General features: G+C 53.5%; 60 protein-coding genes and 1 other RNA gene (2 of these 61 cut by a window edge). 17 read left to right on the plus strand and 44 right to left on the minus strand.

Annotated features, from left to right (window positions below):
* The 9 genes from ACY1JZ_RS23870 to ACY1JZ_RS23910 all read right to left on the minus strand — a co-directional run.
* Window positions 1-1,325 carry the 5' end (the start) of an S-layer homology domain-containing protein gene (locus ACY1JZ_RS23870; protein ID WP_462631234.1) on the minus strand. 3,223 nt of this gene lie to the left of the window's left edge, so the window shows 1,325 of its 4,548 coding nt (coding positions 1-1,325); it begins with the start codon at window positions 1,323-1,325; its stop codon lies beyond the left edge, outside the window.
* 408 nt (window positions 1,326-1,733) lie between these two features.
* Window positions 1,734-2,408 carry a hypothetical protein gene (locus tag ACY1JZ_RS23875; RefSeq protein WP_462631235.1) on the minus strand — a complete coding sequence of 225 codons (675 nt, stop codon included), beginning with the start codon at window positions 2,406-2,408 and terminating at the stop codon, window positions 1,734-1,736.
* Window positions 2,409-2,624: 216 nt separating this feature from the next.
* Window positions 2,625-3,590 (minus strand): hypothetical protein, encoded by a 966-nt coding sequence (locus tag ACY1JZ_RS23880; RefSeq protein WP_462631237.1) that lies wholly within the window; start codon window positions 3,588-3,590, stop codon window positions 2,625-2,627.
* Window positions 3,591-3,888: 298 nt separating this feature from the next.
* Window positions 3,889-5,457 (minus strand): L-glutamate gamma-semialdehyde dehydrogenase, encoded by a 1,569-nt coding sequence (gene pruA / locus ACY1JZ_RS23885; protein ID WP_462631239.1) that lies wholly within the window; start codon window positions 5,455-5,457, stop codon window positions 3,889-3,891.
* 87 nt (window positions 5,458-5,544) lie between these two features.
* Window positions 5,545-6,453, minus strand: coding sequence for an arginase (gene rocF / locus ACY1JZ_RS23890; RefSeq protein ID WP_270170152.1), 909 nt, complete (start codon window positions 6,451-6,453; stop codon window positions 5,545-5,547).
* 51 nt (window positions 6,454-6,504) lie between these two features.
* Window positions 6,505-7,695: an ornithine--oxo-acid transaminase gene (locus tag ACY1JZ_RS23895; RefSeq protein ID WP_462631241.1), complete on the minus strand. Its 1,191-nt coding sequence runs from the start codon at window positions 7,693-7,695 to the stop codon at window positions 6,505-6,507.
* 165 nt (window positions 7,696-7,860) lie between these two features.
* Window positions 7,861-8,583 carry an amino acid ABC transporter ATP-binding protein gene (locus tag ACY1JZ_RS23900; protein ID WP_462631242.1) on the minus strand — a complete coding sequence of 241 codons (723 nt, stop codon included), beginning with the start codon at window positions 8,581-8,583 and terminating at the stop codon, window positions 7,861-7,863.
* Window positions 8,580-9,233 (minus strand): amino acid ABC transporter permease, encoded by a 654-nt coding sequence (locus tag ACY1JZ_RS23905; RefSeq protein ID WP_270170146.1) that lies wholly within the window; start codon window positions 9,231-9,233, stop codon window positions 8,580-8,582. Before ACY1JZ_RS23905 ends, ACY1JZ_RS23900 begins: the two co-directional genes overlap by 4 nt.
* Window positions 9,234-9,256: 23 nt before the next feature.
* A complete protein-coding gene (locus ACY1JZ_RS23910) occupies window positions 9,257-10,081 on the minus strand; it encodes a transporter substrate-binding domain-containing protein (protein ID WP_462631244.1) in 825 nt (274 codons plus the stop codon).
* A gap of 677 nt (window positions 10,082-10,758) precedes the next feature.
* Between ACY1JZ_RS23910 and ACY1JZ_RS23915 the strand changes: the two genes are divergently transcribed.
* Window positions 10,759-11,403 carry a GntR family transcriptional regulator gene (locus tag ACY1JZ_RS23915; RefSeq protein WP_270170142.1) on the plus strand — a complete coding sequence of 215 codons (645 nt, stop codon included), beginning with the start codon at window positions 10,759-10,761 and terminating at the stop codon, window positions 11,401-11,403.
* Window positions 11,404-11,602: 199 nt separating this feature from the next.
* Entirely contained in the window at window positions 11,603-13,216 is a 1,614-nt protein-coding gene (cimA, locus tag ACY1JZ_RS23920) for a citramalate synthase (protein ID WP_270170140.1), read from the plus strand.
* 64 nt (window positions 13,217-13,280) lie between these two features.
* On the opposite strand, the gene ACY1JZ_RS23925 is transcribed toward cimA, so the two are convergent.
* Window positions 13,281-13,832: a TlpA family protein disulfide reductase gene (locus tag ACY1JZ_RS23925; RefSeq protein ID WP_270170138.1), complete on the minus strand. Its 552-nt coding sequence runs from the start codon at window positions 13,830-13,832 to the stop codon at window positions 13,281-13,283.
* A gap of 120 nt (window positions 13,833-13,952) precedes the next feature.
* Between ACY1JZ_RS23925 and ACY1JZ_RS23930 the strand changes: the two genes are divergently transcribed.
* Window positions 13,953-15,263 carry an MFS transporter gene (locus tag ACY1JZ_RS23930; protein WP_462631245.1) on the plus strand — a complete coding sequence of 437 codons (1,311 nt, stop codon included), beginning with the start codon at window positions 13,953-13,955 and terminating at the stop codon, window positions 15,261-15,263.
* A gap of 85 nt (window positions 15,264-15,348) precedes the next feature.
* On the opposite strand, the gene ACY1JZ_RS23935 is transcribed toward ACY1JZ_RS23930, so the two are convergent.
* The 3 genes from ACY1JZ_RS23935 to ACY1JZ_RS23945 are packed head-to-tail and all read right to left on the minus strand — an operon-like array spanning window position 15,349 to window position 18,595.
* Complete coding sequence (locus tag ACY1JZ_RS23935) at window positions 15,349-16,086, minus strand: 3'-5' exonuclease (RefSeq protein WP_462631246.1); 738 nt, start codon at window positions 16,084-16,086, stop codon at window positions 15,349-15,351.
* 37 nt (window positions 16,087-16,123) lie between these two features.
* Window positions 16,124-17,200 (minus strand): DUF294 nucleotidyltransferase-like domain-containing protein, encoded by a 1,077-nt coding sequence (locus ACY1JZ_RS23940; RefSeq protein ID WP_462631247.1) that lies wholly within the window; start codon window positions 17,198-17,200, stop codon window positions 16,124-16,126.
* Window positions 17,201-17,236: 36 nt separating this feature from the next.
* The gene (locus ACY1JZ_RS23945; RefSeq protein WP_270170130.1) at window positions 17,237-18,595 is read right to left on the minus strand and encodes an ammonium transporter; all 1,359 of its coding nucleotides are present in this window, start codon (window positions 18,593-18,595) and stop codon (window positions 17,237-17,239) included.
* Window positions 18,596-19,023: 428 nt separating this feature from the next.
* On the opposite strand from ACY1JZ_RS23945, the gene ACY1JZ_RS23950 reads away from it, so the two are divergent.
* Together ACY1JZ_RS23950 and ACY1JZ_RS23955 are read left to right on the plus strand one after the other, a co-directional pair.
* On the plus strand, window positions 19,024-19,491 hold the full coding sequence (locus tag ACY1JZ_RS23950; protein WP_270170128.1) for a MerR family transcriptional regulator: 468 nt from the start codon (window positions 19,024-19,026) through the stop codon (window positions 19,489-19,491).
* Window positions 19,492-19,521: 30 nt separating this feature from the next.
* Window positions 19,522-20,202 (plus strand): zinc metallopeptidase, encoded by a 681-nt coding sequence (locus ACY1JZ_RS23955; RefSeq protein ID WP_270170126.1) that lies wholly within the window; start codon window positions 19,522-19,524, stop codon window positions 20,200-20,202.
* 72 nt (window positions 20,203-20,274) lie between these two features.
* On the opposite strand, the gene gltC is transcribed toward ACY1JZ_RS23955, so the two are convergent.
* Together gltC and ACY1JZ_RS23965 are read right to left on the minus strand one after the other, a co-directional pair.
* On the minus strand, window positions 20,275-21,171 hold the full coding sequence (gene gltC, locus ACY1JZ_RS23960) for a glutamate biosynthesis transcriptional regulator GltC (protein WP_270170124.1): 897 nt from the start codon (window positions 21,169-21,171) through the stop codon (window positions 20,275-20,277).
* 241 nt (window positions 21,172-21,412) lie between these two features.
* On the minus strand, window positions 21,413-22,027 hold the full coding sequence (locus ACY1JZ_RS23965; RefSeq protein WP_270170120.1) for a rhomboid family intramembrane serine protease: 615 nt from the start codon (window positions 22,025-22,027) through the stop codon (window positions 21,413-21,415).
* A 108-nt stretch (window positions 22,028-22,135) separates the two neighbouring features.
* Here ACY1JZ_RS23965 and tpx point away from each other — a divergent pair, with 108 nt between their 5' ends.
* Window positions 22,136-22,654, plus strand: a complete 519-nt coding sequence (tpx, locus tag ACY1JZ_RS23970; protein ID WP_270170118.1) for a thiol peroxidase — start codon at window positions 22,136-22,138, stop codon at window positions 22,652-22,654.
* Between the two features lie 331 nt (window positions 22,655-22,985).
* On the opposite strand, the gene ACY1JZ_RS23975 is transcribed toward tpx, so the two are convergent.
* The 4 genes from ACY1JZ_RS23975 to cshA all read right to left on the minus strand — a co-directional run bounded on the left by ACY1JZ_RS23975 (window position 22,986) and on the right by cshA (window position 26,327).
* Window positions 22,986-23,384, minus strand: coding sequence for a DUF1499 domain-containing protein (locus tag ACY1JZ_RS23975; RefSeq protein WP_270170116.1), 399 nt, complete (start codon window positions 23,382-23,384; stop codon window positions 22,986-22,988).
* A 183-nt stretch (window positions 23,385-23,567) separates the two neighbouring features.
* A non-coding RNA gene (gene ssrS / locus ACY1JZ_RS23980) (6S RNA) lies at window positions 23,568-23,751 on the minus strand.
* A gap of 76 nt (window positions 23,752-23,827) precedes the next feature.
* The gene (locus ACY1JZ_RS23985) at window positions 23,828-24,586 is read right to left on the minus strand and encodes a YesL family protein (RefSeq protein ID WP_270170114.1); all 759 of its coding nucleotides are present in this window, start codon (window positions 24,584-24,586) and stop codon (window positions 23,828-23,830) included.
* A 148-nt stretch (window positions 24,587-24,734) separates the two neighbouring features.
* Window positions 24,735-26,327, minus strand: coding sequence for a degradosome RNA helicase CshA (gene cshA, locus ACY1JZ_RS23990; protein WP_462631251.1), 1,593 nt, complete (start codon window positions 26,325-26,327; stop codon window positions 24,735-24,737).
* Between the two features lie 455 nt (window positions 26,328-26,782).
* Here cshA and ACY1JZ_RS23995 point away from each other — a divergent pair, with 455 nt between their 5' ends.
* Window positions 26,783-27,616: a YitT family protein gene (locus tag ACY1JZ_RS23995; RefSeq protein ID WP_270170110.1), complete on the plus strand. Its 834-nt coding sequence runs from the start codon at window positions 26,783-26,785 to the stop codon at window positions 27,614-27,616.
* A gap of 129 nt (window positions 27,617-27,745) precedes the next feature.
* Window positions 27,746-27,940, plus strand: a complete 195-nt coding sequence (locus tag ACY1JZ_RS24000) for a hypothetical protein (RefSeq protein WP_270170108.1) — start codon at window positions 27,746-27,748, stop codon at window positions 27,938-27,940.
* Window positions 27,941-28,040: 100 nt separating this feature from the next.
* Here the strand turns inward: ACY1JZ_RS24000 and pfkA are convergent, their stop codons facing one another.
* Genes pfkA through ACY1JZ_RS24015 form a run of 3 tightly spaced genes read right to left on the minus strand, consistent with a single transcriptional unit; the run spans window position 28,041 to window position 30,469 of the window.
* A complete protein-coding gene (gene pfkA / locus ACY1JZ_RS24005) occupies window positions 28,041-29,009 on the minus strand; it encodes a 6-phosphofructokinase (protein ID WP_270170106.1) in 969 nt (322 codons plus the stop codon).
* A gap of 16 nt (window positions 29,010-29,025) precedes the next feature.
* Window positions 29,026-30,123, minus strand: a complete 1,098-nt coding sequence (locus ACY1JZ_RS24010) for a tetraprenyl-beta-curcumene synthase family protein (RefSeq protein WP_270170105.1) — start codon at window positions 30,121-30,123, stop codon at window positions 29,026-29,028.
* A 25-nt stretch (window positions 30,124-30,148) separates the two neighbouring features.
* Window positions 30,149-30,469: a hypothetical protein gene (locus ACY1JZ_RS24015; protein ID WP_462631253.1), complete on the minus strand. Its 321-nt coding sequence runs from the start codon at window positions 30,467-30,469 to the stop codon at window positions 30,149-30,151.
* A gap of 387 nt (window positions 30,470-30,856) precedes the next feature.
* On the opposite strand from ACY1JZ_RS24015, the gene ACY1JZ_RS24020 reads away from it, so the two are divergent.
* Window positions 30,857-32,050, plus strand: a complete 1,194-nt coding sequence (locus ACY1JZ_RS24020) for an MFS transporter (protein WP_462631254.1) — start codon at window positions 30,857-30,859, stop codon at window positions 32,048-32,050.
* A 133-nt stretch (window positions 32,051-32,183) separates the two neighbouring features.
* Here the strand turns inward: ACY1JZ_RS24020 and ACY1JZ_RS24025 are convergent, their stop codons facing one another.
* Together ACY1JZ_RS24025 and ACY1JZ_RS24030 are read right to left on the minus strand one after the other, a co-directional pair.
* Window positions 32,184-32,381 (minus strand): cold shock domain-containing protein, encoded by a 198-nt coding sequence (locus ACY1JZ_RS24025; protein WP_270170102.1) that lies wholly within the window; start codon window positions 32,379-32,381, stop codon window positions 32,184-32,186.
* A gap of 218 nt (window positions 32,382-32,599) precedes the next feature.
* Window positions 32,600-33,298, minus strand: a complete 699-nt coding sequence (locus ACY1JZ_RS24030; protein ID WP_462631256.1) for a class I SAM-dependent methyltransferase — start codon at window positions 33,296-33,298, stop codon at window positions 32,600-32,602.
* A 205-nt stretch (window positions 33,299-33,503) separates the two neighbouring features.
* On the opposite strand from ACY1JZ_RS24030, the gene ACY1JZ_RS24035 reads away from it, so the two are divergent.
* Genes ACY1JZ_RS24035 through pepF form a run of 4 tightly spaced genes read left to right on the plus strand, consistent with a single transcriptional unit; the run spans window position 33,504 to window position 35,947 of the window.
* The gene (locus ACY1JZ_RS24035) at window positions 33,504-33,737 is read left to right on the plus strand and encodes a hypothetical protein (protein ID WP_270170098.1); all 234 of its coding nucleotides are present in this window, start codon (window positions 33,504-33,506) and stop codon (window positions 33,735-33,737) included.
* A 38-nt stretch (window positions 33,738-33,775) separates the two neighbouring features.
* Complete coding sequence (locus ACY1JZ_RS24040; protein WP_270170097.1) at window positions 33,776-33,949, plus strand: hypothetical protein; 174 nt, start codon at window positions 33,776-33,778, stop codon at window positions 33,947-33,949.
* Window positions 33,950-33,999: 50 nt separating this feature from the next.
* Window positions 34,000-34,149, plus strand: coding sequence for a hypothetical protein (locus ACY1JZ_RS24045; RefSeq protein WP_462631257.1), 150 nt, complete (start codon window positions 34,000-34,002; stop codon window positions 34,147-34,149).
* A gap of 13 nt (window positions 34,150-34,162) precedes the next feature.
* On the plus strand, window positions 34,163-35,947 hold the full coding sequence (gene pepF, locus ACY1JZ_RS24050) for an oligoendopeptidase F (protein ID WP_270170094.1): 1,785 nt from the start codon (window positions 34,163-34,165) through the stop codon (window positions 35,945-35,947).
* A 141-nt stretch (window positions 35,948-36,088) separates the two neighbouring features.
* Here the strand turns inward: pepF and ACY1JZ_RS24055 are convergent, their stop codons facing one another.
* Both ACY1JZ_RS24055 and ACY1JZ_RS24060 read right to left on the minus strand, forming a co-directional pair.
* On the minus strand, window positions 36,089-36,676 hold the full coding sequence (locus ACY1JZ_RS24055) for a TetR/AcrR family transcriptional regulator (RefSeq protein WP_462631259.1): 588 nt from the start codon (window positions 36,674-36,676) through the stop codon (window positions 36,089-36,091).
* Between the two features lie 102 nt (window positions 36,677-36,778).
* Entirely contained in the window at window positions 36,779-37,651 is an 873-nt protein-coding gene (locus ACY1JZ_RS24060; protein ID WP_462631261.1) for a DUF92 domain-containing protein, read from the minus strand.
* Window positions 37,652-37,779: 128 nt separating this feature from the next.
* Between ACY1JZ_RS24060 and ACY1JZ_RS24065 the strand changes: the two genes are divergently transcribed.
* Complete coding sequence (locus tag ACY1JZ_RS24065) at window positions 37,780-38,946, plus strand: HD domain-containing phosphohydrolase (protein ID WP_462631263.1); 1,167 nt, start codon at window positions 37,780-37,782, stop codon at window positions 38,944-38,946.
* A 57-nt stretch (window positions 38,947-39,003) separates the two neighbouring features.
* Here the strand turns inward: ACY1JZ_RS24065 and ACY1JZ_RS24070 are convergent, their stop codons facing one another.
* The 5 genes from ACY1JZ_RS24070 to hemE form a co-directional block, all read right to left on the minus strand.
* The gene (locus ACY1JZ_RS24070; protein WP_270170086.1) at window positions 39,004-39,729 is read right to left on the minus strand and encodes a glycerophosphodiester phosphodiesterase; all 726 of its coding nucleotides are present in this window, start codon (window positions 39,727-39,729) and stop codon (window positions 39,004-39,006) included.
* Window positions 39,730-39,767: 38 nt separating this feature from the next.
* A complete protein-coding gene (locus tag ACY1JZ_RS24075) occupies window positions 39,768-41,114 on the minus strand; it encodes a CapA family protein (protein ID WP_462631264.1) in 1,347 nt (448 codons plus the stop codon).
* A 301-nt stretch (window positions 41,115-41,415) separates the two neighbouring features.
* A complete protein-coding gene (gene hemG / locus ACY1JZ_RS24080) occupies window positions 41,416-42,891 on the minus strand; it encodes a protoporphyrinogen oxidase (RefSeq protein ID WP_462631265.1) in 1,476 nt (491 codons plus the stop codon).
* Entirely contained in the window at window positions 42,875-43,804 is a 930-nt protein-coding gene (gene hemH, locus ACY1JZ_RS24085) for a ferrochelatase (RefSeq protein WP_462631266.1), read from the minus strand. The genes hemG and hemH overlap by 17 nt, the downstream gene beginning before the upstream one ends.
* A gap of 6 nt (window positions 43,805-43,810) precedes the next feature.
* Window positions 43,811-44,872 carry a uroporphyrinogen decarboxylase gene (gene hemE / locus ACY1JZ_RS24090; protein WP_462631267.1) on the minus strand — a complete coding sequence of 354 codons (1,062 nt, stop codon included), beginning with the start codon at window positions 44,870-44,872 and terminating at the stop codon, window positions 43,811-43,813.
* A 266-nt stretch (window positions 44,873-45,138) separates the two neighbouring features.
* Between hemE and ACY1JZ_RS24095 the strand changes: the two genes are divergently transcribed.
* Window positions 45,139-46,368, plus strand: a complete 1,230-nt coding sequence (locus tag ACY1JZ_RS24095) for an MFS transporter (protein WP_462631268.1) — start codon at window positions 45,139-45,141, stop codon at window positions 46,366-46,368.
* On the opposite strand, the gene ACY1JZ_RS24100 is transcribed toward ACY1JZ_RS24095, so the two are convergent.
* A complete protein-coding gene (locus tag ACY1JZ_RS24100) occupies window positions 46,312-46,959 on the minus strand; it encodes an O-methyltransferase (RefSeq protein ID WP_462631269.1) in 648 nt (215 codons plus the stop codon). The genes ACY1JZ_RS24095 and ACY1JZ_RS24100 overlap by 57 nt on opposite strands.
* Before the next feature lie 163 nt (window positions 46,960-47,122).
* Between ACY1JZ_RS24100 and ACY1JZ_RS24105 the strand changes: the two genes are divergently transcribed.
* Window positions 47,123-48,268, plus strand: a complete 1,146-nt coding sequence (locus tag ACY1JZ_RS24105) for a THUMP domain-containing class I SAM-dependent RNA methyltransferase (protein ID WP_462631270.1) — start codon at window positions 47,123-47,125, stop codon at window positions 48,266-48,268.
* Between the two features lie 88 nt (window positions 48,269-48,356).
* Here the strand turns inward: ACY1JZ_RS24105 and ACY1JZ_RS24110 are convergent, their stop codons facing one another.
* The 10 genes from ACY1JZ_RS24110 to ACY1JZ_RS24155 form a co-directional block, all read right to left on the minus strand.
* Entirely contained in the window at window positions 48,357-48,578 is a 222-nt protein-coding gene (locus tag ACY1JZ_RS24110; RefSeq protein WP_462631271.1) for a YuzB family protein, read from the minus strand.
* Between the two features lie 23 nt (window positions 48,579-48,601).
* Window positions 48,602-48,904 (minus strand): iron-sulfur cluster assembly accessory protein, encoded by a 303-nt coding sequence (locus tag ACY1JZ_RS24115; RefSeq protein ID WP_270170069.1) that lies wholly within the window; start codon window positions 48,902-48,904, stop codon window positions 48,602-48,604.
* 227 nt (window positions 48,905-49,131) lie between these two features.
* On the minus strand, window positions 49,132-49,365 hold the full coding sequence (locus ACY1JZ_RS24120) for a hypothetical protein (RefSeq protein WP_462631273.1): 234 nt from the start codon (window positions 49,363-49,365) through the stop codon (window positions 49,132-49,134).
* Window positions 49,366-49,426: 61 nt separating this feature from the next.
* The gene (locus ACY1JZ_RS24125; protein WP_462631274.1) at window positions 49,427-50,575 is read right to left on the minus strand and encodes a M14 family metallopeptidase; all 1,149 of its coding nucleotides are present in this window, start codon (window positions 50,573-50,575) and stop codon (window positions 49,427-49,429) included.
* A 76-nt stretch (window positions 50,576-50,651) separates the two neighbouring features.
* A complete protein-coding gene (gene racE, locus ACY1JZ_RS24130; RefSeq protein ID WP_462631276.1) occupies window positions 50,652-51,461 on the minus strand; it encodes a glutamate racemase in 810 nt (269 codons plus the stop codon).
* Between the two features lie 226 nt (window positions 51,462-51,687).
* On the minus strand, window positions 51,688-52,080 hold the full coding sequence (locus ACY1JZ_RS24135; RefSeq protein ID WP_270170061.1) for a YtxH domain-containing protein: 393 nt from the start codon (window positions 52,078-52,080) through the stop codon (window positions 51,688-51,690).
* Window positions 52,077-52,583, minus strand: coding sequence for a hypothetical protein (locus ACY1JZ_RS24140; RefSeq protein WP_462631278.1), 507 nt, complete (start codon window positions 52,581-52,583; stop codon window positions 52,077-52,079). The genes ACY1JZ_RS24135 and ACY1JZ_RS24140 overlap by 4 nt, the downstream gene beginning before the upstream one ends.
* 325 nt (window positions 52,584-52,908) lie before the next feature.
* Window positions 52,909-53,580, minus strand: a complete 672-nt coding sequence (locus tag ACY1JZ_RS24145; protein ID WP_462631279.1) for a helix-turn-helix transcriptional regulator — start codon at window positions 53,578-53,580, stop codon at window positions 52,909-52,911.
* Window positions 53,581-53,755: 175 nt separating this feature from the next.
* Complete coding sequence (locus tag ACY1JZ_RS24150) at window positions 53,756-54,178, minus strand: DUF86 domain-containing protein (protein ID WP_270170054.1); 423 nt, start codon at window positions 54,176-54,178, stop codon at window positions 53,756-53,758.
* A gap of 155 nt (window positions 54,179-54,333) precedes the next feature.
* A complete protein-coding gene (locus tag ACY1JZ_RS24155; RefSeq protein ID WP_270170052.1) occupies window positions 54,334-54,621 on the minus strand; it encodes a Dabb family protein in 288 nt (95 codons plus the stop codon).
* 98 nt (window positions 54,622-54,719) lie between these two features.
* Here ACY1JZ_RS24155 and ACY1JZ_RS24160 point away from each other — a divergent pair, with 98 nt between their 5' ends.
* A complete protein-coding gene (locus ACY1JZ_RS24160) occupies window positions 54,720-54,983 on the plus strand; it encodes a hypothetical protein (RefSeq protein ID WP_462631281.1) in 264 nt (87 codons plus the stop codon).
* A 140-nt stretch (window positions 54,984-55,123) separates the two neighbouring features.
* Here ACY1JZ_RS24160 and ACY1JZ_RS24165 read toward each other — a convergent pair whose 3' ends face one another.
* Together ACY1JZ_RS24165 and ACY1JZ_RS24170 are read right to left on the minus strand one after the other, a co-directional pair.
* Window positions 55,124-55,504 (minus strand): cupredoxin domain-containing protein, encoded by a 381-nt coding sequence (locus ACY1JZ_RS24165; protein WP_270170048.1) that lies wholly within the window; start codon window positions 55,502-55,504, stop codon window positions 55,124-55,126.
* A gap of 131 nt (window positions 55,505-55,635) precedes the next feature.
* Window positions 55,636-55,892 carry the 3' portion of a phage holin family protein gene (locus ACY1JZ_RS24170; RefSeq protein ID WP_270170046.1) on the minus strand. 154 nt of this gene lie beyond the right edge of the window, so 257 of the gene's 411 nt are visible here — the last part of the coding sequence; its start codon lies off the right edge, out of view; it ends in the stop codon at window positions 55,636-55,638.

The following is a 55,892-nucleotide window of genomic DNA, read 5'->3' on the forward strand; positions in this document are numbered from 1 at the left end:
TCCCACGCACTTAACGGCTTGCCGCCAAGCGTCCATACCAATTGAGAGGGAAGCGCAGTTGGAGAGGGTAGAGTGACATCGGCAGTCAACGTATTCTCTTCGGTCATCGAGGATACATACGTATACTCCTTGCCCAATTCATCTGCTGTCTTGTCCTTGGAGCCGATCGTTTGGACCAGTCCAGTTAATACTTGCGAGAATGTGCTTAGTCTCTCTTCGATACGGCCTGGATACTGAGTAGAGATGAACGCCAAATTATCATTCGTTGTATGCCAGATACCGCCGTATTCTACAGTTTGATTATAGCCGTCCTGATCTCCAATCTCCCAATTGGTCGCTTCGAGATAGCCGATGGTAATGCCTTTTCTCTCGAAAGGATCATGGTCACTCCAGTCACCGGTCGTGCCCGCTGGATATTCAGGATTGAGTCCCGGATTGGTTTGAAGAGAGAGATCCAACTGATTGGCAATGCCAAGGCCTAGCTCACGAACCCACCCATTATCTTTTCCATCCACATCTTTGCCGCCATAAATATACATCTTGTCGCCAGCAATCAAGCTGTCAAGATTAATCATAGCAACGGTATTAGCGATGTCGTCTGCAGTCATGGCGTTCGCATAAGCGAGAGAACCGCGTTTGCCTTGCTCTTCACCACTGAATGCAATAAATTTGATCGTATACGGCGTCTCAATCTTGGCAACCGCTTCTGCAGTTTCAAGCATTACGCCAACACCAGAAGCATTATCGTCAGAGCCTGTGCTGCGTGGCTGAGCACCGCTATGAGTAGAATCATAGTGAGCGCCAACAATAAGCACTTTGGATGATTTCCCTGGCTTGGTAGCAATCACATTCTGGGAATTGTATGTTGTATTCCCTCTTGTAAAACTGAAATCTTGCACTTTTGTCTCATAACCAATTCTTTCAAATTCAGCCTTGATATATGAGCGTGCCGCCTGCTCCTCAATAGAAGCGGTAGGGCGATAGCCAATCTCGTTCGCCAGCTTGAGCACATGCTGGTACGCGATCGCGCCCGGTTGGCCTGCTTCAAGCTTCACATTAAGCTCAGGTGCCGCTGCTCTAAGAACCGACGATTCCTCTGCTTGGGCGTTTTCTTCCACAGCAGGCTGCTGCGAATCAGCCTCCGTATTCGGGGTCGTTACAGCATCCTGATCAATTAGCCCTTCCTGAATAAGATCAACAATTGACACTGGCTCGGTAGCAGAAGCTGCCTCCTCAGCGAATACACTTGGTGTGATGATCGACAAGGCTAACAGAAGTGATAAAAACAGAGACGTAAACTTTCGGAATGATTTATTCCCGGTCATCCATGAACCTCCTTAGAAACTAGTAAAATACTTCAGCAAATCTTTCAAATTTCGTGCAAAAACAAATAGCTGAACGGCACCCCCCTCAGTCAACTGAAATTTGGCGCGATATGTATTAGATGCATCCCGCTCCAAATTCTGTATACAATATACTTTCGACAATATACCTTTACGTTAGGTATTATAACATCGATTATTTTCATGGACAAGCCATTTTCATACTATATTCATCTTTAGTTAATATTCAGTTAATGTAAGAGGATTATAATGGGAATTTTAACAATTATATAACGTTTTATGTTAAGTGAGGAGTGAGATTTACTCTTGCAGAAGCCTCTTCTGATGGATCAGGTACACGACACAAAAAATCGACCTCCCAGGTAGGAAGGCCGATTATGCACCCCTTAATCAAGCTGCCTTAACAATAGTATACGTCGTAACTCCAGCAAAAGTAGAGGAGCTTCTGATCAACCAGCCTGCGGGCATATTAAATGTAGAAGTTACATTCTGAGTGGAGCCGACCGCTGCCCCATTCAGATTAACCAGGGTATAGGTTGTCGTTCCCGCAAAGGTAGAGGAGGAGCGAATCATCCAGCCGCTAGGTGTATTAAATGTAGAGGTGACTTGTTGAGTTGCAAATACGGGGCCATTGTTGAGGTTAACAATCACATAGGTTGTTATTCCCGCAAATGTAGAAGAGCTCTTGATCATCCAGCCATAAGGCATATTGTAGGTGGAGGTTACAGACTGAGTGGCTCCGTAAGATGCACCATTCAGATTAAGGAGGGTGTAGGTCGTTATCCCGGCAAAGGTGGAGGAGCTCTTAATCACCCATCCAGAAGGAATATTAAACGTCGAGGTTACATTCTGAGTAGCCCCGTAAGGTGCGCCATTCAGATCAATAAGCGTGTACGTCGTCGTGCCAGCAAAGGTGGAAGAGCTCTTGATCATCCAGCCATAAGGGATATTTTGCGTGGATGTGACGGTTATGGTACTCCCGTATGCTGCTTGAGCGAAACTAGCTGAATAGAGAAATACAAAAAGAAGGACGAGTAAAATAGTCAAATGCTTTAAACGTTTCATAATCAACCTCCCAATAATTAGTATATTAGCATATTGATTATATAATAGAATTCATTTACTTTCAACTCCTATAATACCTTCCATATGAAAATATTCCATATTTTAAGAATCCAAAACAAATCAGGCGACCTCCCCCCGTTGAAACATAGGGAATAGGTCGCCATGTCTTCGCCGCTATACCGTCCACTTAACGGGACACAATCCATCTCACACGCCCTAGCCTTCCTTCTTCATCTTGGAAGGGTTATTAATCTTATACGGCACAGGATGACGGGTCAGCTTCTTGGCCACGATCTTCGCTTCGAAGGTCAGGACATCGCCGACCTCCAGCTCCAGCTTCTTGAGCGTGGCGCTGTGGCTCGACCATATGTCGCCAACCTCCTGCTCCTGCCCCGGCTCGGTAATTGCGGCCTGCTCATAGATAATGACTTCATCATCCGCATCAGCAAAATGATTCGGCACCGTCGTGAACTCCTTGACGGTTGCCGTCATCTTCACCTTCGCCTCTGGCAGCTTGAGCTTGACCTTGCGGGGCTGCTTCTCCTTGGCTGCCTTCACCGGCGTAGGCGTCCTCTCCTCAATTCCCAGCTCTCCAAGCACAAGCTGGCGAGGCTCCTCCGCTTCCTCAGCAGCATGCAACGTCCCATGACCCGCATGGGCTTGCTCCCCGCCTATCCTTGCAGACGCTGTCCCGTTCAGCTCTAATCCCTCCGCATGACCGCTGTCATCTGAGGCTGCATCCCCTACAGGCAACAGCTCCTCAAAGGTTACCTGCTCCAGCTCCGTCTGCTCCGATGCCCCCTTGTCACTCCCGCTGACGATCCTCTCACTGCCCGTCTGATCGTTCTCCGCGCGGGCCGCATCGCTCTGGCCATCATCCTCCACAGCCAGCGCTTCCGCAGTGTACGAAACACGCTGTCCGTAACCGGACGCCTGCATCTCCTTCAGATAGGAAGGATGGATGCAATGCAGCTCTCCATTCTCAAAGGCAATTACAGCGGTCATCTTGTCCACATAACCAACGATTGTACAGGGGAGATTCAACCCGCTGCCCTTATACGCATACGCCTTGATCTTCGCCGCCTTGTCCGACAGCAGCCCCCATTCCTTGCACTGCTCCAACTGCTCCTCCTCGTTCTCGAAGGAATGATACATCGGCGGCCTAACTATAAATGCATGCATCGTAAGCCCAGCCTTTCTTCTCCATGTTCAGGCATCCATTTTCTGCCCAGTGCTATAGCTTTACGTTACCTTTTTCCCCATCAAATTGCAAGCCGCCTCGCCTTCACTCCCGTCAAAAAAAACCCTTCGGAAGCCGCTGCATCGTCATCAGCAGCCCGAAGGGGGCGAAACTTCTATTACCGCTGCCCCGCTAGAGTGTCTTCACACTGCAACAGGAGCAGATTTTGCAACAATGTTCGTCCCGGGCAAGGTGCTTGCCCTTGAGCAGGTTTGAACACACACCCTGGATCAAGTGCCTTTATATTTTGCGTGAGGTAAGCTTCGCCTGGGTAAACAGCAGCAGATAGTCATGCCCGCCTGCCTTCGAATCTGTTCCCGACATGTTGAAGCCGCCGAACGGATGGACTCCGACGAGTGCGCCCGTACATTTGCGGTTCACGTAGAGATTGCCGCAATGCATCTCCTCCAAAGCCACTGCGATCCGCTTCTCATCAGTGGAGAAGTAGGAGCCGGTCAAGCCGAACTCGGTATCATTATACATACGGATCGCTTCCTGCCAGTCGCTCGCCTTGCTAATCGCCAGCACCGGCCCGAAGATTTCCTCCTGCATGATGACCGCATCGCCTGCAACATCCGCTATGACCGTCGGCTGGATGAAATATCCGCCCTCTGGCCCAGGTTTCCCGCCCGACAACAGACGACCTTCCTTCTTCCCGATCTCGATATAATTGAGAATACGCTTGTAGGAGCTATGGTCTACAACAGGGCCAATCGGGGCGTTATCCTCCGGCATGCCCATCACCAGCCGATCCGTGCGTTCCTTAATCTTCTCAACCAGCTCGTCGTACACCTGCTGTACAATAATCGCCCGCGAGCCCGCCGAGCACTTCTGACCCTGGAAGCCGAAGGCCGAAGCCACGATCGCATCTGCAGCCGCATCCAGGTTCGCTGTCTCATCGACGACGACCCCATCCTTGCCGCCCATCTCGGCGACGATCCGTTTGATCCAGATCTGCCCTGGCGCCTGCTCGGCTGCAAGCCTGTTAATGCGCAGACCGATCTCCTTCGACCCCGTAAAGCTGATGAAGCGGGTCTTGGGATGGCTGGTCAGATAGTCTCCGATCTCTCCGCCGCTGCCCGGCACATATTGAATGACATCGGCCGGGATGCCGGCCTCAACCATCACTTCATAGAACTTGTAGGCAATAACTGGCGTTGTGGAGGCCGGCTTCAATAGGATCGTATTGCCAGATACCACCGCTGCAGCCGACATGCCTGCACAGATCGCCAGCGGGAAGTTCCATGGCGGAATCACGACGCCGACGCCTAGAGGAATATAGCTTAGACGGTTCTCCTCTCCCGGTGTCTTCACCAGCGGACGCAGCTCATTCGTCTGATCGAGCCGCACCATCTCGCGCGCATAATATTCCAGGAAATCGATCGCTTCCGCCGTATCCGCATCCGCCTCGCCCCAGTTCTTTCCTGCCTCCAGCACCATCCAGGCGGAAAACTCATGCTTGCGCTCACGCATCAGCCCCGCAGCCTTGACCAGCAGAGCCGCGCGCTCGACGGCTGGCCGCTTCTTCCATGTCTCAAACACCGCCAGTGCAGAGCACATCGCGAGCTCCGCATGCTCGAGCGTGGCTTTGCTCACGCTTCCGATGATTTCATCGGTGCGGGCCGGGTTGATGGATACGATACGATCCGTCGTGTGCACTTCCTTCCCGCCGATATGGAGCGGGTAAGCCTTGCCAAGCTCGGATTTCACCTTCGACAGCGCGGAGAGCATCGCTTCGCGATGGGCATCCTGACCAAAATCAGTAAACGGTTCATTGACAAACGGTGGAAATACATGCTCTTGGGACATCGTAGTCGCCTCCTATCAATTATGGGTCTATATTGTCAAGCGATGACTCCTATCCTATCTATAGCTAGCTATGTGCCAGCAATATGTCTACAATATGCGTTTGCCGAGTGTCGAGGCGATCAATTCCACAGCCAGACGGGCGGTACGCATATTGAAATCAATATACGGGTTGACTTCCACCAGATCCATCGAGGTCATGCGCCCTGTCTCTGCGAGCAGCTCAAGCGCAAAATGCGCTTCACGATAGTTCAATCCTCCTGGAACCGGCGTACTGACGCCCGGAGCCTCCAATGGGTCCAGACAGTCCATATCGAAGCTCAGATGAATGCCATCGGTGCCGTTGCCAGCCACCTCCAGCGCTTTCTCCACTACTGCCTTGATGCCAAGCCGGTCAATCTCGTGCATGGAGAAACAGGTGATGCCCTCAGCGCGGATCAACTCCTTCTCGCCGGGATCGAGATCGCGCGCCCCGATAATGACGACATTCTCCTTCTTAATGAAGGGCCCTGCACCAGGAATATCCGAGAGATTGAAGCGGGAGCGACCTAGTGCGACAGCCAGCGGCATACCATGCATATTGCCCGTTAGCGTCGTCTCCTCTGTATTCAGATCCGAATGTGCATCAAACCAGATGACGCCGAGATTGCGGTAATGATTCGTCAGCCCGGCGATCGAGCCCATCGCTATACTATGATCGCCGCCAAGCACCAGCGGAAATGCCCCTTCCTCCACAGTACGCGACACCGATTCGCATAGCAGCCGACTCATCTCCTTCACCTCTGGCAGATGCTTCGCCTTGTCCGAGCCGCCGCGATCCCCTGCGCTACGCGGACAATCGACCGTCGATATATCGCCCAGCTCAATCCCTTCAATGGCTCGAAGCTGTCTGGTCAGTCCTGCCTGCATAATGCTCTCTGGCCCCAGCTCCGCTCCCGAACGGCCTCCACCCAGCCAAAAAGGAACATGAATTACATTGACCTTTTTATTTTGTGTCATCGTCCCTCATCCTTTCCCTTCATTAATATATAGCAACCGGAAACCTGCAGCTCACTTGATAACTTCCGCTATTCTTGTCAGTGCCCAATCGATCTCTTCCTTGCTAATGACTAGGGGCGGCGCGAAGCGAATCGTCGTCTCATGTGTCTCCTTGCACAGCAGCCCCTTGCCCATCAGTTGCTCGCAGAACGGACGCGCCGGGCTATGCAGCTCCAGGCCGATGAATAGACCACGGCTGCGAATCTCCTTCACATGCGGGCTTGCCAGCTCCGCTAACCGCTCCGCAAAATATCGTCCAAGCTCATCCGAGCGTTCGGCAAGCTTCTCCTCCTCCAGCACCTCCAGCGCAGCGATCGCTACCGCACAGGCCAGCGGATTGCCGCCGAAGGTGGAGCCATGGGATCCCGGCTCGAATACACCTAGAATTTCGTCATTTGCCGCTACAGCAGAGATCGGCATGACACCGCCTCCGAGCGCTTTGCCCATAATATACACATCCGGTTCGACGCCTTCCCAATCGGATGCAAAGCGTCGGCCTGTTCGCCCGAAGCCCGTCTGAATCTCATCCGCTACGAAGAGCACATGATGCTTGCGGCACAGTGCATGCGCTGCGGCGAGGTAGCCGGCAGGCGGGATGATGATCCCTGCCTCCCCCTGGATCGGCTCGACGAGGAACGCAGCGGTATGAGGCGTAATCGCTTGCTCCAACGCTGCCAGATCACCGTATGGAACCAGTCGGAAGCCTGGAGTGAATGGGCCAAAATCCTTCTTATACTCCTCCGACGAGGAGAAGGAGGTGACGGTGATGGTGCGACCATGAAAATTGCCCGTGCAGACAATAATCTCAGCTTGATTCTCCGCGACCTTCTTATGGCGGTAGGCCCAGCGGCGAACAGCCTTGACCGCAGTCTCCACCGCCTCGGCTCCCGTATTCATCGCTAATATTTTGGATTTGCCTGTATAGGCGGCCAGCTTCTCATAGAACAGTCCCGGCGTACTGCTATGGAAGGCGCGTGAGGTTAATGTTACTTTATCTGCCTGATCCTTCAGGGCTTGAATAATCTTCGGATGCCGATGTCCCTGATTCAAGGCGGAATAGGCACTCAGCATATCCATATACCGATGACCCTCCGGGTCCTCCACCCATACCCCCTCCGCCTTGGAGATGACAATCGGCAGCGGATGATAGTTATGCGCGCTATATTGATTCGACAACTGCATCATGGCTTGGGATTCCAGCATGCTGTTCACCTCATTTTTCATTTTTGTATTTTGTATACAAAATACAATATACGATATGTTGTATAAAAAAACTGGAATGGAGATAAGCATATTCCCTTTCCAGTCTGGCACTGTGCAGCCGTGAAGCCGGCGATACAACAGTGTATACCTTAATATATGCAACCGTTACAGCACCTTTGACAAAAAATCCTTCGTCCGTTGATGCTGAGGATTTTCGAATACAGCCCGAGGGTTGCCCTCCTCGACGATCACGCCTCCATCCATAAAGATCAGCCGATCGCCTACCTCCCTCGCAAAGCCCATCTCATGCGTCACGATCACCATCGTCATCCCGTTCTGGGCAAGACGCTTCATGACGTCCAACACTTCACCGACCATCTCAGGGTCAAGCGCCGAGGTCGGCTCATCAAACAACATCATATTCGGCTGCATCGCGAGCGCCCTTGCGATCGCAATCCGTTGCTTTTGCCCGCCTGACAAGCTGTCGGGGTACGCGGCAGCCTTATCTTCCAGCCCAACCGATCGAAGCAGCTCCAATGCGGTTTTTTCCGTCTGTTCCTTACTCAGCTTCTTCAGCTTGCGCGGCGCAAGCGTCAGATTTTCCATGACGCTCATATGCGGAAACAAATTGAACTGCTGGAACACCATGCCCATCTTTTGACGGATGAGGTTCAGATCCGCCTGCCGTCCGGTTATCAGGCTATCCTCGAACCAGATTTCCCCGCCGCTCGGCTCCTCCAGACGATTCAGACAGCGAAGAAAGGTGCTTTTGCCGGAGCCGCTTGGTCCAATGACGACAACGACCTCGCCTTTAGCTATAACGGTATTGATGCCTTTAAGAATTTCATTTTTGCCATAGGATTTTCGCAGGCCGCTGACCTTGATCATTTCTTTTGCAGCCTCCTTTCGAGCACACCCAGCAGCTTGGATAAAGTAAAGGTAATGACGAAATACATGGCGGCCGCAACCAGCAGCGGCTCCAGCGGCTTGAATGCCGCCCCCTGCACAGTGCGCGCCGCGTACATAATCTCCGCAGCCCCGATGGTCGAGACGAGCGAGGAGTCCTTGATGATAATAATGAACTCATTGCCGATCGCAGGCAGCATATTGCGGAAGGCCTGCGGCAATATAATATGCCTGAGCGTCATGCCATGCGTCATCCCGAGCGAACGAGCCGCTTCCGCCTGCCCCTTGTCGATCGCATTGATTCCCGCGCGGAACACCTCCGCCATATAGGCGGCACTGTTGATCGTCAGAGCAGCAACACCCGCTTCAAACTTCGATAACTCCAGTCCAAGCGGAACCAGACCAAAATAAATGATAAACACCTGAACCAGCATCGGAGTGCCGCGGATCAGCTCGATGTATGTCGAGCTGACCGCCTTGAGCACTACGTTTTTGGAAATCTTCATAAGAGCGAGGCCAATGCCCAGCAGAGTTCCCAGCAGCACGCCGAAGAACGACAACTGCAATGTAATCCAGGCACCCTGCAAGAACATCTCCCAATACTTATCCATAAAGGTAAAATCCAACGCCATAGCCGTATGCTCCGTCCTTGTGATTATTCTACCATTTCATTGGCTTCAACCACGAAGCGGTTCACATCTCCGTTCTCAGTCAAGCGTTTGATGGTAGCGTTAATTTTGTCCAGCAGCTCCTGATTCCCTTTTTTCACGGCAATTGCATAGCCAGTCTCGTCCTCAGACAGATCAAACTTCACACCGGGCGCTACAGCAATATCATCTTGCTTGGCTGCGTATTGATCTGCAACCGGCTTATCGACGATTACAGCGTCTACACGGCCTGTTTTGAGCTCCATTACCAGCTCAGGCAGCTTGGTTAGCGAGGTCAGCTCGGCATTCTCGACTCCTTGGCCAAGCTCCTCCTGGATGGAACCCTTCTGCACACCGATTTTTTTGCCCTTGAGATCATCTAGCGAATTGAATTGCTCTACTGCATCCTTCTTAACAAGCACACTATGCTCGCCATGATAATATAGATCGGAGAAATCCACTACTTCTCTACGCTCAGGCTTCGGGTTCATGCCCGAGATGACGAAATCCAGCTTTCCGGTATCCAGCGCCATAAGCAAGCTATCAAAATCCATGTCTTCAATGACAAGCTCTGCATTGGCATCCTTGGCGATCTCTTTGGCAATCTCGATGTCAAATCCGACAATGGTGTCCTTCCCGTCAATCGTCTTATGGAATTCATAAGGTGCAAAGTCAGCGCTGGTGCCAACCGTCAGCTTAGCCTTCTCCTCGGTTTTCGGCGTGTTGCTGCTGCCACCTTGCGTACTATTCTGCGTCGCCCCTCCATTGTCCTTCTGACCGCAAGCAGTCAGCACTGTCGTCACCATGACAATTAGTACCAGTAGCTTCTTCATCTCTCTCATCTCTCCCAATCAAGTAATATAGTTGCAACCGACCTACCCCGAACACAACATGCGAGTTATATGCCCTGCCAATACTGTATACAATATACACTGTACAACATAAAATTCAGCCATGTACATGGCACAGTATGAACTATATAATATACAACATACAATATACAGCTCTCGCTTATGTCACTTATTATAACATCGCCATCTTTGCCATACAACTCATTTTTTTAAGATAACTGTTTAAATTTTAGGATAATAATTTAAAATAGTTAACATGAAGTTGACACTGCATACGAACTTGCGCTTGTACTCCTGGATTTCCAATGATAAGATGGAACTATGGATAAACAATTAGTTTTATTAATTATTATTCATTATAGCCATGCTAGCGTGAACTGCTAGAACCGTCCTTGACGGCAATTGTTATCCATTTGAGAAATAACAGAGTAGGGGCAATCGCGTGCATTTATGGTTCTGACGACTACTTGTTCAGGCATACCGTCCGCACTTGCACCACAAAGTTTACACTACGAGGCGAAGAGCGTCAATGTAAACTGATGTTTCCTATGGACGCGCTTTCTATTAACTGATCCGAAGCCGCCGCCCAGGATGCTGCCGCTTCGTTAATGATGTTGCTATTGTACCGTCTTCAAGCACGAATGAAAGGGGAATCCGGCATGCAAGCGCCAAAATACCAATCGTTAAAGGATCATGTATACGACTATATTGCTCAGAAAATCCAGGATGGAACATTGCTTCCCAACCAAAAAATCAATGAAGCTGAAATTTGCAAAAGACTGGACATTAGCCGGACACCCACCCGCGAGGCGCTGTTTCAGCTAACCTCCGACAACCTGCTCGACTATATTCCCCGCCGCGGCTTTATCGTCAAGCCGTTTGACACCAAGGAGAAATTGAATGTCTCGCAGATTATCGGCTCTCTGGATGCCTTGGCCGCGACGCTTGCAGCCGATCGCCTGACAGAGAGGGATATTGCAGATATGGAGGCTCTATGCCACAAAATTGACCAGGATATTAGCCAATTCGATTTCTCCCATTATCATAAAGATCAATATGACTTCCATGAAATCTACATTCGCAAATGCGACAACCCGCATCTCATCGAGCTGATGGGCTCGCTCAAGAACAGCTTTATTCGCCAATCCTATCTGAGCAGCGATCACAACAAGCTGGCGCTCGTGTTGAAACAGGTTAACGGAGAGCATTTCAAGATCGTCGAATACTTCAAGGCTCAGGATAAGGGCAGCCTGGAGGCACTGCTGAAATACCATTGGAGGATTATTGATACAGAGATGCTCTAAATATTGACTTAAACCTCGCCTGTCCCCCACTCCAGCGGACACCAGGCGAGGTTTTTTGATCTAAAAATTAGGTCACTCTGAATTCTTGGACTACCCATATGAACAGAGCCCATGCTATAATTAGAAATTATGACTTCGTAACGATTCATTAACCAGGTCAATGAATGAACTATTGTATTTAGGAAAGGAAGCGTCCCGAATGACACGACAAATCTCCATTTTTGATACGACGCTGCGCGACGGCACGCAGGGCGAAGGGATCAGCCTGTCAGCAGACGACAAGCTGAAGATTGCCCAGAAGCTCGACTCGCTTGGCGTTCATTACATTGAGGGAGGCAACCCGGGAAGCAACAGCAAGGATATTGAGTTTTTCAAACGGGTGCAATCGCTGAAGCTAAACGCAAAGATTACCGCCTTTGGCAGTACACGACGCAAGAACAGTGTGGCCGAGCATGACAGCAGCCTGTTGCGCATCGTAGAGTCCGGCGTTCCCGCCGCCACTCTGGTCGGCAAGTCATGGGACTTCCATGTTCATACCGCCCTGCAGACGACATTGGAGGAGAACCTGGCGATGATTGCCGATTCGTTCGCCTTCTTGAAGCGCAGCGGATTGGAAGCCATCTACGACGCAGAGCATTTCTTTGACGGGTACAAGCATAACCCGGAGTATGCGCTGGCTGCGCTGCGCAGCGCTCATGAGGCAGGGGCTGACTGGATCGTGCTGTGTGATACGAACGGAGGCACGCTGCCGAGCGAGGTGCATGAGATCGTCTCCCGTGTTCGTGAAGAGCTGGGTGCTCCGATCGGCATTCATACGCATAACGATTGCGAGCTGGCTGTTGCCAATTCACTGGCAGCCGTTAACGCTGGCGCTACTCAGGTTCAAGGGACGATTAATGGATATGGTGAACGCTGTGGCAATGCCAACCTGTGCTCCATCATCCCCAATCTGCAGTTGAAGATGAACTATGACTGCATTCGTGCAGAGCAGCTTGGCCAATTGACCAATGTCGCCCGTTATATTAGCGAGATTGCCAATGTCCATATGCCGGTTAACCAAGCCTATGTCGGCAATGCTGCCTTTGCCCACAAGGGCGGCATCCATGTATCGGCGATTATGAAGGATTCCAAAACCTATGAGCATATTGCTCCGGAGCTGGTCGGCAACAAGCAGCGTATTCTTGTATCCGAGCTGGCTGGGCAGAGTAATATTATCTCCAAGGCGCAGGAGCTTGGACTCGACATTCACGCCAATAATGAGAAGACGAAGGATATTATCGACCAGATCAAGGAGCTGGAGCATCAAGGCTATCAGTTTGAAGGCGCTGATGCCTCCTTGGAGCTGCTGCTGCGCGAGGCTTTCGGCGAAGGCAAGAAGGTCTTCACAACAGAGTCCATCAAGCTGCTTGTCGAGAAAGGCAATGGACAGCTACTCTCGGAAGCCATCGTTAAGATTAATGTTGATGGCGAGACCGTCTACACCGCGGCAGAGGGGAACGGCCCGGTGAATGCGCTGGACAATGCCTTGCGCAAGGCGCTGGTTCGGTTCTATCCGAGCATCATGAATGTGCATCTGTCTGATTACAAGGTTCGGGTGATCGACGAGAATGATGCGACCTCTGCCAAGGTGCGGGTGCTGATCGAGTCCACAGACTTTAACAACACCTGGAGCACTGTCGGTGTATCGAGCAACATTGTCGAAGCTAGCTGGCAGGCGCTTGTCGATAGCATACGCTATGCGCTGCTGAACAGCGCCAAGGTAGCAAGCAATGACCCTGAGCATCGGGAGCAGCTTGGACTGGTCAATCACTAACTGAGATGACAAGCCAAAATAAAATGACGCACAACGGGGTTACCCGTTCGTGCGTCATTTATTTTTAGGAGCCCGCTTCGTCCTGCAGCAGCGCTTCGATTCGCTTCTCCCATTGCTCGCGCGTGATGACCCCGACGACTCGCTCCTTGACGGTGCCATCTCTGTCAATCAGCAAGGTTGTCGGAAAGGTGGAAACCTTATATAGCTTGGTTGCCTCTCCCTCGCGATCCATCAGAATAGGGAAGTTCAGATTAAAGTCCGTGACGAATTGCCTTGCTTGCCGTTCCTTATCATAGAACGTGGCGTTCACCCCGTACAGCTCCAGCTTATCCCCGTATTTCTCATACAAGGCGACCAGATCGGGAGCCTCCAGCTCACACGGTCCACACCATGAGGCCCAGAAATTGACCATCAACAGCTTAGGATGCGACCCACCTGCCGTATAGGTCTGCTCATCCAGACCCGGAAGCTCAATGACCGGAGCTGCATAGCCCGGCTTCGGCTGAGCCTCCGCTTGCTGGCCGGAAGTCAGCAGACTGATCTGATTTTGGTTCCATAGCACAAACAATAGAATCAACACAGCAATGGACGTTGCGAGGATTCCAAATTTTTTCATCGTGTACTCTCTCCTTTGATCCCCATCATATCACGCCTTCGAATCAAAGCTCAAGCGCCGGGGCACCCTAATCTATAGTTAGCCAAGACCCCTAGAGAATCGGACGGTGACACATCTAAGATGCAATCGACCAGAAGCAGATGGCCCTGGGTCGTCGTCGACCGCAGGCAGCGAAGCAAGAACGAAACGACAGGGGCGAGCAAGCCCTCCTCTTCAGGCAGCTCCTCCAAGTGGAAGGAATATATCGCCCTGGCTACAGTTCCGCTTGTATTGGTGCTCGGCAACTCGATGCTGGTACCCATCCTGCCCGATATCGAACGCCAGCTTTCAATCAGCAACTTTCAATCGAGCCTGATTATAACCTTATTTTCGGTGACTGCCGGGCTTTTCATACCTATAGCGGGTTATTTATCGGATCGCTTCAGCCGCAAGTCCGTCATTCTCCCCTCCCTAGCAGTCTACGGCGCCGCGGGTATTTTGGCGGGCTTCGGAGCTGTGTGGGGCTCGTATACGATCGTCATCTGGGCACGTGCGCTGCAAGGTCTTGGCGCCGCAGGCACGGCGCCGATTGCCATGGCACTGGTAGGCGATATGTACAAGGATGGCAACGAGAGCGAGGCGCTAGGCTTAATCGAGGCTTCCAATGGAGCGGGCAAAGTCGTCAGTCCCATTCTAGGCTCTCTGTTCGCTCTGATTATCTGGTATGCGCCGTTTTTTGCTTTCCCCTTCTTCTGTGCTCTATCGCTGCTGGCGATGATCTGGCTCATCCACGAGCCCAAGAAGAAGACACAGGCTCCCCCGGTGAAATACTACCTCCGCCAGATCGGGGTGATCTTTCGGGAGCAGGGTGGCTGGCTCATCCCTTCCTTCTTTGTCGGCGCGCTCGCCTTGTTTATTTTATTCGGCGCCTTATTTTACCTATCGGACATCCTGGAGAAGCCGCCTTATTCGATTGATGGCGTTGCGAAAGGGGGCATCCTTGCGATTCCACTGCTCGGGCTTGTCGTGACGGCTTATATCTGTGGACGGAAGATCAAAAACAACGGCCCACTCATGAAGCGGCTGATGGCCATCGGACTCGCCGCTATGACTTTAGCTCTGGGCGCTGCCATCTTGCTGTATAACCAGTTGTACCTGCTGATTGGACTTCTGCTCCTGTCCAGCATCGGCACTGGACTGGTATTGCCTTGCCTGAATACGATGATCGCTGGTGCTGTCGACCGCCAGCATCGGGGCATAATCATGTCGCTGTACAGCAGCCTGCGCTTTCTTGGCGTCGCCTTTGGCCCGCCATTGTTCGGCTGGCTCATGGGATATTCCCAGCTACTGCTGTTCAGTCTGATTACAGCCCTGGCTGCCATCTCCCTCATTCTATCGTTATGGCGTATTCATCCACCGGCCAAGGCTGGCGACAGCCCTTCCACGGCATAGTGTACAGACATGCCAACATAAAAGCATCCTGCGCCGTCCGATTCGGACGGTTCAGGATGCTTCTGTGCGGACGGACGCTAGTCAGCTAGTGCTTACTGAGATAAGCATACAGATCGGCGAGTGTGGATATATTTCTTGACATCATTTGCTTGAGATACCCATGCCATAGCTTCGCTGTCATGATGGAGTCATGCAGGGCATGATGACGATCAGCAATCGGAATACCCGCGCTCTCCAGCAGCTCGTCAAGCCCATAGCTGCCACGCTTGGGCTCCAGCCACTTGGCGACCATCATCGTATCCAGCACCCGGTGTGTCAGATTCACCTTGGACGTGCGCCATAAGGCAGCATTGAGGAACTGCTTATCATGGCCGCTGCCGTGCGCAATTAACACCCGCTTGCCGACGAACTCCATAAAGTCATGCAGCACCTGCATCAAGTCCGGGGCAGCCTCGGCCATATCATTGGTGATGCCCGTCAGAGCTGTAATATGACGCGGCACCTTCCGTTTCGGATTCACCAGGCTATAGAAGGTTCGTGCTTCGCTGATCGGCTCCGCACCGCGCACTACAACTCCTCCAACCGACAAAATCTCATCACCGTTATATGGATAGAAGCCCGTCGTCTCCAGATCGAACACTACCATCTCCAGCTCAGTTAACGGCATATCCAGTACAGACTGCTTCCGCTGCTCCTTGCTGACTGCACGGATGAAGGCCATCTGCTGCGCATTTTGCGCCCCCATCATCGATGCGATGGCCGGTGTAAGCCCGCCCATCTTATATAAATGCCACATTCGTCCGACACCTTTTTGCTGTTTCATGCTCTCGCCTCCGCATTGCCTTGCCTGTCCAGCCCGCTCATTTTAACCATCCGACCGTCAGCTTCTGCACATGACGCTGCAGTCGCTTGCCCAGCTTCAGACTTTGCTTCAATTCCTCGATCATATCCTTGGTCAGATACTTGCTGGCCAGCTTGCCATTGTTCATATACATGCCATCCTCATTATGCTCGGTAGCAATCAGTCGCAGCCTCAAGAAAAATAAAAAGGCCGCCTTGTACTCAGCCGCTTCCTGAATCGTCATGATTCCCTTGTCGGCCAGTGCCACGAGCCTCTCCAGCGTCGAAGTTGCGCGAATCTCGGATTGCACCGCCATGAGACGAATCGCGTTAACCATGGGAATATAAGCGCCGTACTTAATGTCAATGCTGCCTGCATCCTCACCATACTGCTCCTTCAAGAGCTGCCCGAATACACCGATCAGCATCTTGTGCCGTATCGTATTATCCAGCATCCGCCGAATGATGACGGGTCTTGCCAGCATATCAGAGAAATAATGATTCTTCAGCCTGGCAAGCAGCTCAGCATCGCCATGCACATGGCGACTGTCAGCTACAATCAGCAAGTAGCGCACAGCCTCCCATTCCGCGGCCTCAAACCAGCCGTCAAGCTGCCCGCTCCACCCGCTGAGCGGAAGCCGCCATTGCGGATTGGCACTGATTACATTGCCATCGCAGGGCGGATACCCCATCTCTTGAAGCAGGCGCACGATGGTATCCGCAAGCTGCTCAAAGTAGGCTGCCACACCCTCGGAAGCACTTGGCTCCGATACATCCTGATATATGATGCCGCTATCCTGATCGCTGGATAACGTCTGCTCCTTCCGCCCCCCGCTGCCGAACAATACATATGCATAAGGCACGGGGGGAGAACCCTTCCCCGACCGTGCCAATTCCGCCTCTGCCAGAGCGATCGTGCGCTGAATCAGCGCATCGTGCACTCCATTTAATTGTCTGTAGTACTCCTCTAAGGGCAGCGAAGGGAACAGAGCGTCCATACGCTTGTGCACATCATCCCGAAGCATGCGCAGTGCCGGGATCAGTTGAGCGGCTTCAATCTGCCGATGCAACTGACAGATCACCGGATCACCCTTCATACGGCGCCCTCCCCCTTCATCTCGATCTGCTGTGGATTAAGCATTCAAGTTTTGTTGCGCCTTTTTCATTTGCTCAGGATAACCATATGTGCCATGCTCGCTCAAGTCAAGACCAATAATTTCTTGCTCCTCTGTCACACGGAAGCCTGCGGCCTTCTTGATGATATACAATACGACGAACGATACGATGAATACGAACACACCACAGACGACAACACTCTCAAATTGCACCCACAGTTGCTTCCAGCCACCGCCGTAGAACAGTCCCGCTTGACCGACACCTGCTGTCTCGGCAAGCTCCGGTGTTGCGAACAGGCCGTTGGCCAATGTCCCCCAGACCCCCGCCGCGCCGTGTACAGACAGCGCATAGATCGGATCATCAATTTTCATTTTCTCGAAGAATTTTTGGCTGAAGAACACAAGCACCCCTGCCAGCAGGCCGATCACTACAGCAGCCCACGGCTCAACGAATGCACAGGAAGCTGTAATTGCGACGAGACCAGCCAGACCACCGTTCAGCATCGTTGTAATATCCGACTTGCCAAGGAAGGCCCACGAGATCAGCATAGCCGCCACTGCGCCTGCTGCCGCTGCAATTTGCGTATTGAACGCTACATAACCGAAAAATCCATTTTCAATCGCTACCGTACTGCCCGCATTGAATCCGAACCAGCCTACCCACAGGAATAGCACGGCCAGCGTCGTATATACTTGGTTATGACCCAGAATTTGATTGGAGGAACCATCTTTGTTGAATTTCCCGATCCGGGGCTTCAACAGGATTGTGGCCGCAAGTGCTGCCACCGCACCTGACAAGTGAACGACTGTCGAGCCCGCGAAGTCTTGCGCACCGTCCTCAGCCAGCCAGCCGCCGCCCCAGATCCAGTGAGCGACCATCGGGTAAATGATACCTACGAATACAATCGTGAAGATGAAGTAAGAAGAAAGCTTGGCGCGTTCCGCGAAGCCGCCCCATGCAATCGACAGCGAGATCGTAGCAAATGCCAGTTGGAATACGAAGAAGATCGAAGCTCCCAGCCCGGCATCCTCAGCATACAGCACTGGAGGGTTATAGAAGAAATCCCCGAGGCCGATAAGAAGATTACCGTTGCCGCCAAATGCAAAGCCATAGCCAACTGCCCAATACACCAAAGAACCAAGTCCGAAGGTAAAGATCGTTTTGCCTGCTACGTGTCCAGCGTTCTTCATGCGAGTCGAGCCGGCTTCCAGCAGAATAAATCCGCCTTGCATCAGGATGACGAGAATTGCGGCAAGCATCACCCATAACGAGTTGAGGCCGGTGTTCAGCATCGCATTCGATGGAGCATCTGCAAATGCCATTGCCGGGAACAAGAGAAGCAGCGCACCCACTGATAGAATCATTTTTTTGACCAAAACGACCACTCCCTTAATGTTATCTTTTATTACATGTGAAGAAAGACTTAATGTCATTATAGTCAGAAGGAGCCGTTTTGACAATATGCTTTTTGAAAAAAAACAAAAAAATACTTCATAAACTCTAACGTTCGTCTCATTATCGGAGTCTAATGTTAAGTTTTTTACTCCAAACCGTTAGAGATTCATGGAATAGCTCGCTTATTTTTCGCTTTTTTTGCGGTTTGTCCAGATTCCTCTTCTCGTGCTGTCCACTCTAATACACCCTTCTTCTCTCCATTCAACTGGGTCATTCCTCCTAAATCCCAGCGTCATATATTGTTCACACAAATCAGCCGTTTTACAAAGCATTACGTTTGACTGTATGGTTCTGTTTTCGGTATCATATAAATATAGGTTTTATATAGGGAATAGATATAGGGGAACTATTGAAAGCAGGGAAGGAGGAGAACATAATTGGGGATACTACATTATATAAGATAGGCGAGCTAGCCAAAAAAGCGAATGTCAGCTCGAGGACGATTGATTTCTATACATCGATCGGCTTGCTGGAGCCTCATACCCGGTCACCCAAAAATTATCGCTTGTACAGCAGTGAAACCTTGCTTCGTCTCAAACGTATAGAACAGATGAAGCAGGAGAAGCTCACACTGGACGAGATTAAGGATAGGCTCGACCAATGGAACAAGGTGACAGCAGAGGAGCAGGTTACGCGCAAGCTGACTGACCTGCAACTGCATATGCAGAAGCTGGAACGCGAAGTGAAAGAGCTTGAACCGGTCATCGAACGGCTGAAGCCTCAGCAGGTGAAGCATCTGACGAATAAGCTGATGCCGCAGACAGCCGCTTGTATTGAGGCGCTGATGCTGTTGCTGGGCAAGGGACCGTTTATGTAGACTGAATTTGAAAATGGAGGCGATTGGACCATGTTTTTTCACCCGATGGATTTTCTGATCATTATAGCATTCCTGCTCTCCCTCTGGGCGCAATTCCGTGTCAAGGGGACGTTCAATAAATGGGCTGAAGTGCCGATCCATAGCGGCTTGACAGGCTATCAGGCGGCTCGTAGAATGCTGGATAACAATGGGCTGCATGATGTACCGATTGAGCCCGTTCCTGGACGTCTGTCCGACCACTATGACCCCATTAGCCGTGTGGTACGTTTGTCAGAGCCCGTATATTATGAGAATTCGATCTCCGCTGTTGCCGTAGCCTGCCATGAGGTTGGACATGCGATCCAGCATTCGCAGTCATATCCGATGCTGGTGCTGCGCCACCGGATGTTCCCAGTCGTCAACCTGACCTCTGGCATCGCACCGTTCCTGTTGATCGCCGGCTTCCTGTTCCAGAACATGGGGCTCGTAGGACTGGGAATTATATTCTTCACAGCCGTCGTGGCTTTCCAACTGGTCACCCTACCCGTCGAGTTCAATGCAAGCAGCCGTGCGCGCGATCTGATGATTGCTGAAGGCTTCATCAGTCAGGACGAGGAGCGAGGGGTAGCCAAGGTATTGAATGCCGCAGCTCTGACCTATGTCGCAGCCGCCCTGATCTCCCTGCTGGAGCTGGTCAAGTATATTATGATCTTTACACAGAATCGAGACTAAGACGAGGCTCACAACGCCAACAGCCCCTTATCCACACGGATAAGGGGCTGTGTTGTTGCCGGAGGCGGAATATCAGCTCTTCGTCAAGGCGAAGTAATCAATCAGATATTTATAGAAAACCTTCGCCACTAGCGGCAGCTTCTGATTCTGCCTGCGGATCAGACCGATTGTTCGAGTCACCTTCGGAGATTCGATACGTACCTTGGCTGTATGCAGCATGCCGGAATCATGCAACGCCATCTCTGGCAGCAGACTGACGCCCATCCCCGCCGCTACCAGACCGCGAATGGTCTCCGTCTCCTCACCCTCAAAGCCAATCTTAGGCTCGAAGCCCGCCTGCTGGCACGCATCCCAGACGATCGGGCGCAAGGAATAGCCCTCCCGGAACAGCACAAACTCCTCTTCCTCCAGCTCTGCAAGCTGGATCGTCTCCCTGCCAGCTAGCGGATGCTTGGCTGGCAGAACCGCATACAGCTCTTCTGTGAGGATAACCTCACCAGTCACATGCTCATCATGCTCTGGGAATGGCGAGATGAAAGCCAGATCAATCTCCCCCTGCACCAGATCGCGAATGAGCGATGGAAACATCCCCTGCTTGAACTTGAAGCGCACATGAGGATATTGCTTGCGGAAGCCGGACACAATCTGCGGAATAAGATGAACGCCCAGACTATGCGGGAAGCCGAGCCGAATCTCTCCCACCTCCGGGCTCATAAACTCGTTGATTTCCAGCACAGCCATCTCCAGATCAGCCAGGATGGATTCAATCCGCTTCAAAAAAAGCTGTCCTGCAGGTGTAAGCTGCAAGTTCCTCCCCTTCTGAATGAAGAGGGATACCCCCAGCTCCTGCTCCAACTGATGAATTTGTCGGCTGACCGCCGATTGTGCGACGCGCAGTTCCTCAGCGGCCTGGGTCACATGCTCCTTCTTTGCCACCTTGACAAAGTAGTATAGCTGCCTTAATTCCATGATACGCGATTTCTCCCCTTATCTCCCGTACTATTGCCTACACGTTACACCAATACCGCCACGCAAGCATGCATTCGCTATCCTTCACGTAGCTCCATATCGCCCTCAAGACAGCGAACAACAGCCGTGAAATATAGGTGTTGCCGATTCCCCCAAAAGCCCCCCAGGGCAGCTCCAGCCCCGCAGGGGAGCCCATGCCTTTAACTCAGGCGAATGGCGAATGCCATCCATGCTACCAGTCTCAGCCCCGGCGAAGACGGCGCGCATACTGCTGGAAGAATACGAATCCGGCGATCAGCCCGCCAACATGTGCCCATATATTGATATTCGACACCAGGAAGGAATAGATTAACCCGAAGATCAAAATAGTGAATACCGTCTTGCGCGATCCCTCATCCAGTACCTGCTTATGCAACAGCGCCATGTTGAGATAGGCTCCGAATACACCATAGATCGCACCTGACGCCCCGACTGATACGAGCGCCGGATCAGATGAGATCGCGTTGTACATCAGTACGCTGACAATGTTCGCGACGATGCCGCATAGCACATAGAACACCAGATATGGGCCTGAGCGCAGCAATCTCTCCAGCGGCGGCGCGAACACAAGGATCGAGAAGCAATTGAAAAACAGATGCTCCCAATTGGCATGCAGCAATATCGAGGTGATATACCTCCACGGCTCCGTCAACCCGTAAGGATCACCAGGATACGCAAAAAATGCACCGTACTTAAACAAGAATTCCCCGCCTAGCACCATCCACAGAAATAGAAGGACATTCGTCGCCAAGATGGCAGAGGTGACCGGGTAGAGTCTCAAATAAGAGCGAAAGCTTTCATAACGCAGAAAGATCATACGCGCTTCTTCCTTTCGACATCAAGAATATAGACAAAATTGGACAACCGTCATTTCTTACGATTATAATAAAATGTGCACGAGACCAAATACAAGGAGGCAGTATCCATGACTCAAGAGCGTACAGGAGTTGCTACATTAAAAGGTAATCCGATTACCTTGATCGGCCCAGAGCTGAAGAAGGGCGATAAAGCACCTGATTTCCAATTAAATCAATCCTTGGTGGATGTTGTATCCCTGAAGAACTACGCTGGTAAAGTGAAGCTGATCAGTGTCGTTCCATCCATCGATACGGGTGTCTGTGACGCCCAGACTCGCCGCTTCAACGTTGAAGCCGCCAATCTAGGCGAGAAGGTCGCCATTTTGACGGTAAGCGTCGACCTGCCGTTTGCCCAAGCCCGTTGGTGCGGAGCAGCAGGCGTCGATCAGGTTACCCTGCTGTCCGACTACAAGGATAACAACTTCGGCATCGCATATGGCGTGCTGATCAAGGAGCTTAAACTGGATATGCGCGCGATCTTTGTCATCGACGAGAACGACACCATTCAATATGTAGAAGTATTGAAGGAAATGGCCGAGCATCCAGACTACGACGCAGCGCTTGCAGCAGTTAAAGCTTTGATCTAGGTCATGTCTGAACACCCGTTCAAGGGCATCTCTCCCCGCCTTTTCGCCCCATGCTGCGTTGCTTTTTCTTGACGTACCCCCGGTACGCCTGCGAAAAAGCGCCTTGCCTGGAACGAAAATTCGGCCAGATCTGTTCCGTTCAGAGTGTTCAGACACGCCCTGGTCGTCTACCTATATACAATCTATATACAATATACACGAAATCGGTCTGCAAAGCACATGCACAGCAATGGCTGCCGCCGTCGCATAGACAACGGGGCAGCCATTCTTCATTGTATGATATGCACAAATAAACGAGCGAGAAGATCATCTCCACGCTTGTTGCTTACGTCTACGGGCTTGATACCTTGTACGCCGCAAGCTTCTTGTCCAATGTTCTGTATATATCGAGGATAACGCGGTAATTAGAGCCTAGATCGCCCAGCGAGCCCCGTGAAGCCGAGTATATGTCCACAGCAGAGGTTACCGGATTCGTTCCGATAATGGATACTGTAATATCCATCATCCTGCCAGTGACGGTGCGCTTCTCCAGCACAATTTCCCCGACTGACTCCACTTCATGAAGCACCTTATAGCCCTGCATCTTCTTCAGCGTCGAGACGACCTCAGCCCATGCCTTCTCCTTCGATAGCTTGTAATAATGAGATTTCAGCAATGGGTCCTTCGCTCTGTCACCTGTCTGCTCGAAGCTGCGCAGCAAACCGATCAGCGTCCGCTTTAACAACCCCATCTCCCCCTCCGACTCTATGTGTAAAAGATGGATACCATCCACTCTGATGAAAGAAACGGCAATATTTTCATTCCTTGACAGCAGGCAAGACGGTTGAGGCCGTACTGATCCAATACGGCAGACCGTCACTGTGCCCGATATGTAGATTAAGATCAAGCTGTGCAGCTCTATCCTGTAATATTGAAGAAACCCGCCTATGCCGTCCGACTTGCTTGTTTTTTGAACCCGCTCTCGCAGGTGGGTGTCCGCAGAAGCGGTTTTGAGATCCCCGCTACAGGGCATGTCAGCCGCGCCTCAATCTAGGTCTCCCGTAAAACAGCCATTGGTTCAAAACAATGTTAAGCCGTAACGAACATCGCAGGATGTATGAATATTATAGACCGTTTGAATTAAAAAGTAAACCAATACGGCCTGTAAATTCAAGGAGGCGGTCAAATGACGTCCTATTTGCGCACATCCTCCGAAATTTCGACCTCTTCTTCCTGTTGCTGGCGCTCTGCTTCCGCCTTCTCCTGCTGTTCCTTCAGCTTCAGATAGATCAGATGGAAATTGTAAAAGGAAACCACCGCGATCAGACTGCCCATAAAGAACGGGATCAGAAAGGTGAAGCGTGTGCTGATGAACAAAATAAAGCCGCTTACGATAACCGTCGACAAGGAGCGAAACGGCCGGCCAATCGTAATCAGGATGGCATTCTTCAACAGTTGAAAAATCTTCATATGGTAATGCACCATCATGGAGAAGAAATTAAACATCGAGACAAACAACAGGAAGATCAGCCCGATAAATACATACGACAGCAATTGAAAGGAGCTCAGCTCATTCAGATACACCTTGTAGTCAACAAACATGATGACATACAGAAGCGTATACAGCAAGCCGCCCAGCATGCTCTGCAGGTAGTTTTCCTTATAGCCGCGGAAGAAGGTTTTGAACAGCGGCACATCCACCTCGCCCATCACCCATTTGCGCACAACTGTATACAAGGCAGCGGTTGCCGGAAAAAAAGTGAATGGCGCCACCACCGCAGCCAGCACCAAGGAAGGATAGATCTGGCTCTCATCTTGTGACAGAAAAATTGCCGCAAAGAGGAAAAAAACGAACGGGATCGAGCAAATGATCCATAAAACATTCGTCACGGATAGCCTCATAATCCATTCCGATATTTTATAGAAGCCGCCCATCATGCCTCTCATTTCCATGTCTGCATCCCCCTACAGAAAACGTTATCAAGAATAGTAGTCGCTTATATTGCTGTGTAGGTGAAAACCGGGAATCGCTCCATGCTCCAGCCACCTCGACGGTGCCATAGTGCGTCGGAATTCCCGGTTCACCCATGTACAGAAGTTATCAGTTATTCACAAAGTCATCAGAGGAGCTTCTCGGGCGGCGATATTCTCCACCGCTATTGCTGCTCCCGCCGCGATATTCGCCGCTGCGTCCATCCGAACGTCCGCGATTGCGGTCATTGCGGTCACGGTTGTAGCCGCCGCCGCCGCGATTGTCGCGCGAATCCCGTCCGCCGCGTCCGCCGCTGCCGCTTCCGCCACTGCGACTGTTGCCGCCGAAGGAACCGGAGAAACGGCGTCCGTTCGAACGAATGTCAGGTCTGCGCTTCTTCGCCCGGATCGGGTCCTCAGGAGTCAGCTCAATGTTAACATCCTTCTTCTCGCCTGTCAGCAGCTTCATAGCTGCCGCCAGCAGATGTACGGAATCATAACGCTCCAGCAGTTGAATCGCGCTACCCTTGTACTCTTGGAAGTCTTCATTCTCGATAATTTCAATCAGACGCTCTGCAGTGACACGTTGCTTGCCTTCGATCGCCTCAGCCATACTAGGCAGTGGTTTCTTGGAGATTTTCTGGCGAGTCACCTTCTCGATGAAATGCAGATGGTCGATCTCACGCGGTGTAACGAATGACCAGGCTGTGCCTTCTTTGCCTGCGCGGCCAGTACGACCGATCCGGTGAACATAGCTCTCAGGGTCCTGCGGCAGGTCAAAGTTAATGACATGCGATACGCCGGAAACGTCAAGCCCACGAGCCGCAACATCCGTTGCAACCAGCACATCAATGCTGCCGTCGCGGAATTTGCGCATCACGTTGTCACGCTGGTTTTGGGACAAGTCGCCATGCAAGCCGTCAGCAGAATAGCCGCGCTTTTGCAGCGCTTCGCTCAGCTCATCCACCCGGCGCTTTGTACGACCGAACACAATTGCAAGCTCCGGAGATTCCATGTCAAGCAAACGGCTCAGGCCTTCGAATTTCTGGCGTTCATGCAGCTCGATGTAAGCTTGATCGATTAGCGGTGCGGTAATGTTTTTCGGAATGACAGAGACATGCTCTGGATTTTTCAGGAAGCGTTGAGCCAGCCTTTGAATGTTAGGCGGCATTGTAGCGGAGAACAGCATTGTCTGACGCTCTTCCGGCACCATGCTCAAAATGGTGGTAATATCCTCCATGAAGCCCATGTCGAGCATTTCGTCCGCTTCATCAAGCACAACCGTCTGCACATCATCCAGACGAATTGTTTTGCGGTTGATATGGTCAAGCAGACGACCAGGGGTACCAATAATGATCTGAGGTTTCTTCTTCAAAGCGCGAATCTGGCGGCCAATATCCTGTCCACCATAGATCGGCAGGGAGCGTGTACCTTTGTAGCGGGACAGCTTGCCAATCTCCTCGGCAACTTGAATTGCCAGCTCGCGAGTCGGGGTCATAACGAGTGCAACGATCCGTTCCTCATTGGTAGGAATCTTGGAGATCAAGGGGATACCGAACGCAGCAGTCTTGCCCGTTCCTGTCTGCGCTTGGCCGATCAGGTCGCTTCCAGTCATAGCGATCGGAATGGATTTGTCTTGGATAGGGGTTGATTCTTCAAACCCTAATTCAGTAATAGCTTGCAGCACCTTTGGCTCCAAGCCGAATTCAGCAAATGTTTTCAAACGTATTCATACTCCTTTTTTTCTTAAACTACCCAGCGTAAACGGCTGGCCCCCGTTACTGACGAAGACAACTGCACTGCACATCTTCTATGGAACGCAGACAAGTTACCGCTTATCTGCTCCAATATTCATTGCACCTTGCGGCTGATCCGTTCTTGGTCGGGACAACTACGTTTCGCGAAGAAATCCAAGCTGATTATAAGGATTCAGCTGATCTGCCTTCGATTTCTAGTTATATGCGGCTGTCACCGCCCATAGGTGGGGCGGCCCCTCTAGAGGAAGCCGATAAAAGCCGTAAATAGCTGGAGTCCCTATATCTTGTTCATTATAACATAACTACGTCTACGAATACCAGTAATAGCAAGTGGAGCATAATAATCATGCTCTGGCGGCTCTAGTCATTATTATTTTGCCTTGTATCATGAAGTTCAATCCACTACAAAGGAGTGATCGATATGCACTGGCTTCGCCACGCCGGGACGCTGATGACGATGCTGCTCGGTTCGTTCTTGGTCGCCTTCGGCTTCAATATGCTGCTGATCCCCTACGGGCTGTTGAGCGGAGGCGTATCCGGCATCTCCATGATGATCGGGTATGCGACAGGAGGCAACATCGGCTTGCTTTATTTTGCCCTCAACTTCCCCATTCTTGTCTGGGGGCTTGTGGCGCTCGGCAAGCGGTTCATCCTGTGGAGCATCGTGTCCGTCATCTCCGCCACCCTATGGCTGCAACTGATCCCTGTAAGGCAGATCGCCAACGATCCGCTGCTTGGGGCGCTCTTCGGCGGAGTCATCGTCGGCTTTGGGAGCGGACTCGCATTGCGTAAGGGCGGCTCCTCTGGCGGGTTCGATATTATCGCATCTATCGTGACACGCAAGCGCGATCTGCCTGTCGGCATGATCATTTTTATCTTGAACGGCCTGGTCATTATGGCGCTCGGCCTGATCATTCAAGACTGGGATGCTGCCATGTATTCCATGATTTCGATTTTCGCTGCGGGCAAGGTTGTCGACATCATACATATTCGCTATGTAAAGGTAACGGCATTTATCATCACCAAGGAAACCGCTGCTCTCAAATCCAAGCTGCTGGAGCGGCCGCGCGGCGTCACCGTCATTCGCACCAAAGGCGCATATTCCGATGACGATAAGGATATGCTGATGACGGTAACGACAAGGTACGAGCTTGCGGAGCTGCGCAAGACGGTGCTGTCGCTCGATCCCCATGCCTTCGTCAATATCGTCGAGACAGCGGGCGTCATCGGCCAATTCCGGCAGCCAGTCGGCTAACCGTCCCTTGCTAGTGACGACATAAAGCTATATAATACTGTTATCCCCGAAGATTGTTCGTTTGATGCCAGACCAGATTGCCCTGCTTTCTTGTGAAACGTACTATTTCATGGAAAGGGTGAGGTTAGGATGGATATGCAAACTGTAACACTATCGCGGATTGTGGAGAAGCTGGTGCCAGAGCTTGTTCCTTTCCTGACGGAGCGTGAACTGCAGCTCAACATTGTGCTCCGTGACGGACTCGCCGTGCTGGAGCCGGAAGATGCGATTGAGATCGTGCACCACAGTATTTATGAAGTTCAGAAGGCTGTGCTGCTCCATTAGCATAGCAATCAGTGACGGGAACGCCCTGGGGCGTTCCCGTTTTTGCATCCAGCGCCATACAAGCTTCATAATGCGCCTAATTACACCCCGTCGCTTATGGTTACTGCGAGAGGCGAGAAGCCAGCTCATAGAGATCCATATTGAACGCCTTCTTCGTATGAACCACTTTATCAATATCTGTCACGACGAATTCACCGCGAATGATGCCGCATGCTTTGCCAGAATCCCCTTCGATCAGCTTCCGCACCGCAAAATCGCCCAGTTGGCTTGCCAAAATCCGGTCGTTATGCGTTGGCGTGCCGCCGCGCTGAATATGACCAAGCACCGTCACACGAGGCTCGATCCCGTTGCGAGCTGTAATCTCGCGGGCCACATCCTCGCCGCTTCCAGCACCCTCTGCGACAATAATGATACTATGGCGTTTGCCATGCTGGAAATTTTCCTGCATCCGCTTGGCGATTTCATCCAGATCCGTCGGTACCTCAGGCACAATGATCGTCTCCGCGCCGCTGGCCAGTCCTGCATACAATGCAATATCGCCGCAGTGGCGACCCATAACCTCGACAATCGAGGAACGTTCGTGGGAGGTCATCGTATCGCGCAGCTTGTTGATTGCATCCACAACGATGCTCACCGCAGTATCGAAGCCGATCGTGAAGTCAGTGAATGGAATATCATTGTCAATCGTTCCTGGCAGCGCCATCGTCTTGATGCCGAGCTTGCTCAGCTTATTGGCGCCCTGATAGGAGCCGTCGCCGCCCAGGACCACGAGACCGTCAATTCCGCGCTCACGCAAGATCGCTGCTCCGCGCTCCTGTCCCTCAGGCGTCACAAATTCCTTGCAGCGAGCTGTCTGGAGCACAGTGCCGCCACGCTGGATAATGTCGCCTACGCTGCGCAGATCCATTGGCCTCAGATCATTGTTCAGCAGTCCTTGATAGCCGCGCTGTACACCGTATACCTCCAGGCCGTGGAACAGAGCGCTGCGCACAACAGCACGCACCGCAGCGTTCATTCCTTGCGAATCGCCGCCACTGGTCAATACTGCAATAGATTTCACCTTCGACATGTTGTCAACCTCCTAATTATCCCACACTTAATCTGTATTGCTTGGCGCGAATATACACACTGTTCAGCCAGAAAAACAACCGGGTTAACGGGCTTTTCCTCATCAGATGTCTGGAGATGCGCTTCACATCCTCCTGCAGCCTCACCTTCGGATCAGACAAATACAACGCGAGCAGCCCCTCGATAATCATCCGGTGAAATGCTGCGCCAGGCAGCGTCAGCACATCCTTGCGAGCTTGCTGTACAATATTGCCGATGCGATTGACCAATGTGGACTGACTCTCATAATAATTGCAGAAGTTGAGATCCCCGCCTTCGCGATCCTCCTCCTGGTCAATCAAATAGTCCAATAAGATATGCAGCCCGCACACATGAGGAAAATAAGCCTGGCGGATCGCATCCGCATCCTGCCTTCTCAGTCCCGGCTGCGCCGCCGCCAGAAACAGCATAAACATGCCGAGCGTCGAGCCGGTCGCAGCAGCAAATTCATTCCATTGCAAGTCCGGGTAATTGCTCCTGCTCTGCTCCCACCACTGAAGCAGCTTCGGCTCCCGCAGCTCCTTACGGATATGCTTGTGCACCTGAAGATCGACGTACAGTCCGACCAGCGCCATCACCTGATGCCGAACCTGATGATAGGATGGCAGCATCGCGATGCTGCTGCGGCATCGCTCAACGAGTGCCAGCAGATAGCCGCCGTCCTCCCGCTCCTGTCGCAATGCATAGTAATCCGCCGGAGCTGCATCAGGGTCTACCGCATCGAGCATGGACTGATGCAGCAGCCGGAAGTCCCCAGGGTCTAGCGACGTGCTGCGGTCACAGAGATTATCCAGGTAATCGCTGATCGTCTGGAACGCTACAATGAGCGGAATCAGTATGTGGCGATACTCCAGGCTAGCCGTAGCATAGACCGCCCCTCCCTGGCAATGAAACTTCTTGGATTCAATACTGGCCAGCGCCTGAGTGCGCAGCTCCCCATCTGGAATCGCCTGCGCTAGTCGTCGCCAGCCGTGAAGTTCTGCTTCCACCTCTGGAAGCACATACTTATACACACGATACATTAAGCGCAGCGGCCCTGCAGGCGCTCCTTGAGCCAGCGCATTCAGACTTTTCATTGATGGCGTCCTCCCTATTGGCGGTTTATCCGGAATGACGTCTTGATTCCATTTCCTGATCGGTGCGGTACCAGATATGTAAATCGTTAATTCTGCTTGCCAGCTCCGCGACCTCGAAGTTAATCAGGCAGGACAGCTCGAAGTCCTCCTCCTCGTACAGTCTGGCCTGCAAAGCATGAATTGCTCTCTCCAGCGCCATGATCCGGTCTGGAATACGTCCGCGCACCGTCTCCCAATACGCAAGAATGGCCGCCCGCTCCCATGCGCTTAGGCACTCCCATTCCTGCCGGAGATCAGGCAGCTCTATCTCCAGGCGCTCGTCCCATTTAAAGTGGTTCCCCGTCATCAATTGAATCCTCCAACCATTAATGTACCACTTCAAACGGGTGAAATCCAGCGAAAATCATCACACATTATACGCAAACGGTTACAGGAACTCCCGCCCCAACACAAGGCCTGAACAGCAGTATGGATTGCCAAGAACATATTCTTCAATCCCTCATCTCATGGTATACTGGTTATCAAGGCTGACTGCAGGCACTTCTGCCGCAGCGCATATGAACCCTATCTATTCAGGCCATGCCCGGAAGTGACGCCCGTTATAAGGCGGTGCTTTTCGAGCCTGGCCTTCTCAATTTGACAATCGGCCTGCTCTCTTCGAAGCACGAGACCCGCCGCTATAGATCATGCGCCGCTATTGGCTGCATCAATACTTCTATTGGAGGAACTCATCATGTCGCAAGTCCGTCCTACCACCGTTCCCTTGCCAGGTCAATCACCTTCTGCAGCTAAGGAAGCGGTGAGAATGCGCACCTTCAGCTTTGCTATCTACACAACGATGGCGGTCATCGTCTCTTACTTTCCGCTCTATTTTCATGACAAAGGCTATTCTGAGCAGCAGATTGGCATCCTGTACTCCATCGGCCCTGCGCTGGCCATATTCGCCAACCTGCTGGCGGGGATGGCCAGCGACCGCTTTCGCACGATTCGCAAAATTATGGTGGTGCTGCTGGCAGGACAACTGGTTGCACTCACCTTGCTGTTCACTGTTGAGGAATATATTTTCGTCTGCTTTATTATGGCAGGCTTTTACTTATTTCAAACCCCGCTGAATTCACTAAATGACAGCATGATCCTGCTGTCCGTCAAGCATACGGGTCGCTCTTATCCATCTGTCCGCATCTTCGGCTCGCTCGGCTTTGCTTGTGCTGCGCTGCTGATTGGCTTGTTCCTCAAGTCGAGTGGCGCAGGCATGACGATAATGATCGGCATGATTACGATCACCCTGTCCCTGTCGCTCGCCTTCACCCTCCGGGACTACCAGCAGACCGGCGCGCGGCGCACGGTACAATACAGCGGCTTCCTCAAGCTGGTGAGCAAGCCGGATGTCGTGGTGTTCTTCCTGCTGGTGCTCATTCTCTCGGTCGCTCACCGGATGAATGATGGCTTCCTCGCCGTAGCGATGCAGCAGATGGGAGCAGATGAATCGATGGTGGGCATGGCCTGGATGGTGTCGGCAGCCAGCGAGGTGCCGATCCTGTTCCTGCTCGGCAAGTACGGTCACCGGATCAAGGAGCTGCCACTGCTTAGTTTTGCGGGACTGGCCTATGCGCTTCGCTTCTGGCTGCTATCCCGGACAGATGAGCCGCAGTGGGCGATTGCCATTCAAGCGCTGCACAGCATCTCATTCGGCGTGTTTTTCTCGACGGCCTTGCGCTACATGACCCACCTGATCCCCGATGAATACCGCGCCTCCGGTCAGGCGCTCTATGCGGTCGTCTGGTCAGGATTTGCCGGTCTGCTAAGCGGCACGGCTGGCGGCTACATTCTGGAGAAGCTGGGACGTTCAGCGTTTTTTGAAACTGCGATGTGGCTCGCAATCACTGCCGCTGCCGGCTTCCTGGTGAAGCATCTGCGCTCCAGGTAGCGCACTGGGTTGCTCGTGCTGGCAGGGTCACCTTCCCGCTTCACACATAAAAACCCCCCGGCCTTGTAGGGCAGGGGGGTGTGCGGATATAGCCACTTACCTATAATATAAAAGGTTTATTCAACCAATTATCTTATAATTTATACACGTTAGCAGCCTGAGGTCCACGATTGCCGTCGGTGATGTCGAATTCTACAGCTTGACCTTCTTCCAAAGTTTTGAAGCCTTCGCCTTGGATTGCAGAGAAGTGCACGAACACGTCGTCGCCATCCTCAACGGAAATGAAGCCATAGCCTTTTTCTGCGTTAAACCATTTAACTGTTCCTTTCAAATGAACAACCTCCTAAAATGACCGCTGATTAAAACCAGCAAGTACTCTTATTATACTGTCTTTTTATGGATAATGCAATTTGGTTCACAAAATTTTTTATGGAAATGGATACCTTCAGGCGATGCGCCTCGCCAAAATGACAGCGCTGCCGATCAGACTTATGCACTCCCCAAGGTCAGCACAGAAACGGGCTGTCTGTGCTGACCCCGTGCTCACGGCTAACGCTTCGTTAAGCGCAGATAGTGAACGGAGCTGGGTATGAAGGGCAATGAGGAAGGCAGCAGCTCTGCCTCCACGCCCATCCCTCTGATGTCTTCCAGCAGCTCATCAAGCCCTGGCGGCTTGCGAAAGCGCAAGGTCAGCAGCGGGTAGATGCGCACCGTCCCGCCTTTGCGGCATACCCGCAGCAGCTCCTTGACCGCTTCACGATGAAAATCAGCATCGAACTGCTCTCCATACAGAAACAAAAAGTGACTGCACAGCACAAGCGCGAATTGTTCATCTTCAAATGGTAAATGAGGCAAGCTCGCCGCTGTATAAGCTCCCGCCCCTTCATCAGCGAAATCCTGCCTGAAACGCTCCAGGGCTGCCAGCCGTCCGGCTCGATGCTGATCAAGTGTCCCGTAATAGCTCCAATCGAATTGCTCCTGCAGCCGCTGCAGCTTCGCTGTCGAGCTCTCGATCTCCGCTTTCGCCTCCACCACCAGCTCGTCAGAAGCCATCGCATAGCGGGGATCGGCGGCCGAAGCCAGCGCACCTAGCATGCGGGCCTCCGCTGCAAATGACGAGGCCCCTGCCGCTACATCCAATATCGGCTTGCCGCGCAGCTCCTCTGCCTTCAGATCAAACATGCGGACATACTCATCCAGACTTCGGCATGTCATAGCAACGCCAGTTTGTTCATATTCTCGTATCATTCTCATCTCTCCTCTGCTCTACTCGGCTCTACTCTACTCCTACCCACCTGCTCTCCATCTGTTCCCAGGTAACGGAGCCGCGGGCAAGCTGGATAATTACACCAATCTGGCCCGATAAATTTATATTATCACAGGTCCACGTTGCAATTCACCCTGTTTTTTCGCTATGATGATACAAAAAGGAAGCGAGGGGCAGCCACAGCTTATGTTCAAGAAACACGAGATTTACAAAAAAGATAATTATAACATGCTCAATGTGGAGGTACGCGGAAAAACGATTATCGTGCGGGAAATCTCCGACCAATGGGGAGAGGATTGCCACACCTTCGTCAGCCGCCCGCAATTGATGCATTGGGCCGAGAACCGTTTTCGTGCGGAGGACTATGTAGGCCGGGAAGAGGAGCGCGAGGCCATCCTGTCTGCGCTGAAGGAAGTTTAAGCTTTATCATTACATGCTTGTTGGAGGAACAGCTTGCTATGGATTCAACCTCTATATTGATTTTTATCATTGTTGCCTTCTGTCTGGGAGCGATCCTGGTCATGAAGAAGGATCAGATTCCTCCGGGATTGCGCAGAGGCATGGCGCTTTTGACCATCGTGATGGTCGCATTTGCTTTTTTTCTGATCGTCTACAGTTTTTTTACGATGTAAGCAGCATTCATGAACAAGAAGCAAATGGAACATACTAGGGGCAAATGAGAATGGGAGCGATGAATGCCCGTGAAATTGCCTGCAAAATGGATACCCATGCTTCTAACCTTATCGATGCTTGGCAGTCCGGCGACAGCTATGGGCGGCAGCCACGCCGCCACGCAGCCGGACGCCATGATGCAAGAAACGATACATATTAAGAGGAGGAACGATATGAGCACACTGCCGAAACGTTCAGAAGTGAAACCGGAGCACCGCTGGAAGCTGGAGGATCTTGTTGCCAGTCAGGAGGCGTGGGACAAGGAATATGAAGAGGCGCAGCGGCTGATCAAGGAGATTGGCGCCTACGAAGGCACACTGGCTGATCCATCCAAGCTCAAGGCCTGCTTCGAGCTGGAGGATGAGCTGTCGCTCCATGTCGAGCGGCTGTACGTCTATGCCAACATGCGCCATCATGAGGACATGGCCGACCCTGAGCATCAGGCGCTGTCCGACAAGGCCAAGAAGCTGAGCGTACAGTCTGGCGAAGCGACCTCCTTCATCACCCCGGAGGTGCTGAGCCTCACCGAGGAGCAATTATCCGCATTCATCGAGAAGCCGGAGCTGGCTTCATTCCGCACGACGTTAATCGAGATGAAGCGCCAGAAGCCGCATGTGCTCTCCAAGGCAGAGGAGATGCTGCTGGCTCAGGTCGGCAATGTCGCGCAGGCACCCGGTAATATTTTTGGCATGCTGAACAACGCTGATCTCAAGTTCCCTAAGGTGAAGAATGAGCAAGGCGAGGAAATCGAGCTGACTCATGGTCGCTACATCCAGTTTCTGGAGAGCAAAGACCGTGAGGTGCGCAAGGCAGCCTTCAAGGCGATGTATGAAACCTATGGCAAGCTGAAGAATACGCTCGCCGCTACCTTGAACGCGAATGTGACGAAGAATGTCTTCTATGCGCGCGCGCGCAAGCACCCTTCCGTTCTGGAAAATTCACTGTTCGCCGACAACATTTCCAAGGAAGTCTATACGAATCTGATTGATACGATTCATCAGCATCTGCCGCTGATGCACCGTTATATGAAGCTGCGCAAAAAGCTGCTCAAGGTCGACGAGCTTCATATGTACGATCTGTTCTCCCCGCTCGTCGAGGAGTTCGATATGGAGATTCCATACCAGCAAGCCGTCAAGACGGTCAAGGAGAGCCTCAAGCCGCTCGGTGAAGACTACCTGAACGTGCTGCAGCAAGGCTTCGACAACGGCTGGATCGATATATATGAGAACGAGGGCAAGCGCAGCGGTGCGTATAGCTGGGGTGCTTACGGCACGCATCCATATGTGCTGCTCAACCATAACGACAATCTGAACAGCATGTTCACCTTGACCCATGAGATGGGTCACGCGCTGCATTCCTATTATTCGGACAAAGAGCAGCCTTACCGCGATGCCCAGTACACGATCTTCCTGGCTGAGGTGGCCTCGACGCTGAACGAAGCGCTGCTGATGCATTATTTGCTAGAGCGGTCGACCGATCCGAAGGAGAAAATGTATCTGCTCACCTACTACGCCGACCAGTTCCGCACGACCGTCTTCCGCCAGACGATGTTTGCGGAGTTCGAGAAGATTATTCATGAGAGAGTCGAGCAGGGCGAGTCGCTGACACCGCAGCAGTTGAGCAAAATCTATTATGACCTGAATGTGCTCTACTACGGCGAGGACATGGCAGTCGATCAGGACATCGAGATGGAGTGGGCGCGCATCCCGCATTTCTACACGAGCTTCTATGTGTATAAATACGCCACCGGCTTCTCCGCAGCTACCAGCTTCGCCAAGCAGATTCTTGATGAAGGCGCGCCTGCCGTAGAGCGCTACCTCGGCTTCCTCAAGAGCGGCAGCAGCGACTATTCCATCGAGATCTTGAAGAAGGCAGGCGTCGACATGTCCACACCTGCGCCGGTAAGCCAGGCGATGAGCGTCTTCGAGAGCCTGATTGACCAGATGGAGAAAATGTAGATCCTCTGCACAAACCCAAAAGAACCTTCATATCCGTGTACGATACGGATCATGAAGGTTCTTTTGGTCGCTCGGCGCAGCGGCCTCGCTTGTCTATAAAAAACTGCAGACGCTGCAGGAGCCGCTGCTTCCTCGTTCGCCTTATTCCATACCGGCCTGCGGCTGGAGCGTGCAGCCGTGGCGAAACAGTTGCACAGCAAAGTCAATCCGCTGCTGAAGGTCTTCTTCCCCGAATCCCTCCGTCATCAGAATATCCATCTTGAATACCTCCAGCACACCCAGGAAGGATCGCGCGTGAAGCTGTGGCTGCAAGACACCACAGGCTTGCAGCAGCGAGGCTACAAGCTCGTTATATTGCTTCAGAAACTGCCGCATATGCAGCATCAACTTGTGGTCATTGTTCGGCACATGGAAGAACAGCCTCGTATACTGCCGGACTTGATAATAATAATGAAGATGTGTTGAGGCGATACGTGTGAGCTGCTCCTCCAGCGAGCCTGGCTGGCTAGCAGTGTGCTCCAGCCTGGCCAAGAAATTATCATGATCGCGCTTGGTGACTGCGGTGAACAGCTCTTCCTTGCTTGTGAAATAATGGTATAACGTCCCTTTGGCTATGCCGGCCTCATCTGCAATCTCCGACATCCTGGTCTCATAAAAACCCTTCGTGCCAAAAACCTTAAACGCTGTATCCAGAATCAGATACAGTTTATCGCCATGTGCGGAGCTCATGTTGACTCCCCCCTTCTGTTCCATGCTTGAATACGGCAGGTACCGCGAGCAGACACCGATAACGTCTCGCTTCTTAGGTGCATGCCGTATGAGCCCGCGCGATTACAATTGCATGAAGATGACAGCAACTGCTCCAGCCAATATCGACGACAACATATTGACCGCATCATTTGTCATCCACGTCCACCCTCTCAGCGGAGCGGCCGCATGTCCGCAATGCGTGCGTCGCTCCGTCTCCGCAGAACACACGTTACAACGATACATCGCTTGTACCGTTGCGCCGAGCAGTGAATCTGCAAAGGCCCCCGCCAGGCCGCTCAACCCAGCCACGCCGATAAGCCACGCCAACCGGGGCGCACCGAGCACGGTCTGCTCTCCCAGCCCGGCACCGAATACCGAGATTGGCCCTACCAGACATAGCAGCGCCGCACAACAGCCGATAAAGAGCGCACCGCACAGCGCGGCCATCGTGCCTAGCCAGGTGACGCCGCCGCTCGTCCCAGGGGACACGATGGCTCCTGTAAGCACCGAACGCGGCGCCTTCTTGCTAAGCGCGCCCACCTCCGTGGCCCATGTATCGGCATTGACAGCCGCCATGACGCCTACATAGGCGTAGAGCCATACCGGGTCAGGCCACAGCGCATGGGCAGCGCACAGTCCCAGTCCGAGCCCGCCGTTGGCCCATACTTGAACAGCGTCCCTTCTTCCGCTCTTGGCATAGTTCGCCTCCGCGCTTTGCTTGGCGCGCGTATGGCGCTTCCATTTGGACCACACCGTAGATGAGATAAAAAAAGCAAGCAGCGTCCCGAACCATACGGGGCCGCCCAGTACCACATATCCCGTTCCCATCAGTGCAGCCGACCAGGCGCCTGAGCGTGACAGCGAGGACTTGCGGTAAGCCGATACGGCAATCAACATCCCTCCTGCCAGGCCGAGCAGCAGCCTGAACCACACATCATCCAGCATAGACAGCATCCCTACTCCTTCTTCCAACCATAAATTTATCTTGCAGGATTTTGGCGCCAAATGTCGAATTTCAGTTGTGTAATGAAGCGTATGACCTCCATATCCAAATTCAAATCTACCGGGGAGTGTGCGTATCGATGGGCGATGAACCACGAATCAATCATGTACTCAAGCCAGTACGCAACGAACTCGACGCAGAGTATCTGCTGCGCATTATATTTGATTATACAACAAAAATCGCCAATGAGCGCAGCCTGCAGCGCGTGCTCGTGCTCATGGCAGACATGGGCCGTCAAATGATACAAGCAGATCGTTGCACCGTCTGGGTTATCGACCAGAGCCGCAAGGAGCTGTTCACCACCGTAGCTCACGGTGTCACAGAATTGCGCATTCCGATTGACAGCGGTCTGGTCGGCTATTCGATCATGAGCGGCGAGCCGCTGCTGATCGAAGATGCGACCACAGACCCCCGGCATAATACCGACAGCGATCGGTTGACCGGTTATGTAACAAGCTCCGTCATTACCGTACCATTCGTCAGCAGCAGTGGTGAAATAATCGGCGCTTACCAGGCGTTGAACAAGCTCGGCACAGATGGCCGCTTCAAGCCCCAGGATCTGGAATATCTTACATTGGCCGCTTCATACGCTGGCAAGTCGCTCGAATCCGTGATGCTGCAGGAAGAGATCGTATCCACTCAGCGCGAGCTCATCCTCGCTCTGGGAGAGATCGGAGAGAGCCGTTCCAAGGAAACGGGACATCACGTCAAGCGGGTCGCCGAGTACTCCTACGTCCTTGCATTGGCACTTGGCCTCAGCATAGAGGAAGCCGAGCATCTGAAGATGGCTTCACCGATGCATGACATTGGCAAAATCGCTATTCCTGATTCAATCCTGAACAAGCCCGGCAAGCTGACAGAGCAGGAATTTGAACTGATGAAAACTCATACCGTCATCGGCCATCATATGCTGGGCGGGTCCAATCGGGAGCTTCTGCGCTCTGCTGCGCTCATCGCCTATCAGCATCATGAGAAATGGGATGGCACCGGGTACCCGCTCGGCTTGCGGGAGGATGACATCCATCTGTATGGGCGGATTACAGCCGTCGCGGACGTGTTTGATGCCCTTGGAAGCGATCGCATCTACAAGAAGGCTTGGGAGCTGGAACGCATCATCGAGCTGATGCGTGAGGAGCGCGGACGACACTTCGATCCGCGCATCATCGATGTGTTCTTCTCGAAGCTGCCGACACTGCTGTCGATTCGCAGCAAATACCGAGATGAATTCCCCACTCCTCCATCCTAGAGCAGAGCATATTGAGCCGCAGCACGCCCCGATCAGACGGGATCGCCGCTCTGGGCATCAGCTCATTGCAAGCGCATAGCGGTCAGGATAATTCGTACATATCATCAGATCGGGGTCCATGCGGGCAAGCCTGCGGATCGCGCTGACATCATTCACAGTCCACGCCATGACCTTCAGTCCGGCCTGCCGCCATTCCTGCAGCCGGACAGGCGTGACCTGGGCGTATCCGATCGATAGAAAGCCACACTCCAGCCTGTTCAGCTCCGCCAACAGTTGCCTTGGTGCAGAATCAATAATCAGGCCGGTCACCAGCTCCGGACTAATCTGCTTGACCTTGTACAAGGAGTCCGGGTCAAAGGAGGTAATGACGGTATCATATTGCAACTGTCGCTTGTACAGCAGTTCAATTACCTTCTGCTCCAGCAGCGGGTAGTTGCCATTGAGCGACTTCAGCTCGATATTAAGCCGGCAGCGCCCTGCCGTAGCCTCCAGCATCTGATCCAGAGTCGGCAGCCGTTCTCCGGCGAAGGATTGCCCGAACCAGCGTCCAGCGTCCAACCGCCCCAATTCAGCAGCCGTCAGCTCCGCCACCTTGCCCCTTCCATTGGTTGTCCGGTTCACCCGGTCATCATGAATGACGACCGGAACGCCATCCTTTGACAATTGAACATCGATCTCCATCCACTGTACAAAAGGATACGACATCGCAATACGCGCAGCAATAATTGTATTCTCAGGCGCTTCTCCCGAGGCTCCCCGGTGCGCCACACATAGATTATTCACCTGCCACCTCCTGCTTACAGCCCCATCACAATGACAAGCTACTCCTCGTAGCTCAGCTTTCCCTCATCATCAATACGTATGCCAAACGACAGCGTTTCTACGCGGCCCAGCAGCCGTTGTGCATCCTCGCCAGTGAGGAGCGCCGGCTGGGAAGCGACCGCCTTCATCGGATGAAACCTCAGATCGCATTCCCCTTCGCGCGTGCATCTGGCATCCAGCACCCCTGTCTCGGCATTGGCCTCATTGGTCGTCATATTAAATATAAAATTGCCCAAGCTGTAGGCGATCCACTTGCCCTTATATTGCTCGAAGCCCTGCAGTACATGAGGATGAGAACCAATAACCAGATCCGCTCCGGCATCAATATATTCGCGTGCATAGGAGCGCTGGTATGCCTCGGGCTGCTCCTGCTTCTCCTTGCCCCAGTGCACCAGTACGACAACCAGATCGGCCTGCTCCTTCGCTGCCGCGATCGCCTTGACCGCGCGCGTGGTATCATACGTCTCCGCAACCCCCGCGCGATATTTCTCCGCCTTCCATTCTACGACCGGGACAACCCGGCTTAGACCCAAATAAGCGACCTTGATGCCTTTGGATTCCAGAATGACGGGCTCGAATGCCTCCGTATCATTATTGCCAGCGCCTACATGGGGCAGCCCGGCCTCATCCAGATGCTTCATTGTATCAAGCAGCCCCTCCACGCCCATATCCAGCGTATGGTTGTTAGCCAGCGTGACGACATCGAACCCCGCATTTCTAAGCTCCGGCAACGCCTCCGGCTTGCCGTTGAACACATAGCTTTTGCCCTCCGCCGGCGTACCGCGCAAAGTAAACGGACTCTCCAGATTCCCCGCTGTCAGGTCGGCATCAGCCAGGTAAGATAATACGTTCGCATACGGATAATCGTAGCCATTACGATCCAGCTCCCGCTGAACAGAACCTGCCAGCAATATATCCCCGACAAACGTCAGCAGCACCTTCTCGTCCGCCTCCCCGCTGCCAAGCTGATCTTCACCCTGAGACGGGGAGGAGTCGTCTGCCTGATCATCGGAGCCTTGGGCATCCTGTCCATTCGACTTGTCTCCATCTGGAGCGGTGGACTCCGCTGGAGGCTCCGTCCACTGATCTTCCCCCTTCGGCATGTCCTCCACGTTCGCATTGCCCTCCTGGGAGAGGGGAGCGCTCCCTCCATGGCTCTGGTCGGCTGTTTCCGCTTGCGGGGCTTTATCATCAGGGCTGCTCCAGATGCCATAATAGCTGTCGACGAGCAGCACTCCCATCACAAGAATTAATGCCGCCAGGAAACCGTTCAGCATAAGCAGCCGCTTCATGCGCCGATGTCTATGGTTTCTCTTTCGCTTGTAGTAATCTGATCTGCTGGACATAAAGACAACCCCTTCGTATGCCGGATGGAACCCGCATCCTTGTATGGTGCCATTATATCAGGAACGCTCAAGCGATGAACACTGCTAAAAGGCTTATATCCCTGCGTGTAATGACCAAAAGACGCAGCTTCGGCCCTCTACATAGCAAAAAACGTCCAGCGAAGCAGAACCGGGAAGGGATGCAAGCAAGCTGCTCCCCCTTCCTCCTGCGGTTCCTCCGTTGAACGCTATATAGGTTCTGCACTCAGCTATCAGCGTCTAGGTATCAGCTATCTATGAGATAACTACGAGCTTATCGCCTCTATGGCTGCAGCAGCTCTCTTGCGGCTTCCTTGCCCTGTCTTATACAGTCTGGCAGACCCACGCCGTCAAAGGCCGCCCCCGTCACCCAGAGGCCAGGCAGCTCTTCAGCCAGCCTGCTGCGGAACGCTGCCATCCGCTCCACATGTCCGATCGCATATTGCGGCATGGAATGGTGCAGCCGTGTCACCTCTACAAACAACGGCTCAGCCGTAATGCCCATGATCTCTCTGACTTCCTCCCGCACAACCTCGGTCAATTGCGCATCATCCCATTGCACAAACTCCTCTGCCCCCGAGCGGCCAACGTAACAGCGCAGCAGCACCTTGTCATCCGGGCTCGTATGGAGCCATTTGGTCGAGGTCCACGTACAGGCGGTAATTTGCCGTCCCTCCGTGCGCGGGATGACGAAGCCCGAGCCGTCGAAGGTTTGTACGAATTGTGCCTTATCGAACGCGAGGACGACATTAGCGACAGAGACATAGCGCACGCTGTCCAGGGCGCTGACATCGGTCAGCGAACGCAGCAGCTCCGCTGCGGCAAAGCCCTGGGTCGTCACCACGACCGTATCCGCAGCCAACCGCTCGCCGCTTGACAGCTCTACTTCGTAAGGCGCAGCTCCATGCTCAGCCTGCTTGTGAATCGCAGTGGCTCTAGCACCATAGCGGAAGTCCACATCAGGCGCCAGCGTCTGCTCCAGCCGCTCGACCAGCGAGGAGAGTCCGCCCCGGAAGGTGAGGAAGACGCTACCTCGTACCTGCTCCGGTACGTCGCTCTGTGCAGCCGCCGCTGCTGCCGCGGTGCGCCCTGCCTGCATGCCGCGGATGACGCTGCCATGCTGCAGCTCGGCCGCACGAAACTGCGGAAAGGTTGCGCGCAGACTCAGCTTGTCCAGCTCGCCCGCGTAGATGCCGGCGAGCAGCGGCTCAGCCAGCGTCTTCACCGCCTCGCGGCCGAGGCGGCGCTCCAGAAAGCTGCCGATCGATTCATCCTCGTCGCCCTCGCGAGCTGGCAGCTCCAGCTCCTCAGAAACCCTCAGCTTGCCCTCCTCCGACAGCAGCTCGCTGTCTTGCAGCGCCTCCAGGTCTGTCGGTATGCCGAGCATCAGACCGGCAGGCATCGGATGGAGCTTGCCCTGATGCAAAATATACGTTTTGCGCGCATCCGGGTTCAATGCTGTCAGCTCCTCCTCCATCCCCAGCTCCCGCGCCAGATCGATGATCGCTTGCTTGCGGGCGAGGAAGGAGTCTGGCCCCTTCTCAATGACGAATCCCTCCTTGCGCAGCGTCTCGATCTTGCCCCCTGCGCGCGGCGCTTCATCCACAATCGTCACCTGTAGCTGCCGCCTCGCCTCCCTGGCTTGGCGAAGCATATAAAAAGCGGAGCTCAGGCCGCTGATCCCCCCGCCAATAATGACAATTCGATCGGTCTGTCCTGTACTCCGCATATCGATCTCTCCCTTATTTCTCTCTGGCATGTAGTACGCAATCCCCCAAAACTTCCATATACAGAGGGTCAGTATTCAGCATCTCGATCCGCTCCAGATGAAGGCCAAGCCTGGCTGCCTCCGCCTTGGCCTCGATGTCCAGGTCATACAATACTTCCAGATGATCCGATACAAAGCCGATCGGCGCGGCCAGTACATGCTTGACGCCATTTGCAGCCAGCTCCTGCAACGTCTCCAGAATATCCGGGCCCAGCCACGGCTCATGGGTCCGGCCAGCGCTCTGCCAGGTGAACTGCCAGTTGCTCGTTCCTGCCGCCGACGCCGTAGCCGCTGCTGTAGCCAGCAACTGCTCCGGGTAAGGGTCCTTCATCTGTACGATTCGCTCGGGCAGACTGTGCGCGCTGAACAGCACCTTGACAGCAGCGCGGTCTACCTCGGGCCCGAAGGCAGCCAAGCCGCGCTCTACCCGCTGTGACAGCGCCTCGATCAGCTTAGGGTGCAGATGATACTCCTCAACGAAGCGCATCGCCACTCCCAACTGCTCCGCCGTCTCCTTGGCGCGCTTAATGTAGCCGCCCACGCTCATGAAGGAATAATGCGGCGCAAGTACGATGCCGACCGCCTCCTTCACGCCATCCTCGCTCATCTGTCTGACGCCATCCTCAATATAAGGGCGGGCATGCTTCAGTCCCTGATAGCAGCGATACGTACCCGGCGCGGCCTCATCCAGCCATTGCTGCAGCGCAGCAACCTGATTATCCGTGTTTTTGCGAAGCGGGAAAAATCCGCCAACGATCGCTTCATATCGGTTCGTCAGATCAGCCAGTTGCTCCGGCGTGGGAGGATTGCCGCGCCGAATGTGCGTATAGTATTCCTCCACTTCATCCAGACTCTCCGGCGTGCCATATGACATGACCAGCACCCCAATTTTCGCATTTGACATCGGCGATCAGCTCCTATGCCCGCTTGCAGCGGTAATTTGTTGTTCCGAGTAGCGATGAATAAAGGTCGTCAGATCGCGAAGCTTCTCAAGCGATGCCTCTGGAAATAAGCCATGACCCAGATTGAAGATAAAGCCAGGCTGCTCCAGTCCCTGATCGATAATCTCCGCCGCATAACGCTCGATAACCGATTGCGGCGCGGTCAGCACCATCGGATCGAGGTTCCCCTGCACAGCGAACTTCCCGCCAAGCCGCCTTCTACCCTCTAGGATCGATACTCGCCAATCGAGACCGATAACGTCCGCCTGTAGCTCGCGGAGCTCCGGCAGCAGCTCTCCTGAGCTGACACCAGGGAAATAAATCTTCGGCTGCTCATAATCCGACAGCTCGCTGAAGATACGCTCAATCGTCGGCAGCACGTACTTGCGGAAATCCGCAGGAGCCAGCGCTCCTACCCAGCTATCAAACAGTTGAAGCGCCTTGCCGCCGTTGGCCATATGAGCCTTAAGATACGCGATGACCATGTCGCCCAGCTTGTCCATCAACTGCTGCCATAGCTCCGGCTCGCCGTACATCATCTCCTTGGTGCGAATGTAGTTGCGCGACGGGCGTCCCTCGATCAGGTAGCTGGCAATGGTGAACGGCGCTCCTGCAAATGTAATCAAGGGCACCGACAACTCCCGATCCAGAATGCGGATCGTCTCCAGCACATGCCCGAGATCACCCTCCACATCAATCGGCTTGAGCCGCTCGATGTCTTGCTTCGTCCGAATGGGGTTATGTATCACCGGGCCGACATTTTGCACAATATCAAAATCAATCCCGATCGAAGCAACCGGATTCATAATGTCCGAATATAAAATAGCCGCATCTACACCAAGCTTCTTCACCGGCATCAGCGTAACCTCAGCGGCCAGCTCTGGCTGACGGCAAATTTCCAGTAGCGAATAGCGTTCCTTTATTTTACGGTATTCAGGATCGTAACGCCCCGCCTGCCTCATATACCATACAGGCAGCCGATCCACGCTCTCCTTGCGGCAAGCCCGAATAAACCGGTCATTATAGTTCATTTATGTTCCCCATTTCTGACATATTCCCTTCTGTACCATTATGCCCTTTTTGCTCCAAGGTAACAACCTTGAAGCCTTCATCGAGTATGACAATAGTTTGACAATGTCCCCTGGCCCGCGCATGCAATAACTGCCAACTGTGCTATACTAGAGTACAATCGACCCATCGGACAACCCTTCGGGGCAATGCTTGAAGGCATCCATTACAGGCTAGCCCCGCCTAACCTTGAACCTAACTACCTACAGACGGAGGCGACGTATACCTTATGGAGCAATGGAAAATCAACTTAATCGTCCTCTGGATTGGTCAATTTCTCGTGATGGCTGGCATGACCATGATCATGCCGTTTCTGTCGTTGTTTCTGCAGGATGATCTGGGCGTGCAGGGCGAGCATACCATCGGCACCTGGGCTGGATTGATTTTTGCAGCCAACTTTGTGACCTCGTTTCTGTTTCAACCGCTATGGGGCAAGCTGTCCGACCGTTACGGCCGTAAAATGATGCTGCTGCGCTCTGGCTTCGGCATGGCGATCGTTATGGTGCTGATGGGCTTTGCAACCTCGCCCTGGCAGTTGCTGGTGCTGCGGATGGTCAACGGCACCATCTCCGGCTTCAACCCGGCCTCGGTCGCGCTCGTCTCCTCGACCACGCCCAAGGAGAAGATGGGCTTCGTCATGGGTACCCTCCAGTCGGGCGGCATCGCTGGAACCATCCTCGGGCCGTTCATCGGCGGGCTGATGGCCGATGCCTTCGGCTATCGGCCGATCTTCTATATTACCGGCGCCCTGCTGTGCTGCGCCTCGCTGCTGGCTCTGCTGACGGTCAAGGAGCCGTTCGACCGGGAGAAGGCCATGGCTGCACCGCAGGTCTCGGTTATTCAGGGCTTTCGCGAGCTGAGCCATGTACCGCAGCTAACGGCGCTGTTCGCCGTCACCTTCATGATTCAATTCGCCATGCTGTCGCCGATGCCGCTCATTCCGCTCTATGTGCAGCATCTGCACGGCACCGCAGAGAATCTCGCGTTCTGGGCAGGCTTTGTTGGCTCGGTAACCGGTCTGTCGAATATGGTGGCCTCGCCGCTGCTCGGTCGGCTTGGCGATCGGGTCGGCCAGGAGCGGATACTCGGCGTGGCGCTGCTCGGGTCTGCGGTGCTATTCATTCCACAAGCATTTGTAAGCTCTGTCTGGCAGCTCGTCATCGTCCGCTTCCTGCTCGGCATCTTCCTGGGCGGCCTGATCCCGACCGTTAATGCACTGATCCGCCGCTTCACCCCTGAGGGCATGGAGAGTCGTGCATACAGCTTTAACAGCAGCACGCTAGCCCTTGGCAACATGATCGGCCCGGTGACAGGCGGCCTCGTCTCCGGCTGGATCGGAATCAGCGGTGTGTTCCTTATCTCCGCCGCCATGCTGCTCCTTAACTATGCGTGGGTGCGCCGTTCACTTTACGACAGAAACAGCAAGCCCGTCGTAGGCCGGAAGGAGCGTGCTGATTAATCGCGGATCACTCGCCATCCGTTCGTTGAAGCGGCGCATCGCCTGCACCGACGGCCCTTGCTTCGCCGGGTCTGCGACCCGGCCGCGCAGCCACGTATTATCAGCCACAATCATCGCGCCAGGACGGGCAAGGCGCAGCGCATAATCCAGGTAGAGCGGGTACCCTTGCTTGTCGGCATCGATGAAGAAGAAGTCGAATCTGCCCCCCTCCTGCTCAAGCTGCGCCAGACTATCGGCTGCATCGCCGATCCGATAGGACACCCTGCCGCCCAGACCCGCCTCCTGCAGATGCTTGTGAGCCAGCGCCGCATACTCCGCCTCCAGCTCCAGCGATGTGAGCGTCCCGGTCTCGCCCAGCCCTCGTGCCAGGCAGATGCCGCTGTAGCCGCCCAGTGCCCCAATCTCCAGCACGGCCTCCGCGCCAGACGAGCGCACTAGCAGCGTCAGCAGTTGGCCGTAGGCCGGGGCGATCGAGATTTCCGGCATACCCGCCTCGCGGATGCCCTGCTTGACACGCAGCAGTTGCTCATCCTCAGGGAACAGGCTCGCCAAGTAATGCGCCTCGGCTTCGGCTCGTTGTTGCTCTTCCATGATGTATCCAGCTCCTTTTTGATTTCGATCTGTTTTTTGAATTCCGTTTGTCATTCCTGGCTCTTTAACCTATACTTGATTGTATGATTTTGGCTGGCAGTTGACAAACACGAATCTGCGAAACCGCCATACAAGCTGAACGATACGGAGTGACATGAGCGAAATGAACACACTTACATTGATAGCGACTTGCCCGATGGGACTCGAGGCATTGGTAGCGCGCGAGCTCAAGGAGCTCGGTTATGAAACCCGCACCGAGAACGGGCGGGTATGCTTTGAGGGCGAGCTGGAGGATATAGCGCGCACCAATCTGTGGCTGCGCACCGCCGACCGCGTGCTGATCAAGATGGGCGAATTCCCTGCGACCACCTTCGATGAGCTGTTTGAGGGCACCAAGGCGCTGGATTGGCCGGACTGGATTCCAGAGCATGGCGAATTTCCCGTCGAGGGCCGTTCTCACAAATCGCAGCTATCCAGCGTTCCGGCCTGCCAGGGCATTGTAAAGAAGGCGGTCGTCGAGAAAATGAAGCAGCGCTACCATCATGAATGGTTCGCAGAGGATGGGCCGCGTTATGTGATTGAAGTATCGCTGCTTAATGACATCGCGATGCTGACACTCGATACAACTGGACCAAGTCTGCACAAGCGCGGTTATCGCAGAGTAGCGACAGAGGCGCCGCTCAAGGAGACGATGGCGGCGGCGATGATCCAATTGAGCCGCTGGCGTCCAGAGCGCCCGCTGTACGACCCTTTCTGCGGATCGGGCACCTTGGCGATCGAGGCCGCGCTGATCGGCTGGAACATCGCTCCGGGCATCCGCCGCAGCTTCAGCAGCGAAGCCTGGCCGATCATCGGCGAGTCCAACTGGGAGCGTGTTCGCGAGGAGGCCTACGATGCGGTGAAGGACGATATCGAGCTAGAGATTACCGGCTCGGACATCGATCCTGGCGCGATCGAGATTGCGCGTGCAGCAGCCAAGAAGGCCGGCCTGGGCGGAGAGATTTCCTTCCAGAACCTCCCTGTTAACAAGGCCGTGCCGCTCGGTGATTATGGCTGTCTGCTCACCAACCCGCCATATGGCCAGCGCCTCGGCGATGACCGCGAGGCAGAGACGGCAGTGCGCCAGCTCGGCACGCTGGCTAAGCGGCTGCCGACCTGGTCGATGTTTGCGATCAGCCCGGCCAAGAGCTTCGAGCATTACTTCGGCCGCGCCGCCGACAAGAAGCGGAAGCTGTACAACGGGCGGATCGAATGTGCCCTCTACCAGTACCTGGGGCCGCTCCCTCCTCGCAACAGAACAGACAGCTAGCAGTCAGCCTGCAGCAATTAAACAGACAAAGCACAAGCCGGGTAACAGTTCAGCTCGCTGATCTGTTCATCCGGCTTGTGTTTTATCGCTATTTCACATATTTGCTGGCCTTCTCTACGGCCTCTTCCTCCGTCGGCGCCGTCACATAGCGTCCATTAATAAAGACGAACGCTTTACGGGCACACGGGCCGCAATAGGATTTGCATCCTATGCGCACCTCGGCCTCCGGATCAAGCTTCTTGAGCTTGGAGAGCATCGTCTTGACCTTCATATGCTTGCACTTGTCACAGATACGAATATCATTCGCCATAGCTTTCCCCGTTCTCCCGCTTGTTAATGATCCCCGTGATTGCCCTTGGATGGGTTCGTAATGGCGAAGCCCTCCTCCGGCACATAAAAATAATCGATCCGAATGCCATCGAGCATCGGCTCGTCCTTAGCCAAAATAACGTCGATCTCCTTGTCCGTCGATACGACGACATCCTGATCCGTCGCCACATCCAGCTTCATGCCGTAATGGGCATGATCGCCATGTGAATGGGTGACAAATACCCGCAGCAGCTTCCCTTCATTCTCTGGCTTGTCCAACTCTTGCCGCAGCACCTTGGCGGCATTGCGCGAAATTTTGCATTTCATGTAGCTCCCAGCTCCTTTTATCTGTATTGTAATGAAAACCAGCCGGAAGTTCAACAGCCGATTCTGCCACTGGGGGTGTATGCAAACGACGCAGGAGCAGATGTTGCCGAGCTCCACTCCATAGCCCGGTGCGAAAAGCAACGCTAGCAGAGAGCATACAGACGGGAAACCATCCCCTGATGCGTCTGCATACACACCCTCACACATATGCACTTCATAGATTTGCCTCAGATCGGAGTATGCTTCTTCTCCATCCATCGGGTGAACCATTCCGCAGCCAGCATCGTGACCGCAATATCATCCACCGGAAGCAGTGGAAGCGCATCAGGAAGCACCCAATAGAGCAGCACAGGCACAGCAAACAGCAGCTTATGATGCAGCGGCACATTCTTCGAGCGAAGCAGGTGCCACACACGAACGAATACACCCTTCCAATGGCGGAGCGACAACAATTTGCGCATACAACGACCTCCTTCTTGTCGCCATTATAGCACAAGCGCGCGCCGCAATGACAAGGGGGGGCTACTGACTTAGCGCTGCGACCAGCAGCTTCTCCACCTCCGCATAGATGTCATCAAATTGCCCGATGGGCAGCGGATTGCTGCCCAGCCCCGCTTCAACCGTATACCCGTACCTGCCGAACTGCTGAATGAACCAGTCCTTGTATCCCGCATCGCTTCCCTCAAGCTTCACTGCCTTATAGCCGCAGGCCTCCCCCAGCCGCTCCGCTCGTTCTCTCGCATCCTCAGGCTCATAGTCACGGTAGTTCCAATAGATTTCCTTCCCCTGCGTATGGAGAGCGAGCACCGCCTCGAAGCCGCGAGAGCAGGCAAAATGGTACATGGCCTCCGCCTCCGGCTCGCTAAGCGGCGAATACCCCGGAAAATCCCGCGGCCCTGGTCCTGGCTGCTCCCGTCTCAGCACCTCCGCCTCCCAATGAGCTGGGAACTGATCATTGAGATCGACCCCGTTCACATTGGCCTTCCATCCGGTAAAGTCAGTCAGGCCGCCGTTCATCTCGAGTAGCAGGTCATAGCGCGGATGGTCGTGGCACAATCCTGCCTGCACCAGCTCCACTCCATCTGGATTGACCATCGGCACCACCCATAATGCAGTTTGGCTGTATAGGCTGCGCATATCTGCTCCTGACAGCAGCTCCCCCTCGGCATAGGCATGAGCATAGCGCTCGACAAAGGCCATCGCCAGCAGCGAGGTGATCCACTCGTTGGCATGAAAGGCAGCATTAATCTGAATCGCTGTATTTCCCTCACCGATGCGCAGCGCTTGAATACGGCGTCCCATCACACTCGCTCCGATGTCATAGCAGCGAATGAACGGGTAGCGACGCTGGAGCAGCGCTATATCCCGGCAGAGCTGCGGATAGCTGTAATCCGATTCTGGGCATAGGATGCGCTCACTTCCAGCCCGAGCTGCTACAGGCTCAGGCTGCTCGGCTCGCTCCTTGCGTAACGCCTCCTCACATGGCTCCACCTGGCGAGCTGTGCAGGAGTCGCCCTTAGCCAGCCGCAGCAGCAGCCCCGGCGGCACAACACCACTCTTGGGCAGCATAGGGTTTAGCTTCAGCAATTCCTCCGGTTCCATATGAAAACACCCGGCGATACATACAACTGTATCGCCGGGCTGGACTACGTAATGGGCAAATGTCTCCAAGCCGTGCACCTCCAGTACAGTTTGCAATCTCCGTACATGTGTATGAGGGTACAGCCTGGCTCATGTCATCAGCAGGCTAGCCGATCTTGGGCACCTGCCAGACGACGGGAGTGAGTTCAATCTCTTTATTCAGCCATTCCTGGGCAATCGACTTGAACAGGCGTGGATCGCCGCTGCAGCAGAACTGATGCACCGGCACGGGCTCATTGCGGGACAGCTTGCCCTGGTCATGCAGGATCGTGCTGATCTCACGCGCCGTCTCGTCCGCCGAGCTGATCAAGGTAACCTCCGGCCCCATAACCTGCGAGATCGTATCCGCAAGATAGGGATAATGCGTACAGCCAAGAATCAGACAATCCATGTTCGTTCCTCTCAAGTCTTGCAGTGAGCTGTTCACTGCATCATAGGTCTCCGAGGAACGGAAGTTACCGCGCTCGACGAGCGGAACGAATCTAGGGCAAGCCTTGCTCAGCACCTCTATGTCCGGCCTGAGCCGCTTCAGCGCGATCTCGTAGGCTCCGCTGTTGATCGTTCCATCTGTGCCGATTACGCCGACACATCCAGTCTGGGTACGGCCGATCGCAGCCCGCGCTCCAGGATAGATCACCCCGACGACAGGAATGCTCACCCGCCTGCGAATGTCCTCCAATGCAACGGCAGTGGCCGTATTGCAAGCAATCACAATCATTTTCGGATTAAATTGAATCAGATAATCGACAATTTCACGCGTGAACCGAAGAACCTCCTCGGACGGGCGTGGACCATAGGGTGCGCGTGCCGTATCCCCGAAGTAAATAATCTTCTCACGGGGAAGCTGGCGCATGACTTCCTTCACTACGGTCAAGCCGCCTACCCCCGAATCCAATATGGCTATGGGTTGTTGCACAGATACACCGCTTTCCTGATGTTACTTACCAATCGATGCTCATGTTTGGTAGTTCAAAATAGAATATGAAACTTAAAACCAAAACGTACCTACATATTAGCGCATAATGAGACAAGGTTCAAGAGTCCCCATACTCATAACAGAGCCACTTTGCATCCGCCCCATGCAACAATGCATCCGCCCGCCCCGAAGCGACAGCTTCAAGGCGGGCGGATGCTTGTTGCACCTATGCGCGGCGGGCTTCATCCGCCGATCGATCATCAGCTTCTGGCTCGATTACTGACGAGGCAGCCAGTGTTTCCGCAGAAGTAGTCTCTGCTCCAGCGAGCTTGCCTCTCCATGCTTTGATGTCTTCAATGACCTGAGTAGCAGCGCCCCGTGCTTTGCCAGCAAGCTCGGTTGTTTGGCGTCCAAACTGCCGGGCGAGCCGGACGGAGCCATCCTTCGCTTGACTTGCAATGTGCACGGTTTTGTCGCTTACTTGAACTGCTCCCTGCTTAATGTCTCCACGCAGCTCCTTACCCGACTTAGGGGCCAGCAGCAGTGCGCTTACCGCTCCCACGATCCCGCCGGCAATGGCAGCCAGCAGATAACCCTTCGTTTTCGTTTTTTTACTCATCCTCCATCGCTCCCTTCATACTTATCGTGCCCTCCGCCTCGCTCCCGCGATTCAAAGGCTGGCGACGCCTGCGAGCATTTTTTCTTCCACCATTGCCAGGCCGTCATCGCGGCCTCTGCCCAGTTCAATGCTTCATCGAGCTGAGGCCCATACTTGTTGGCAGCCTGGCGAACACGTCTGTCAGCCGAGCGGGTAACCGATTCGGACAACTGCTGCATTGCGCCAGCAAATCCACTGCATGCCTCGCCTAGCTGGCTGGCCGAATGGATAAAGCCTTGCAACTGGCGGCCCTGTTCGGCAGCCGTGGCGGCGGCATCCTCCGCTGCGGACAGCAGTCGGCGCAGCTCCCCTACAAGCTCCTCCGACTGGCAGCTAAGCTGCTCTGCCCGCAATGCTATTCCCTTGAATTGCCGCACGACCTCTCGTATCGCCCATATTCCGACCATCGCTACCAGAACGATGGACGCCGATGCCGCTCCTGCACAGATGATATAAAACCACATGCGCTCCCCCTCCTCTCCTCGCAAGATGTGCTGGACGAATGCCCAATTTGTAATGACAGTATAGTCAGCTTGGGCTCGTCTTGACACAGCTTTGCACAAAATAATAAGGGCAAAAAAATAAGCAGCACAGGTTCACTGTGCCGCTTAATGGTATTAAGGCTATGTTATATTAAACCCGATCAAGGGCATCGTTCACCGTCGCCTTATCGCGATCCTGCCACGCTTTAGCTTCCTTGACGTACCTCTGGTACACCTGCGACAAGGCGCCTGGCATGGAACGAACCTTCGGCGGCATCTGCTCCCTGCTACGGTTTCCAGACACACGCTAGGTTGTTTTGGCAATACGGTACGTGCACTTGCTGCCGCCCTTAGCCAGACATTCGGTACGCCGCACTGGCGCCTCCAGCAACGCCTCGAACAGCTCTAGCTCGCAGCTACAGGCCTGTTCATATCGCCCGGCCACGACTGCAATCGGACAATTATACTCATGCAGTACATATTCCTCATTGCTGCTCGCGTCGATCTGCACCATATATCCGCCTGCATTCTGAATCGCAGCCAGCTCCTGCACCCGCTCATCCAGTTCCTTGCCTGACATGAATGGCTCATAGCGATCCTGCAGCTTCTTCTTCCGCCCGGCAAACAGCCGCGACACCGTTCCCTCCATGCCGTGCTCGTCCTCCAGCTCCTCGAGAAGATCCAGTGTAAGGGCAGCATAATTTTTAGGGAAAAGTCCTTCGCCCAGCTCTGTCAGACTATAGATATGAGCCGGCCTGCCCATAGGCTGCCGAACGACCGAGGATGTGATGTAGCCGTCGCGCTCCAGAGCGCCCAGATGCCTGCGGACAGCCATCTCTGTAATTCCCAGCGATTTCGCCAGGTCGGCCACGGGGCTTGGACCCTTCGTCTTGAACAGCATCAACACAGCATGGCGCGTCGCACCGCCGCCTTGCCCTTGCAGCTCTGTATTGGTCTGTGCAACCGGTCTGTTGTCCATTTCTCCCCCTCCTTAGCACGACGATCCTTATGGTTAGGAAAGCCGAATTTATCCATCATGATTCCTAAATATGAAAAGCCATCATGCCGGTAAAACGTAGCATCATGGCTGGACATACCTGTATTTTAACGTAAAGCCGATTTTTTTGCAAAAAGAATATATCGTCCTGCTGCTTCTATGCCAGCTCGCGCTCCAGATACTCGCTAACCGCACGGGCGAAGCCGGTTAGGCAGGCCGGCAGCTTGGTCGTCAGCGGATGCAGCGCAGCACGTTCCCACACATAGTAATCCTGAACGAGCGGCTTGCGCAGCTTCACCAGCTCCAGCAACAGGCTGTGCAGCTCGCCAGGAAATACACCCTCGCCGCCAATGATGTCAATGATGTCCTCATAGCTGCTGGCATCCCTCATAATAAAACCATCAATCAGGCAGCTTCCGACGTCGGTCACCGTCTCGATCGCCAGATGCAGCGCCCTCTCCTGAGCCAGACCCTGAAGAAGCGTCCCCTGCCACTGCTGCTCCAGCGTCTGCAACGCCTCGACCAGATCAGGAATAACATCCAGCCGTTGCTTGATTTGTTCGCTATTCACATAGTACATACATCGATTTCCTGCCTTCTACTTATTTTTTCTGCCCTTGCGCTTCAGCCAAAACCCCATGACAAAGCAACTGATAATGACCACAAGCAGATAAAACAGCATCTCATATACGTCCCTCATACGTCACCCTTCAATCTTCCAGCCTTATGGCAGGATCAGCTTTCAAAATCGACAGCAACCGCCGACTCACGCACCTGCTGCATATGCTCAATGACTTTTTTGTGAACCGGATGCACCTGATACGCTTCCAGATCGGCCATCGATTCATGCTTCGTAATCAACGCGATATCATAGGAGCGCTCCGAATGAAGGACATCAACCCCTACCTCAATCGACTTGAGCTGTTCGATCTGTCCCTCCATAGCGCGCAGTACCGCCGCGGTCTGCTCTACGGCCTCCTTGCTGTTGTCCTTCAGCTTAAACAATACAACATGAGTAATCATGCCATCATCTCTCCTTCGTCTGTAAGGTGTGAATGACACACCCCTCTTTGTCCCATAATAACCGAAACGGAAATTTTCTGAAAGGGGCTTAACCCGACATGCGCTATCCCTTCACCTTGATCGCGATCCTGTTCAGCATTGCGCTCTGCCTGTTCAGCTATAGCGGATATGATCCGCATAATATGATTTTCTTCATGCTTAGCGTGCCGTCATGGTTCATCGAGCTGGCTGCTGACATTCATCATGTAAGCATCATTCCTGTCTACGCCTTGACTATACTAAGCTGGGGACTGATCGGTCTGGCGGCCGACTGGTTCATCGCCGGCAGCCGTTCGCGTCGCAAGAGCAGGGCCCACAGGTAAGCATATGGAAAAAGGAGCCAGAAGGCTCCTTTTGAAGATATAGGCAAGCTAACGCTTCAGCGTCAGACATACAGGAACCGTCTATAGACGGCAACAATATGTTCGCTTAGCGTGAACGTACTGACGGATGCAGCCTCCTGTTAGGAGACGACAATGACCGCCTTCATTTCCAGATGTCCTTCGCCGCAAGGCAGGCTGCAATGGATCGGGTACGTACCCGGTTCGCTGAACTCTACCTCTGCGGTAGGGTTGTCCTTATCCAGCGAAACATTCAGGCTCTCAATCGCTACGGCGTGCATGCCATTCGTGTTCTGCAGCGACAGGCGAACTTTGGAACCCTTCTCAATCTTATACTCCGCCTGGTCGAATTCAAAGTTGGACGCCTTGATCTTCAACAATGTAACACCCTCTGGCAATCCTGCGCTCTCATCCACAGGCTTTGCCGGCAGGCCGAACATCATCAGGTACAAGCCCAAGGCGGAGGCCACTGTGAAAACGACAAACATTATCCACTTCTGCATGTTATTGTGCTCCCCCTACTACATTAATATCTATCCTTTATATTACCTAACAACCTCCAACGATCTCAACCTTCATTGAGAAGTATGTCACACTTTTTTTTCGTTTATGACAAAAGTGTGAACGTTGTGTATTATTTTTTTGAATCTTTGTCACGCTCGCGCAGCACTTCGATGACATCCTTGAGGCGCTGCGGGATCGGCAAGCCGATCTTCCCGCAGCTCTCGATGATGGACAGCAGCTCATTCGCCAGATAAAAATATATAGCGGCCCCCATCGTCATATTTCCCGACACCAACAGCACATCGATCCGATGAGCAAGCAGGATGACGAGAAGGATGAGCCCCTTGCGGGCAAGCATCCAAAAGCAAGCCTTGCTGCACAGTCCTT

Source organism: Paenibacillus sp. J5 (genome assembly GCF_054955055.1).

Bases quoted from the DNA above. Each gene is read 5' to 3' on its own strand.
- ACY1JZ_RS23895 (WP_462631241.1), bottom strand. From the start codon at position 7,695: ATGCTGGAATCCCAAGCCATGATGCAGTTGTCGAATCAATATAGCGCG.
- ACY1JZ_RS24000 (WP_270170108.1), top strand. From the start codon at position 27,746: ATGGATATGCAAACTGTAACACTATCGCGGATTGTGGAGAAGCTGGTG.
- ACY1JZ_RS23995 (WP_270170110.1), top strand. From the start codon at position 26,783: ATGCACTGGCTTCGCCACGCCGGGACGCTGATGACGATGCTGCTCGGT.
- ACY1JZ_RS23880 (WP_462631237.1), bottom strand. From the start codon at position 3,590: ATGCATGCATTTATAGTTAGGCCGCCGATGTATCATTCCTTCGAGAAC.
- pfkA (WP_270170106.1), bottom strand. From the start codon at position 29,009: ATGTCGAAGGTGAAATCTATTGCAGTATTGACCAGTGGCGGCGATTCG.
- ACY1JZ_RS24030 (WP_462631256.1), bottom strand. From the start codon at position 33,298: ATGATACGAGAATATGAACAAACTGGCGTTGCTATGACATGCCGAAGT.
- ACY1JZ_RS24040 (WP_270170097.1), top strand. From the start codon at position 33,776: ATGGATTCAACCTCTATATTGATTTTTATCATTGTTGCCTTCTGTCTG.
- pruA (WP_462631239.1), bottom strand. From the start codon at position 5,457: ATGTCCCAAGAGCATGTATTTCCACCGTTTGTCAATGAACCGTTTACT.
- ACY1JZ_RS24165 (WP_270170048.1), bottom strand. From the start codon at position 55,504: ATGCAGAAGTGGATAATGTTTGTCGTTTTCACAGTGGCCTCCGCCTTG.
- gltC (WP_270170124.1), bottom strand. From the start codon at position 21,171: ATGGAATTAAGGCAGCTATACTACTTTGTCAAGGTGGCAAAGAAGGAG.
- ACY1JZ_RS24135 (WP_270170061.1), bottom strand. From the start codon at position 52,080: ATGAGTAAAAAAACGAAAACGAAGGGTTATCTGCTGGCTGCCATTGCC.
- hemE (WP_462631267.1), bottom strand. From the start codon at position 44,872: ATGAACTATAATGACCGGTTTATTCGGGCTTGCCGCAAGGAGAGCGTG.
- ACY1JZ_RS23915 (WP_270170142.1), top strand. From the start codon at position 10,759: ATGCAAGCGCCAAAATACCAATCGTTAAAGGATCATGTATACGACTAT.
- ACY1JZ_RS24100 (WP_462631269.1), bottom strand. From the start codon at position 46,959: ATGGAAGAGCAACAACGAGCCGAAGCCGAGGCGCATTACTTGGCGAGC.
- ACY1JZ_RS23905 (WP_270170146.1), bottom strand. From the start codon at position 9,233: ATGGCGTTGGATTTTACCTTTATGGATAAGTATTGGGAGATGTTCTTG.
- ACY1JZ_RS23875 (WP_462631235.1), bottom strand. From the start codon at position 2,408: ATGAAACGTTTAAAGCATTTGACTATTTTACTCGTCCTTCTTTTTGTA.
- ACY1JZ_RS23925 (WP_270170138.1), bottom strand. From the start codon at position 13,832: ATGAAAAAATTTGGAATCCTCGCAACGTCCATTGCTGTGTTGATTCTA.
- ACY1JZ_RS23965 (WP_270170120.1), bottom strand. From the start codon at position 22,027: ATGATCTTTCTGCGTTATGAAAGCTTTCGCTCTTATTTGAGACTCTAC.
- ACY1JZ_RS24015 (WP_462631253.1), bottom strand. From the start codon at position 30,469: ATGACGGGGAACCACTTTAAATGGGACGAGCGCCTGGAGATAGAGCTG.
- ACY1JZ_RS24095 (WP_462631268.1), top strand. From the start codon at position 45,139: ATGGAGCAATGGAAAATCAACTTAATCGTCCTCTGGATTGGTCAATTT.
- ACY1JZ_RS24060 (WP_462631261.1), bottom strand. From the start codon at position 37,651: ATGCTGTCTATGCTGGATGATGTGTGGTTCAGGCTGCTGCTCGGCCTG.
- ACY1JZ_RS23985 (WP_270170114.1), bottom strand. From the start codon at position 24,586: ATGGAAATGAGAGGCATGATGGGCGGCTTCTATAAAATATCGGAATGG.
- cimA (WP_270170140.1), top strand. From the start codon at position 11,603: ATGACACGACAAATCTCCATTTTTGATACGACGCTGCGCGACGGCACG.
- ACY1JZ_RS24150 (WP_270170054.1), bottom strand. From the start codon at position 54,178: ATGTACTATGTGAATAGCGAACAAATCAAGCAACGGCTGGATGTTATT.
- ACY1JZ_RS24155 (WP_270170052.1), bottom strand. From the start codon at position 54,621: ATGATTACTCATGTTGTATTGTTTAAGCTGAAGGACAACAGCAAGGAG.
- ACY1JZ_RS24055 (WP_462631259.1), bottom strand. From the start codon at position 36,676: ATGAGCTCCGCACATGGCGATAAACTGTATCTGATTCTGGATACAGCG.
- ACY1JZ_RS24105 (WP_462631270.1), top strand. From the start codon at position 47,123: ATGAACACACTTACATTGATAGCGACTTGCCCGATGGGACTCGAGGCA.
- ACY1JZ_RS24045 (WP_462631257.1), top strand. From the start codon at position 34,000: ATGGGAGCGATGAATGCCCGTGAAATTGCCTGCAAAATGGATACCCAT.
- rocF (WP_270170152.1), bottom strand. From the start codon at position 6,453: ATGACACAAAATAAAAAGGTCAATGTAATTCATGTTCCTTTTTGGCTG.
- ACY1JZ_RS24140 (WP_462631278.1), bottom strand. From the start codon at position 52,583: ATGTGGTTTTATATCATCTGTGCAGGAGCGGCATCGGCGTCCATCGTT.
- ACY1JZ_RS23900 (WP_462631242.1), bottom strand. From the start codon at position 8,583: ATGATCAAGGTCAGCGGCCTGCGAAAATCCTATGGCAAAAATGAAATT.
- ACY1JZ_RS24035 (WP_270170098.1), top strand. From the start codon at position 33,504: ATGTTCAAGAAACACGAGATTTACAAAAAAGATAATTATAACATGCTC.
- hemG (WP_462631265.1), bottom strand. From the start codon at position 42,891: ATGCCAGAGAGAAATAAGGGAGAGATCGATATGCGGAGTACAGGACAG.
- ACY1JZ_RS24020 (WP_462631254.1), top strand. From the start codon at position 30,857: ATGTCGCAAGTCCGTCCTACCACCGTTCCCTTGCCAGGTCAATCACCT.
- ACY1JZ_RS24160 (WP_462631281.1), top strand. From the start codon at position 54,720: ATGCGCTATCCCTTCACCTTGATCGCGATCCTGTTCAGCATTGCGCTC.
- ACY1JZ_RS23930 (WP_462631245.1), top strand. From the start codon at position 13,953: ATGCAATCGACCAGAAGCAGATGGCCCTGGGTCGTCGTCGACCGCAGG.
- ACY1JZ_RS24145 (WP_462631279.1), bottom strand. From the start codon at position 53,580: ATGGACAACAGACCGGTTGCACAGACCAATACAGAGCTGCAAGGGCAA.
- ACY1JZ_RS23910 (WP_462631244.1), bottom strand. From the start codon at position 10,081: ATGAAGAAGCTACTGGTACTAATTGTCATGGTGACGACAGTGCTGACT.
- ACY1JZ_RS23940 (WP_462631247.1), bottom strand. From the start codon at position 17,200: ATGAAGGGTGATCCGGTGATCTGTCAGTTGCATCGGCAGATTGAAGCC.
- ACY1JZ_RS23975 (WP_270170116.1), bottom strand. From the start codon at position 23,384: ATGGGGTTGTTAAAGCGGACGCTGATCGGTTTGCTGCGCAGCTTCGAG.
- ACY1JZ_RS23935 (WP_462631246.1), bottom strand. From the start codon at position 16,086: ATGAAACAGCAAAAAGGTGTCGGACGAATGTGGCATTTATATAAGATG.
- ACY1JZ_RS24065 (WP_462631263.1), top strand. From the start codon at position 37,780: ATGGGCGATGAACCACGAATCAATCATGTACTCAAGCCAGTACGCAAC.
- ACY1JZ_RS24010 (WP_270170105.1), bottom strand. From the start codon at position 30,123: ATGAAAAGTCTGAATGCGCTGGCTCAAGGAGCGCCTGCAGGGCCGCTG.
- hemH (WP_462631266.1), bottom strand. From the start codon at position 43,804: ATGTCAAATGCGAAAATTGGGGTGCTGGTCATGTCATATGGCACGCCG.
- ACY1JZ_RS24110 (WP_462631271.1), bottom strand. From the start codon at position 48,578: ATGGCGAATGATATTCGTATCTGTGACAAGTGCAAGCATATGAAGGTC.
- tpx (WP_270170118.1), top strand. From the start codon at position 22,136: ATGACTCAAGAGCGTACAGGAGTTGCTACATTAAAAGGTAATCCGATT.
- ACY1JZ_RS24115 (WP_270170069.1), bottom strand. From the start codon at position 48,904: ATGAAATGCAAAATTTCGCGCAATGCCGCCAAGGTGCTGCGGCAAGAG.
- ACY1JZ_RS24075 (WP_462631264.1), bottom strand. From the start codon at position 41,114: ATGTCCAGCAGATCAGATTACTACAAGCGAAAGAGAAACCATAGACAT.
- ACY1JZ_RS23955 (WP_270170126.1), top strand. From the start codon at position 19,522: ATGTTTTTTCACCCGATGGATTTTCTGATCATTATAGCATTCCTGCTC.
- ACY1JZ_RS24120 (WP_462631273.1), bottom strand. From the start codon at position 49,365: ATGCGCAAATTGTTGTCGCTCCGCCATTGGAAGGGTGTATTCGTTCGT.
- pepF (WP_270170094.1), top strand. From the start codon at position 34,163: ATGAGCACACTGCCGAAACGTTCAGAAGTGAAACCGGAGCACCGCTGG.